The sequence below is a fragment of the Pantoea sp. GbtcB22 genome, assembly GCF_019091025.1.
Classification (GTDB): Bacteria; Pseudomonadota; Gammaproteobacteria; order Enterobacterales; family Enterobacteriaceae; genus Pantoea; species Pantoea leporis.
Window position 1 is genome coordinate 115344 of record NZ_JAGXKB010000007.1, and the last position, 57671, is coordinate 173014.

Sequence of the window (57671 nt, forward strand, 5' to 3'; positions counted from 1 at the left end):
TTTCTCGCTCTTACGCCATGACATTAACTTGCTCATACTGCGGCCTCCTCTGCTGCTGCTTGCTTCGGCGCTGAATCGTTAGCGGGAGCTGGCGCACGTACCGCCGGTTCAACCGCCTGACGCGGCTGTTTGCGGGCTTTATTTTTTCCTTCTAAAGCGGCAAGCACCTGATCTTTCGGGCCATCCGCCACCACTTTGCCTTCTTCCACCACGATGATGCGATCGACCAATGCCAGAATGGATGGACGATGCGTCACCACAATCAGCGTGTGTCCTTCACTGGCGCGACGTAAATGCGCGAGGAATTGGTTTTCCGTCATGCTATCCATGGCGCTGGTTGGCTCATCCATCAGCAGCACTTTAGGACGGGTGAGCAGCGTTCGCGCCAGAGAAACCAGCTGACGCTGACCGCCAGACAAGCCTTCGCCGCCCTCGCCAACCGTTAAATTGATACCACTTGGATGGCGTGCCGCAACGTGGTCCAAACCGGTCAGATTTAGCACGCGCAGCAGCTCATTGGCGGTGGCGTCCGGGCGCCCAATCATTACGTTTTCGCGCAGCGTGCCGTAGAACAGACGCGCATCTTGACCGACAAAGCCAACAGCCTTGCGCCAGTCCGCCGGATCAATCTGGTTAACATCCAGACCATCGGCCGAAAGCTGACCTTTCACCGGTTGGTAAAGGCGCGCCATCACACGTAATAAGGTGGATTTACCGCTACCGATGCGGCCAAGAATCGCGACGCGTTCCCCGGCTTTAATGCTCAACGAGATATCTTTGAGGATTTCCGGGTTGGGCTTCATTGGCGGTGCCGGATAGGAGAAGTTGACGTTGGTCAGCGTGATCTCACCACTCAACGGCGGATCGGTGAGATAGGTTTTGCTGCTGTCACGATCAATAGGCATCTCCATCAGCTTGTTGAGTGACGTTAGCGCCGCTTTTGCCTGCTGATAACGTACAGCCAGGCCAATAACCTGACCGAGCGGGCCAGTCGCGCGGCTGGCAAGCATCACGGTGGCGATCATCGCACCCATGGTGAACGTGCCTTCATTGATCAGATAAACACCGGCCACCACCAACATCACCGTCTGAAACTGCTGCAGGAACGTCACCACGCCGGTTGCCAGCGTTGAGTAGCGTTTTGATTTCATCGAGTTAGCGGATTGCAGTGCGCTGAAGTTTTCCCAGCGACGCTGCATGTGTGCTTCACCGCCCACTGCTTTCAGCGTTTCCATACCTTCAACTGATTCAATCAGCACGCCTTGTTTGAGTGAGGCGTCACGCAAGTTCTCTTTCATAATGCGCGCCAGCGGCCACTGGATCGCGGCACTGACGATGATGATCAATGGGATCATCATCAGTGGAATGATCGCCAGCGGACCGCTGATAAAGAAGATCACACCCACAAACATCAGAATGAAAGGAAGATCGGAAATCGCCGCCAGCGTGGCAGATGCCACGAAGTCACGTACCGATTCATACTCACGAATCTGGTTGGCGAAGGTACCGGAGGAAGCGGGTTTGTGTTCCATCTGGATAGAAAGTGCCTGACGGAACAGCATACTGCCGAGCACTAAATCGGCCTTTTTACCCGCCATATCCAGCAGATGCGCGCGTACGAAGCGGGTAACGGCTTCGAAGATCATCGCAATGGTCACGCCAATCGCCAGTGACCACAGCGTCACGAATGCCTGGTTCGGCACCACACGGTCATAGACGTTCATGGTGAAGAAGATGCTGGAAAGACCGAGAACGTTGATCAATACCGCCGCAATCGCGGCACTGCGGTAATAGCGGCGATAGCGCCACAGTGTGGTGAACAGCCAATGGCCTTTGACTTCCGGCAGCATTTCACTGGCGCGCTCATCGACCACAGCAGTGGGTTTCGCCATGACGGCGAAGCCCGCGTAGATCTCATTGAGCTCGGCCAGATTCATCTCAACGGCTGAAGCGCTGACTTCTGGCATCACCAGTTGGAAGCGCAATTCGCGTTGATTTTCCTCATTAGTGTGAATGCGGCGCGACAGCACAATGCAACCGCCGCCCCCTTTGCGCAGCAGAATCATCGGCATCAACTGCTCCGGCAGATCCTGCAGACGACGCTCAACCATGCCGCCGGTAATGCCGGCGTTTTCGAGCGCTGTCATGGCCTGTGATGGTGAGAGCAATGTCGCTTTTGGCAAACCTGCCACCAGCGCTTCTTCACTTTTCTCGCGTTTGTAGTGTTTGCAGATCCAAGCCACGCTTTTTAACAGCGTGTCATCTACCGTGGTTTCAATACGAGCAACAGAACGCGCATCCTGCTCCACAGCATCCTGCTTCTGGTCGACCATTTCCCGACTCCTGTAAACCTGACAAAAAACGGTGAGCACATTGCCCACCGTTGCACCTGTTTGAATTGGGAAAATTCTGACAGAAGGCAGGTTTTGAGCAGTCCAAGACTTGTCTCAAACGGTTAGGAATAATTGTTTAAAGTCGTGATTGCAGGCACGGAGGCGGGCTTTTTGCACTGCCTGGCGCAGAAAAATGCAAGGCTGTTGATGCTCGTCCTGGGCGTGTTATCTTACTGGCTCGCTTTATCGCAATCGGACAAATAGCAATGGTAAAACAGCGCGTAGGGATCGTGTTTGGCGGCAAATCGGCCGAGCATGAAGTGTCATTACAATCAGCCAAAAACATCCTCGAAGCCATCGATAAGAGCAAGTACGAGGTGGTGTTGCTGGGAATTGATAAACAGGGTGAATGGCATCTCAATGATGCTTCGGGATTCTTGCTCAACGCAGAGAACCCGAAGCTGATTGCGCTTAATCGTTCAGGTGAAAATGTCGCGCTGGTTCCGGGCAGTTCTTCCCAGCAGCTGATTACCCGTCAGCAAGCGCAGCCTTTGTCACAGCTGGAAGTCATTTTCCCCATCGTGCACGGCACGCTGGGTGAAGATGGCTCGCTACAGGGCTTATTGCGTATGGCGAATCTGCCGTTTGTCGGCTCTGACGTGCTCGGGTCTGCCGTCAGCATGGACAAAGATTTTACCAAGCGGCTGCTGCGTGATGCCGGACTGAACGTTGCCCCCTGGCTGAGCGTGACGCAGGCACAGCGAGCGAACATTGATGCTGAGGCCGTGATTGCACGCTTTGGCCTGCCGCTGTTTATTAAACCGGCTAACCAGGGATCGTCCGTTGGCGTGAGCAAAGTCGACAGCCCTGAAGCGTTCGTTGCCGCGCTGGATCTCGCCTTTACGTTTGATCGCAAAGTCTTGATCGAGCAAGGGATTAAGGGCCGCGAGATTGAATGTGCCGTGCTGGGCAACGATGCGCCAGAAGCCAGCCCGTGCGGCGAAGTGGTGGTGCATGATGCCTTCTACTCATACGACACCAAATACATCAGCGAAAGCGGTGCGCAAGTGGTGGTGCCAGCGGCAATCAGCGATGAAGCCAGCGAGGCGATTCGTCAGGTGGCAATTACTGCGTTTCAGGCGCTGGAGTGTTTTGGCATGGCGCGTGTTGACGTGTTCCTGACGGAAAGCGGCGAGATCATTGTCAATGAAGTGAATACTTTGCCAGGTTTTACCAATATCAGCATGTATCCGAAGTTATGGCAGGCAGCGGGTTTGAGCTACAGCGATTTGATTTCCCGTCTGATTGAGCTGGCTCAGCAGCGTCACCAGCAAACCAGCCAACTGAAAAGTAGCGTTTGAATCGCCATGACGTGGCTCAGGCCACGTCATTCATCATGCTGCGCGGCTCCATCGCCGGTGAGGTTTGATTACGGCCATTGCGTTTGGAAAGATAAAGATTCTTATCCGCCGCTGACACTAAGCGATTGATCACGCTTGGCCATTCACGTTCATTCTGCGCACTGCCGCGCGCCAGACCTAAACTGGCAGTTACCGTCACCGTGTTGCCCTGAATCCAGAACTTCTCTTTGACCATCGCCTGACGTACCGTTTCGGCGAGTTGGTAAAGCTGGCTATGGCTACAATCGAACATCACCATCACAAACTCTTCGCCACCAAAGCGACACACCATGCCACTATTGCCAACCACGCGCTGAATGCGCCGCGCAATCTCTTCCAGCACGCAATCACCGGCATCGTGGCCAAAATTGTCGTTAATGGCTTTGAAATAGTCGACATCAAGCATAATAACGCCTGCTTCCCGTTGTAGCGAGAAAGGTTCATTTCTCAAGCTTTCATACAGGCCGGAGCGGGACAGCAGTTGGGTGAGAAAATCAAAATTAGCGCGAAGTGCAAGCCGATGATTTAATTGGCGAATGGCATCCATGCTCACCGCCACCAGCAGCGGGCTGAGCGCAACGGTGGCGACGCCAAGCCGTGCCGAGGTGAGATGGCTAATCGGCAGCAGTGCATCGTCACCCTGGATGTTCATAACACCATGCGACACCAGCACAATCTCCGTGATACCGGTTATCAGGATCACTAAACTAGTCAATGGAATCGGTAACACAATGGCGCACCAGATCAGCGCAGGAACCGGGAATGTCAGGCTACCGGCCCCGCCAATTAGTGCCCCAACAGTCAGCGATAGAATCACCGCCGCCAGCGGCAGCAGTTTGCCGGGATGCAGCAAGGTGTGCGGTGAAACCGTTCGCAACGGGCGTGCCAGCATCACCGGCAGCAGCATCAGCGAAGTAGAGAACTGTTCGCTGAACCAGTCGCTCCACGCCACAATAAAGCGCGCATTGAAATCAATATCCTGTGCCCACGCGCCCCAGGTTGCACAAGCCGCCGCGCCAAGAAAACAGGCGGGAAAAATGCGCATGGCATTGAACACCTGGCTGTGGGCGGAAGGACGTTGCAGATGTTTGATCAGCATGCTGACCGCGACGAGAATAAACAGAATGTTGGCAAAATTGACGGTAAACGCTGGCAGCGCCCAGCCGGAAAATACCGTGTCGTTAAAAATCATCGCACTGAAGCACACCAGATAGCTGGAGGTAGTGTGTAAAAACGGATTCCTCACTATTAATCCCGCCACCAGCGCATTCACCGGCCAGAATAGTGAGAACTCTTCGGGGATGCGTAAATGGCTGCCGATAAAGCAGAAAAACAGCGTAATGAAGAACAGCGTGAGGGCATTCTTTTTAAAATTATTCTCTTCAAACAGCATAACGCGCATACGTCTGAACCCTGTAACCTGGAAAGTGCCGGCATCAACCCTAAGCATCAGCAAGCATTAAACCGGAAATACCCGTGCGATGATTCGGTAATTAAGCAAGTGTTCGTCATCCTACTCTGCGGCTGGGCGGCGCTCACCTGCCATAAAAAACAGCGTCGCGCCTAATGGCATTGTAGAAACGCCAGAGACAAAGGATAAAGCTTTTGGCAATTATGCCCTGTAAATAAAAAAATCGGCTATCCGAGATATCCGATTTTTTAGTTTTAAAACGGTTGTTCCAGCACAGACTTATGGCTATTTCACCGCAACAGGCCATTGACTCAGACGAATGCCACGTTGGCGTGCGTTTTCACCAAAGTCTTTTAGCACCGCTTTAACGTCGGGATCCATATATTGGGCATTGCCGTGCTCAGCAATCACCACGCTGTTTTCCGGGATCTCCGCCAGCAATCCCTGCAGCTTTGGATTGTGCATAAAGGTCAGATTTTGCTGCAGGCGTAAAACGTAGTGATCGTCATGTCGCGTAAGCTGCAAGGCGTTGCGATGGCTTTTATAGATGCTGTAGAGGATTTGCGTAGCGATGCCAATTCCGATGCCGGCCAGCATGCCAAACACAATAATGCCGCCGATAGTGGCAAGGAATGGCACATATTGCTGCGGTCCCATGCGCATCTGCTCAATGAACAGGCGCGGCGTGGCCAGCTTATAGCCGGTATAAAGCAGCACCGCCGCAAGGCTGGCAAGGGGAATCGCGTTAAGCAGATTACTGAACCACAGGCCGCAGATTAACAGCAGCACACCATGAATCAGAATCGACAGTTTGGTTTGCGCGCCAACGCTGACGTTCACCGAACTGCGCACAATCACTGCAGTAATCGGCATCGCGCCAAGGAAACCGGCGGTCAGGTTACCAATGCCCTGCGCAAACATCTCTTTGTTGGGTGAAGGTGCAGGATGTTGCGGACGCAGTTTCTTCAGCGCTTCCTGGCTGAGCAGCGTTTCAAGGCTCGCGACCAGCGCCAGCGTGATCGCCACCATCCACACTGCAGGATTCTGCCACGCTTGCCAGTCTGGCGTTTCCAGTTCAGCCACCAGCGCCGACATGCTGTCGAACGCGGGCAGCACGATACGCGGCAAGCCATCAGCTAACGCTGGAAACAGGCGATCGCCAAACACCGTCGCCGCACAGCCTACCAGCACCGCTACCAGCGGACCGGGCATCCAGCTCAGCACTTTAACTGACTTGATCAGCGGCGTGGTCCACAGCCATAAAATAGCCAATCCCACGCCAGCAACCAGCATCGCGCTGCTGGAAAAATGAAATTCCCCGTTTACCAGCGACAACAGCTCAACATCGCCCGCCGCGCCGAATGCTACCGGAATTTGCTGCATAATCAGTAAAATACCAATCGCCGCCAGCATACCTTTAATCACGCTGCTCGGTACTAAGGCGATAAAACGTCCTGCACGCAGTAAGCCAAACAGGCACTGCAACGCACCCGCCAGAATCAGCGCGGTGAGAAAGGCGGAAAAGCTGCCTAGCGTGGCGATCGACGCGACCACAATCGTTACCAATCCCGCCGCCGGACCACTAACCGCAAAACGCGAGGGGCTCAGCGCAGTCACCAGCAACCCACCAATCACGCCGGTGAGCAGACCCGCAAAGGGCGGCAATCCACTCGCCTGCGCGATGCCAAGACAGAGCGGCAGCGCGACCAGAAACACCACCAAACCAGCCGGAATATCCTGACGAAGCGTGCTTAAATTCATGGCATTGATTCCTCTGCAGATAGCTGAATTAACCGCGCGCGGCGCCGCAAAGCCAGAGTACGATTTATCACTAATAAGGGTTTCAGGGTCATCACAATAATCTTCTCTCAACATTTAAAAAGATCGCTTTCAGGCAGATAGCGACGTCATTAAACGCGGCTATGGAGAACCATTGAGGATGAAAGCAGAACTTCCTCACAAAAATAGTTTATAGACGCTTAAGCATTACCTTGCATCATGAATATTTCTGACGTCGGCAAAACGAATCTTTTTGTAAACCAAACTTCAATAAACGTATGAATCAGGTAAGTTTATGCAAGGAGCGGAATGATGAGCAGGCTCGATAAAAAGTATTATTAACAATTAAATAAGAGCGATTTTAAATGTGATATTTTCGGTGCAATTACAAAACAATACACGCAAAAATTATATGCCATTTTAGCGACGCTATAATTTAATCCTTATGAGCTGGGAGAATTCCTAATTAAAAAATTTATGATTAGTGCGATTCACTGCCATTCAACAAATAAGACGAGATATTTCGCTATTCAGTTGCCATGAATTTAGTAAGAGATCAGGAAAACAGTGAGGGGAATAATAGTTACGGAGTTATGTAAATATTGATGGACCTGAAAAGGACATGAATGCGCCTGCCTAAGCAGACGCTATTTTACCTGACGAATTATTTACCGTTCCACGCTTTCATACGCGCTTCACGCACCTGCAGTTGCTGCTCAGGCGTGAGTTTGTTGTAGTTTTCCGCCATGCCACTTTCCCAGTCGCCATACAGCGGGTTCGGTAACACGATGAATTGGGTGCCAAAACGCTGATGATTAAGGCTAACGAACTGCTGACGCTGCGCATTTCCCTGATGCCAGGTTGAACCGCCAAAGTCATTCAAGTTGTCGCCCACATACAGCACCACGTTGTAACCGGCATTCTTAACTGCGTCGAAGCGCTCTTGCTTGTTAGAATTACCGGTACTCAAGCGCACCGTCTTCTCGCTCACGCCGCTGAAGCCCAGCTTATTCAGGTTCTCAACCGTTGCGGCAAAATCTTTTTGGTCGCGGTTGGAGATATAGAACATAGTGCCGCCGTGGCTGTTGACGTAGTTGGCAAACTCCACTGCGCCCGGAACGGCCGTTGCCTGACGCGCCTGCGTCCACGCTGACCAGGTTTTACCCGAGAAGGGCTGGCCGTTTTTCGCCTGCCACGCGCTGTAGGCGCTGTTATCAATCATCGTTTCATCTAAATCGACGATAACCGCTTTCGGTTTACCCGCCAGCGATGGCGCCTGATCGAAGGCCATGCGCGCGCTGTTAAATGCCTGCCAACTCAATGCCTGATATTCGCCGGATTGCTGGAACCAGTTTACTGCCAGCACCGATTGCTGGCCGAGCTGCTGCTGAGCCTGCTGTTTAGAAGGCTGCGCACAACCGGTTAATGCCAGCGCCATTAAGCCGGATGCCGCCAGCAAGGTGGTTTTCTTCATCATTTCATCCTTAAGTGATTAGGGTCAGTTTTTGTAAAGCTACAAAAATGTAGCAGTTAACGTAAGCTGTGGGCAGCAGAAAGCAGCGGTTTGGTGAGAGGAGACACTTATGGTACAGCACCCCCACAGCGGTCCACGATCAAGACTATTGGATGACTTTTCCTGGCTGGAATACGCCTTTCAGCCGGCTGGCCAGCCCGTTCCGGCAGAGGCGGCTTATGGTCAACAGCGTCACAGCGCCAATGTGTTGCTGGCAAGCCAAAACATCCCGCCTAAGCGTTGCGAATCGGATGGCTTGATTGGCGAAGATCATCTGCCGGTCGCGGTGTATACCGCCGATTGTCTGCCGGTGTTATTTGCCGATCCGCAACAACAGCAGGTTGCGGCGGTGCACGCCGGATTAAAAGGCACGCTCGGTGGTGTATTGAACAACGCGATTGATCGTCTGCTAGAGCGCGGCGCCAGCCGTGAAACGCTGCGTGTGGTAATCGGTCCAGCGATCGGGCCGTGCTGCTATGAACTGGGTAACGATCTGGTGACACATATGCAGGATCGTCACGATCTTCCGCCGTTACCCTACTCCACCCAGCAGCCGCACAACGCACAAGCGATCCGTCCGCAGGCGCGGGCCCAGCAGGATGGAATCTGGTTTGATCTGCCTAACCTGGCGCGAGGCTTGTTGTTACAGCGGGGAGTGGTGGCGGAACATATTGAAGTGCTGAACGTCTGTACCTACTGCATGGCGGAAGCGGGTTCCAGCTATCGCTACAACACCCATTTTGACAGCGGCTATCAGTCACGTTTCTCGTGGATCCGCACGCGCGGTTAAGAGCTTCACGTCCTTGTGAAGCTTTATCGATCAGTGAATTATGGCATTGAGCGCCAACACGCCGGCTAAACCGAGAATCGAGATTAACGTTTCCATCACCGTCCAGGTTTTCAGGGTTTCCACCACGCTCAGGTTGAAGTAGCCCTTAAATAGCCAGAAGCCGGGATCGTTCACGTGTGAAGCGATCACGCTGCCGGAACCCACCGCCAGTACCATCAAGGCCGGATCGGCATGCGTGGCCGCGATAATTGGCGTCACAATACCGGCGGTGGTGATCGCCGCCACCGTGGCTGAACCCAGCGCCACGCGCAGCATTGCCGCAACCGTCCAGCACATCAGCAGCGGTGACAGTGACGATCCCTTCATCATATCGGCGATGTAGTTACCTACGCCGCTATCCACCAGCACCTGTTTAAATGCACCGCCGCCCGCGATGATAAAGATGATCATGGCGATGGCGGCAATCGACTCGCCGCACATATCCATCACTTCTTCCATCTTACGGCCATTGCGCAGCCCCAACGTCAGCACCGCTATCACCACCGCGATAAACAGCGCCACTGCCGGATTACCGATGAATTCGAAGAACTGACGCAGCGCGTTCTCTTTCGGCGTGGTCAACTCGAAGACGGCGGCAATCGCCATCAGCACCACCGGAATCACTGCGGCAAAAATACTGATGCCGAAGCCTGGCATCTCCTCTTCCGTGAAGATTTTTGGGTTGTAGAGCCCTTCCGGCGGTGACTTCTCAAAGCTTTTAAGGAACTTCGAGAAAACCGGTCCGGCAATAATCACCGTTGGAATGGTGATGATCATGCCGTAGAGCAACGTGGTACCGAGATTGGCGCCAAAGATAGTGGCAATCGCCGTTGGGCCAGGATGCGGCGGCAGGAAGCAGTGAGTGACCGAGAGCGCGGCGACCATCGGCACGCCGACGTACAGCAGCGGCAAACCGGCAGCCGCCACGATAGTGAACACCAGCGGCAGCAACAGTACGAAGCCAACTTCATAGAACATCGCCAGGCCGACGATCAGTCCGGTCACCACCAGCGCCCATTGCAGCCGCTCTTTACCAAAAGCGGCGATCAGCGTGGTAGCCACGCGTTGTGCGGCACCGGTATCGGAAACCAGCCGCCCGAGCATGGCGCCGAAGCCGAGGATCATGGCTAATCCGCCCAGCGTCGAGCCGATACCTTTCTGGATCGAGGCCATAACATTCAGTGGCGTCATGCCTTCGGCAATACCGACCACCGCCGAGACAAACACCAAGGCAATGAAGCCATTGACCTTAAATACAATCATCAACACCAGCAGCAGTATCACACCCAGCACAATGATGGTTATTGGCATTTTTATTATCCTTAGGAATACAGAGGGGTGATTAAGGTTTAGGCGCGGCCTGATGATAATGCCAGCCGCGCCCGGTCATCACACGGCGACGCGCATGCCACCGTCAACGAACAGCAGATGCCCGTTAACGAAGTTCGACGCACCGGAAGCAAGGAACACTGCCGCGCCAATCAGCTCTTCCGGTTTGCCCCAGCGAGCGGCTGGCGTGCGCTTGGTTAGCCAGCCGGTAAAGGCAGGATCGTCAGCCAGCGCCTGAGTCATCTCCGTGACGAAATAGCCCGGCGCAATGGCGTTCACCTGAATGTTGTGACGCGCCAGCTCCACGCACATGCCGCGCGTCAACATAGTCACCGCGCCTTTGGAGGCCGCGTAAGGCGTGATGGTGTCGCGCCCTAATTCGCTCTGCATCGAACCGATATTGATGATTTTACCCTGCTGACGCTCGACCATTTTTTTCGCCACGGTTTGCGAAACCAGGAATACGGCGGTCTGGTTGACCGCGATAACGTCATTCCAGTCCTGCTCCGGGAATTCAAGGAACGGCCGACGGCGCTGGATGCCAGCATTATTCACCAGCACATCAATCGCGCCCCACTCCGCTTCGATCTCATCTACCGCCTGTTTCACCTGCGCCGATTGCGTGACATCAAACGCTTTGGCGTGCGCGCGTAAGCCCAACTCACGCAGCTGCGCCGCGCCCTTCTCTGCGCCTTCGTGCGTGGTGGCGTTGACGATCACGTCAGCACCGGCTTCCGCCAGGCCGCGCGCCAGCAGATATCCAATGCCGCGCGCCGAACCGGTCAACAGCACACGCTTGCCTTCGAGGGAAAATAACTGGCTCATCACTGCTCCTTAAAAGGTTAACTGGACTTTAGCGGCACGGGTTTTATCGCCGGCAAACTTCAGCGCGGCATCGATATCCTGCAAGGCATACTCACCGCTGAACAGCGGCAACGGGTTTACCACGCCGGTAGCCAGCCATTCGACGGCGGTGTTGAATTCATGAGTAAAGCGGAAGGAACCAACCAGATTAATCTCTTTGGCAATCAGCGCCATGATCGGGAAATTGGGAATGGTGCCGCCCATGCCAACCTGCACCAGCGTACCTTTGGCGCACACCACATCGAGGCAGCGCTGCAGCGAAGAGGGATGGCCGGAGGCTTCAAACGCCACATCGAAATAGCCTTTGTCGGCAAGATAGGGCGCGAAATCGCCGTCGGCGGCATGAATCACCTCGCTTGCGCCCATCTGCTGCGCCATCTCCAGTGAACGCTCGCTGATATCGCTGCACACAATGGAGGCCGCGCCGCGCGCTTTGGCCGCCGCCGCAATCAGGCAGCCAATCGGACCCACGCCTGAGATAAACACGTGCTTACCGGTGAGATCACCTGCCTGCTGCGTGGCGTGAATACACACCGCCAGCGGCTCAGCGAACACCATGACCGTTTCATCAGCATCCTGCGGGAACGGCACGCATTGCGCGCTATCCACCACTTTGTATTGGGTAAAACCGCCGTCAACGTGCGGCACATACATGGCGCTGCCGAAGAAGCGCATGGTGGTGCACTGGTTTTCCTGATCGCGCTGGCAATATTTGCACGCGCCGCAAGGCTTAGAGGGATTTACCGCGACTTTTTGTTGGGGTTTAAGTGCTGGATTGTCGCTCTCCACCACATAACCAATCACTTCGTGGCCCAGGATCATCGGCATTTTGATCTCAAAACTACCGACCTTGCCTTCCTGATAGTAATGCAGATCGGATCCACAAATGCCGCCACGCGTGATACGCACCAGCGTACCTTTGCCGTCCCATTTCACCTGCTGCTGCGCAACGCTGACTTGTTTTTTTCCAGTGATTACGCCGGATTGCGTTTCGATATTCATAACGTCCCCATAAGAGCTGTAGCAATGGGGGCCATCAGACCGGGTTATGCGGCTTAAAACTGTGATGAACATCACCTAAAAACATGTTACGGAAAGCTGTTACCTGGAACGTGAAGTCTGCGATGCCGAAGAGGAAACAGGCGGCCGTAAGTGGCCGCCCGTGAAGAGAATTAATAGCCTGACATCAGGTCGTGGCTGTATTTGAACAGCTCAGAATCCGAACGTAAACCGAGCTTTTTCAGCGCCGATTGTTTCTGCCCGCTCACGGTTTTACGACTGCGCTTAAACTTCACGGCAATTTGTGACACGCTCAAACCATCGAGAAAACAACGCACCACTTCAACTTCACGCGGGCTGAGGGTTTTCACCTTCTCATACATATTGCCTTTGCTGCTAAAATCGAGGCTGTCATCCAGCGACTCTTCGCTCATGACATAGAGATTTTCAACCTCGTAGGCGACTTCTTTAGACAAGAACAAACGGCCCTGCGCCACCTGACGAATCGCATGGGTAATTTCCTGCATATTGTGGCTTTTGCCAATAAAGCCTTTCACGCCTGCACTTAGCACCATTTTGACGATGGCCGGACTCTCCATTGAAGAAGAGATCAGAATTTTTTGCTGGGGATGGTGATTACGCAGTTGCTTCACCAGCGCCAAACCATCCAGTTCACGTTCACCCAGCAGGAAATCCAGTACCAGCACATCGACTACGGTACTTCTCAGCTGATTAAATAATTCATTACTTGAAGCCCAGGTACCCACCAAATGAATATCGGGCTCATGTTTCAAACACAACTCGAAAACGGTACGGACCATGGGGTGATCATCAAGGACAGCCACACGCACTTGTTTATTGTGTGCATATACCATTTGTTTATTCCTTTATTACAGCATTAACTTTGTCCAATTCTGACTGTCACACCCGCTTCAATAAATAAATGGTGTCGATTACAACAGCTGTGAAAAAATAGCCTTCACAACATCAGAATTCTAAATCGATAGCGTCACCCTAATAGCGGTCATTTTTATATACCCCTTTTAGGTTTATATTTTTCCGTGATAGATTCTTACTTGCCTGCTCACGTAAAAGTGGGAAAAGTCTGACTTAACTCCTTAACAAGACCACATAAGAATTGTCTTGAAAGAAAAGGAGCAATCTAACTAACTGAATAAGCTAAGAAATGAACATCATATAGTGACATCGTCATCACCCTCTCTCTTTCGCTAAAAATCAAATATTTGAGAATGGTCGCAAAATTTTAACAGTAAAAGAATAGAACGAGCGAAAGATAATAATATCTTTATAATCCCTGGTCCTAATAGATATTAATGGATACCTTAAGAAGGCAGCGTGCTAATTAATCTTAATACTTTTCGCTTGTTGGCATTATTTTTTCTGGCTTTAGTTTCATGTTCATTAATAGCATCAGAGAAAAAACTGCAATTACTGGCGCGATATGATGTAGCTCAACCTGCTTTACAACTGGCTGAACCAATCTCTTCGGAGTTTCGTCATCACGTTCTCAAAGTTGCTGTCGCTGGGCAACCACAACCGCCCCTTTTTATGGATATAGATACGCGACGATTCGAAGGCGTGAGTGCGGATTATCTCTCTCTGATTCAGAATATGCTGGATACCACAATAGAAATCCATTATTACGCCAGTCATAGCGCGGCCCAGGAAGCGGTAACCAGCGGAGAAATGCAACTATTAGCGATCTATGTGGAACCCCCCTCAGTATCAAAGCCGCAAACCTTGATCGCCAGCGACCCCTGGATGCTGGATTATGCAGCGATCGGTTTTAAGTCTGAGCAGAACGCTCCATTAAAAATTGATGAACCCAATCGCATGGCCTGGTCTGGTTCAGCGTTGATGCGTGCACATTTAGAAGAGACTTTTAAGAGCGACCTTTTAGTTCGCTTTCCTGGTTACTACGATGCTGTCGCAGCAACAGTATTTGGCCAAACAGAGCGTGTATGGGGCAATGCCGCCACACTTACACACCTTAATCGCTTCATGTTCGCAAATGCGCTGGAAATAACCAAAGATGACCACGCTATTCCGATGAATTTCAGCTTTGGCATTAGCCCGCGTTATCCACAACTTGCCGAAGCGATTAATTTTGCCTTAACACAAATTCCTCTCTCTATTCGCATGCAGATAGCGAAGCGCTGGCAACTGGATACGTACCATGTGCTGCAGCGTAATCCGCTTGCACTCAAGCATGAAGAGGAGAAATGGCTGCAGGCACACCCGCGTATTAACACCGCACTACCGCAAACCCTCGCTCCACTCAGCAGTCGCAACGGAAGCATGCCGTTTCGCGGCATGATCATTGATGTTTTAGATCTGATAGCCAACCAAAGTGGCATTACATTTAATTCAGAAGTTCAGGAAGAAAGTGGACGTAACCAAACCGATAAGCATTTTCCACATCTGTATGCGCTTGAGATGCTTACCCCGGATATTCCACATCAGTTAATAACCCGCCCATGGCTGGTTTCACACTGGGTCATTATTCGCCATAAACGCCCTCGGAATATTATGGCTCGGGATCCTTTTCCCTTTGGCTCGGCTCTCATGCTGAACAATCGGCAGATGAAGGATTGGATGCTTCTGCATTATCCCCATCTGAACCTCGCCTATATCAACGATCCTTTGCAGGCCTTGCGTGAATTGCAGGCGCATGAAATCGATGCGGTAGTGCTGCCAAAGATTTTTGTGGATTATCTGCTCCACAACCATTACGCAGATGACCTGATTATTGAAACCACGTTGGGTGCAGACCCGGTACGTTTTGTCATGCGTGTTGAACCCGGTAATGAAACGCTGATTAGCATTCTCAATAAAGCCTTGATCGCGATTCCTCCCGAAACCATGTTCAAGTTGCTGGCACATTGGCGTCAGTCAGAGATGCCGTTCCTCAGTGCTTCATGGCAGAGTTACAAACAAATTATCTTGCTGATCGTGTCCGTCTCGGCCGGATTGATAGCCCTTATTTTGCTGTGGAACCGTCATCTGCGGAAGGTTATTCAGCAGCGTATTCAGGCTGAAAATGCATTGAAAAATCAGCTTAATTTCACCCATACACTCTTCAATGACTCTCCCGTTGCCATGTATATCCGCGATAAACAAACCCGATTAGTGGATTGCAACAATGCCTACCTACGTTTTATGGATTTCCAGCGAGAAGATGTCATCGGTAAACGACTGTCGGACGTTCTCACTGGCAATAACGCCAGTATTCACAGTATTGAAGATGGCTATCAAAAAACCTTACTGGATGGCGAAGCCGTCATGCGCGATATACACATGGATTTTGAACAGCGGACATTCCAGCTTTATCACTGGATACTGCCGTTTCGCGATCGGCACGGTGATGTCGCAGGTGTTATTGGGGGCTGGCTGGATGTCACTGAACGCAATGCGCTGCTGCAGGAGTTACAACTCGCCAAAGATGTGGCTGATAAAGCCAACCGCTCCAAAAGTGAATTTCTTGCCAGCATGAGCCATGAAATCCGCACGCCACTGCATGCCATGATTGGCTTACTGGAGCTCGAAACTCGCTTGCAACCGGCTGATTCACTCTCAGAGAACATCCGTGTTGCGTACCATTCGGCACGCGCGTTGCTGTCATTGATTGGCGATATTCTCGATTTGTCGAAAATCGAGTCCGGCCTTTATCAACCAACGTTAGAAACGGTCTACCTTCCTGATGTTCTCGATCAAGCGGTTACGCTATTTCGTAATAAAGCAGAGATTAAGGGACTTGAACTGCGGGTAGAGATGGATATTGCTGCTTACTGGGTGAAGACAGACCCATTGATGCTGAATCAAATTCTCTCCAACCTATTGAGCAACGCCATTAAGTTTTCCGATTACGGTACTGTCACTGTCGTGCTCATGCAGGGCATTGCGCAGGAGGAGGACGGTTGTGAATTCGTGATCGAAGTTAGCGATCAAGGTTGTGGCATGACGGAGGACCAACAGCACGCCATCTTCGAACCTTTTGTGCAGGTGGGCGATCGTCAGCAGCAGCAAATTGGCACCGGATTAGGATTAAGCATTTGTCGTAATCTGGCGCATTTACTGGATGGTGAGCTGATTGTGGAAAGTGCGCCAGGGGAAGGCGCGGTGTTCTCTTTTTATTTCCGTGCCTTGCCCGGTGAACCGCAGGATCAAACACAGCCTCATTTGTCGCAGCCGCTGATCTCCGACAAGCTCTCCGTGATGATCATCGATGATCACGCACCCAACCGATTACTGCTTGGGAAACAGCTTGAACTGGCCGGCCATCAAGTCATGGTGAGTGAAAGTGCGGCAGAAGCACTGACGTTATGGCAGCAGGATCCATTACGTTTCGACCTCATCATCACAGACTGTAATATGCCGGGCATGAACGGCTTTGAGTTCGCTGAAGCGCTGCGTCTATACGAGCATGAGCATCAGTTAACACCGATCATGCTATTCGGCCTGACTGCATCGGCTGAGCAGCATATTATGCAACGCTGCCTTCAGGCGGGAATGAACGATTGTCTTTTCAAGCCGCTGGATTTAGAGAGCTTACTTGCTCAGGTTGCACGTTGTACCCGGCGCAGCGCCATAAAACCAGAAATCCAGGCCCCGCCGGCAGCAAGTATCTCCTCTTTCCCACAGCTGTTAACACAACTGGCCGAACAGGATAGTGAAGGTTGTCTGGTGTTACTCAACAGCATACGAACCAGCCACGATGAGTTGTTGGTATCACTTCAGCAAACCGATGATGTCAGAGCCCTGTCACAGCTGGGTCACAAATTAAAAGGAGGAGCAGCAATGCTAAATGCTCCAACCTTGACTGAACTGGGCCGCAAGTTGGAGAAACACCGCGAGGAAGCCCTCGATCCGCAAGTGTTAATTCAGCAGATTGTCGAGGAAATGAAACGTGTTAATGAGTCCTTGCAAGAATTTGAGAAACATCGCCTGAAAAAACATCAAGATTTATAGAATCATAATCTTATCGAGACATTTCTCGGTTCGCCCTATTAATCTGCCGGACATAATGGCCGTCAACGTCATCATTACGGTGCCGTTAAAGGGAGAGATATGTTTAATGCAAAAATTCTCATCGTTGATGAGCATCGTTTGGTTGCCGCCGGCGTGCAGGCTTTATTATTAATGAATGGCTTTAATTGTGTCACTACTGCGCACACAATTAACGATGGTATTGATGATATCATTCATCAACACATCGACATACTAATATTAGACCCTGACTTTAAAGAAAAAAATGGCATCGCATTTCTACGCGATATCGTCAAATCAAAGACGTGGATGAAAGTCATATTGATTAGTCGGGATAGCAACAACCATCTTTCAATACAGTCACTTAGCCAAGGCGCGAACGGGTTCGTGTCAACTTACGATCCCATTCAAACACTGATCGCCGCCATTGGCTGCGTTTCTAATAATGTGAATTATCTACCGGGCGACATTCTGGACAAACGTCAGCGTTATGCAAATGAGCAAGATATGCTTTCTCGCCTGACTGACCGTGAAAATTTAATTTTGCGACAGCTCGCACAGGGGAAGTCGAATAAAACCATCGCTTGCGAATTGGGATTAAATAATAAAACAATCAGCACTTATAAAACAAAGATATTCCAAAAACTTGAGTCAAAAAACCTGGTTGATATCATCGAACTTGCACGTCGCAATGGGGCTTGTTGAAAGAAAAATCAAGACTAGTCTTGCTGATTAATAACGTTATGGCGTGGCATGATATGCCTTGTCCTAACCCCGGACAGTTTTTAAAAAGATTGAGTTATAAAGGAATTAATAACCACAGAGCTAATTTATTAGCCCCTTCTTCATGCTATTACAGGGCGAGTAGGTTTCTTCCCGTGCCTGCCGAAAGAAGTCCGATACTTTCGTCTGCGACTTACCGCCCTGCTTTTTTTTGATACTTCTCACAGGCTGAACGCCACACACTTCCTTCCCTGCAAAATCCCGCTAGAGTTCACTCATCCGACCACTCTCTGAGTATGTGATTATGTCTGAGCATTATGCCCACCTGTTCGCCCCGCTGGATCTGGGTTTCACCCAGCTTAAAAATCGTTTTCTGATGGGTTCGATGCATACCGGACTGGAAGAACACGCCGAGGGCGCAGAGCGCCTGGCCGCTTTTTACGCTGAGCGCGCGCGTGAAGGCGTGGCGCTGATTGTCACTGGCGGTATCGCGCCCAATCCGCAAGGCGTGGTGGCACAAGGCGGAGCGATCCTCAACCAGGAAAGTCAGTGCAACTGGCACCGTATCATCACCGATGCGGTGCATGCAGAAGGCGGGAAAATCGCGCTGCAAATTCTGCATGCCGGGCGCTACAGCTATCAGCGTGACCTGGTTGCCCCATCGGCATTACAGGCGCCGATCAATCCTTTTACGCCACAAGCGCTCAGCGATGCGGATATTCAGCAAACCATTCAGGACTTCGCGCACTGCGCCAAACTGGCGCAACAGGCCGGCTATGACGGCGTGGAGATCATGGGCTCGGAAGGTTATCTGATTAACCAGTTTCTGGTGGCGCACACCAATCAGCGTGAGGATGACTGGGGCGGCGATGTGACGCGACGCCAGCGCTTTGCGTTAGCGGTGACGCAAGCGGTGCGTGATGCCGTCGGCAGCGACTTCATCATTATCTTCCGCTTGTCGATGCTCGATTTGGTCAATAACGGCAGCTCGCTGGAAGAGACGCTTTCACTGGCGCAAGCGTTGGAGCAGTGCGGCGTTACGCTGTTTAACAGCGGCATTGGCTGGCATGAAGCGCGCATTCCCACCATCGCCACCTGCGTGCCGCGTGCTGGTTTTGCCTGGGTCACGCAGCACCTGCGCGAGCGCGTATCGGTGCCGGTCATCGCCACCAATCGCATCAACCATCCCGATGTAGCTGAACAGCTTTTGCGTGATGGCATCGCTGATATGGTCTCGATGGCGCGCCCTTTCCTCGCCGATGCGGCTTTCGTCCGTAAAGCAGAAACCGGCCAACCCGAAGCCATCAACACCTGCATTGCCTGTAATCAGGCCTGCCTCGATCAAATCTTTGTTGGCAAAATCACCTCTTGTCTGGTGAATCCGCGCGCCTGCCACGAAACGCTGATGCCGGTGATCGCCACCAAGCAGCCGAAACAGCTGGCGGTGGTGGGCGCGGGGCCCGCGGGTATGGCGTTCGCGCTGCAGGCGGCGCAGCGCGGCCATCAGGTCACGCTTTACGAAGCCGATGCGCAAATTGGCGGACAATTTAATATCGCCCGGCAGATTCCCGGCAAAGCCGAATTCAGTGAAACGCTGCGCTATTTCCGTCACCAACTTGCTGCCGCAGGCGTAACGATTAAAACGGAACATCACGTCAGCGCTGACGAACTGGCAGCCGCTGACGAAGTGATCATCGCAACCGGTATCTTGCCGCGCCAGCTGACGATTCCTGGCATCGATCATCCCAGCGTGCTGAGCTACCTTGATGTGATACGCGATAAAAAACCGGTGGGAAAACGCGTGGCGATTATTGGCGCGGGCGGCATTGGTTTTGATACCGCCGAGTTTCTGCTGCATCAAACCAACCATGACGATTTCTACCAAAGCTGGGGCATCGATCGCAGCCTGCAGGCGCGAGGCGGTTTGATTGCGCCACAGCCACAGCCCGCCGATCGGCAAATCTGGCTGCTGCAGCGCAAATCCGGCAAGCCGGGCGCAGGCTTAGCGAAAACCACCGGCTGGATCCACCGCGCCAGCTTGCAGGCGCACGGCGTGCAGATGTGGGGCGACGTCGAATATTTGCAGATTGATGACGCCGGATTACATCTGCGTCATCAGGGCGAAGCGATGACGCTGCCGATAGATAACGTGGTGATTTGTGCCGGACAGGAACCGCTGCGCCTGCTGGCGGATCAGCTCAGCGCGCGTGGCAAATCCGTACGTGTGATTGGGGGTGCGGATGTGGCGCAGGAGCTGGATGCTCGCCGCGCCATCGCTCAGGCGACCGAACTGGCGCTGAGTGTGTAATTAGCGCAGTTTGACCGAACGCAGTACCACGAACTTGGCGTTGGACGCCACCAGCTCGCAGTTGCCAAACAGCTTTTTCATTTTGACGTGATAACCGAGGTGGCGGTTGCCGACGATGCGCAACTCGCCGCCATACTGCAGGCAGCGTTTCGCATCACGCAGCATTTGCCATGCCAGATGATCGGTCACCGCGTGCTGCTGATGGAATGGCGGATTGCACAGCACCGCGTGCAGGCGATCGGACGGGAAGCCACTCAGCACGTTGTTAACGCGAAACTGACAGCGCGCCATATCCTGCGGACGGTTCACTTCCACGTTCAGTTTGCTTGATGCCACCGCCATGTAGGATTCATCATAAAACAGCACGTCCGCGTTTGGGTTCTGTTCCAGTGCCAGCAAGCCAATCACGCCGTTGCCACAACCCAGGTCGAGAATCTCACCTTCAATGTCAAAAGGCAGATGCTGCATAAAGAAGCGTGCGCCCACATCCAGCGACGCGCGGGAAAACACGTTGGCGTGATTGTGGATCTGGTACTCAGAATCATCCAGCGGCCAAACGGTGGTGGCGGGCTGATCCGCTAATTGCGGCTCAGTGAAGCGGCTGTAAATCAGACGCGCTTTTTTCCACGCCAGCGAGGTTTTGCTCTCGCCGAGGATGCGCTCGAACAGTTGCAGCGTGGAGTTGTGAATATCTTTGGCCTTCGCCGCCGCCAGAATCAGCGTGTCCGGCGTGACCACTTCGCGCAGTGCACGCAGTTGATGCTCGAGCAGCGCCAGCGCTTTGGGGATTTTGATCATCACCACCGCCGGTGCGGCCGGCAATGGCGCCAGGCTATCGAGAAAATGCACCTGATCTTCATCCATCTCATTGAGTCGCAGGTTCTGTTTTGCCGCCTGTTCGCTCAGCAGTGAATCGCTGACGTGCCACACCGGACGTGCACCCAACCCGCAAGTCAGCGCGCCAAAGCTGTCGTTGAACACCAAAACCGGTCCCTCAGGCAGCGCTTGCTGCAACAGGTATTCATCGGCGGAATCCCACGCCTGTAGCGGGCTTTCCTCACGCATTGGCGGGAAGCGGTGCAGCGTCAGCGTGCGATTGGTCAGTTCAAGTTGGCTCATGGAATCTCCGGCGTGGTACACTTTGCGCGATTTTCGCCCTAAAAAGGGGGCGCAGTATACTGTCTTTCGCCGGGAATCCCAATGTCATTAATCTATCTGCAGGGCTACCCTGAAAACATCCTCGAGCAGGTTCAGACGCTGATCGAACATGAGCGCTTAGGTGCCTTTCTCCAGCAACGCTATCCCGATACGCACAATATCGTCAGCGACCGCGCGCTCTATGATTACACGCAGGCGCTGAAAAACCGCTATATGCGAAGCGCACCGCCGGTGAGCAAAGTGATTTGGGACAATAAAATCAAGGTGATGAAGCACGCGTTGGGGCTGCATACGGCGATTTCGCGCGTGCAAGGCGGCAATCTTAAAGCCAAAGCGGAGATTCGCATCTCCACTTTCTTCCGCCTCGCACCGGAAGCGTTTTTGCGCATGATCGTGGTGCACGAGCTGGCGCACCTGAAAGAGAAAGAGCACGACAAAGCGTTTTACCAACTCTGCTGCCACATGGAACCGGATTATCATCAGCTCGAATTTGACGCACGCTTGTGGATGACCGATCAGGCGATGCGCGGCAACGCGGCTTAAAGAAACTCCTGCGCTTTTTGGATCAGGCTGGTTTTGGTCAGTGCGCCCATAAAACGGCGCTCCTGCGGATTATTTAGCACCGGCAGGCGTTCAAGCGTGACGCGGGCAAAGGCTTCCCAGCCTTCGCGCATGCTTTGATTCTGATAAATGCAGGGAAAGTTATTGTCCATCACGCTACTGACTGGCGAATGCAGCGTGATCTCCTGCGACAACACCTTGCGTGAGATATCGTGTATCGACACCACGCCGAGAAATTGCCCTTCACTATTAATCACATAGACATAACGTTCCCGCTTGAGCGAGCTCACCGCCAGCGCCTGCCCTACTGACTCTTCTGGCTGCAACGCCGCGCCGGGAATGATCAACTGATCGACACGCATGTTATCGAAATCATACTTGGCTTCGGAACGACTGAAATGGCTGCTCACCACTGGATAAGTGCTGGACGATTGCAGGCGATACACCACCATCGAGGCCAGCACTGACGCGATCATAATCGGGAACAACAGGCTGCTATTCAGCGTCATCTCAAGCACCATCAGCATCGCCATTAACGGTGCCTGGCTGACCGCCGCCAGCACCGCCGCCATGCCAATGGCCGCATACAGCAAGGTATTGCCGACCGGTAAATGCAGCATCACGCCCATCTGCGCCAGCGCCACGCCGAGCAGTGCGCCGATCAACAAGGAAGGGGTAAACAGCCCGCCCACCGCGTTGGAACCCACCGAAAGCGTGGTCGCCAGCGTTTTGAGCACCAGCAATCCCAGTAATCCCATCAGTAGATATTGGCCATCAATGATTTTCACAATCACTTCGTAACCGTTACCGAGAATATCGGTGGAGATCAGCGCCAGAAAGCCCACCGCTAATCCACCGGCGCCGAGCCGCAGCGGCAGCGAACGCACGCGGCCAAACAGCGCCTTGCTGCGCGCAATCAGTTTGATCAGCAGCCAGCCGGCGATACCGGCGACAAAACCAATCAGCAACGTCATCAGCAAACTGCTGATATCCATCTGGAATAGCGCTTCGGATAACGGATATAGCGCGCTGCGAAAACCCAGCGACCACATGGTCATCACCGCCACCGCCGACGAGACAATTAGCGGAATCAAGCGTTGTAGCGCCGAGATGCCAAAAGCGATCTCCGCGACAAATATCGCCGACGCCAAAGGGGCGTGATACACCGATGAAAGCCCGGCAGCAGCGGCCATCGCCACGATATCGCTGTTGCGCAGATTCAGCGATTTCGGCAGCCAGCGCCCGATTAAACTGCCGCTCAGCGCCGATAGCTGCACCATCGGCCCCTCTTTACCTATCGACGCGCCGCTGCCGATGCTGGCCATCGATGACAGCGCACGGAACAGCGAGGTTTTGGTTGGTACCGCATCGAGCCGCGCGTTGATCACCTCCAGATAATCGGTCTGCACCGTTTCCTGTTTCTCAATCGCCACCGCATAGCGCAGGAAAAAACCGGCCAATACGCCGCCCGCGCCCACCAGCAGCGGCCAGAAGATCCACGGCCAGACATGCATCGCCACGGTGATTTCACTGTCACTGTTGAACAGCAGATGGTTGATCAATTCAATTACGCCGCGAAAGGCCAGCGTCACCAGCGAGGCCACACATCCAACGGGGATGGCAATCAGTAATGTGGTCCAGTTCAGAGCATGTTTACTTCCACTCACCCGCGCGTCCCCGCTAAGTCGGTTAAAAAGTTGTGCGGCATCATCATATTGGAATGCGGATCTCAGGATCAAATTTCGCCTGCCTGGCGCTCAGATGAACATGTTACTCTGCCGTTTTACTTTAGCAGGAGAGCAGCACGTGATTCGTTTCGCCATCGTGGGAACCAACTGGATTACCCGCCAGTTTATCGACGCCGCGCATGAAACCGGCAAAATGAAGCTGAGCGGCGTCTATTCGCGTAATCAGCAGCAGGCCGACACGTTTGTGGTGGATTATCCCTGTAAGCTGACCTTCACCTCTCTGGATGAGCTTGCCGCCAGCAGTGAGATCGATGCGGTGTATATCGCCAGTCCGAATGCGCTGCACAGTGAACAGGCGATACTGTTTATGTCACATGGCAAGCATGTGATTTGCGAGAAGCCGATGGCTTCTAACCTGCGTGAAGCCGAGGCGATGATTGCCTGCGCGCGCCAGCATCAGGTGGTGCTGTTCGAAGCCTTTAAAACCGCCAGCCTGCCCACCTTCCTGCAACTGCAAAAAACGCTGCCGCAATTGGGCAAACTGCGTAAAGCCTTGATCAACTATTGCCAGTATTCCTCGCGTTATCAGCGCTATCTGGATGGTGAGAACCCGAATACCTTTAATCCTCGCTGGTCGAATGGCTCGATGATGGATATCGGTTTTTACTGCCTTGCCGCCGCTGTCACCTTGTGGGGTGCGCCACAGCAGGTCAAGGCGCAAGCTTCCCTGCTGGAAAGTGGCGTTGATGCGCATGGCGTGGTGGTGCTGGGCTACGGCGATTTTGATGTCACGCTGCTGCACTCAAAGGTCAGCGATTCACTGATCCCGAGTGAAATTCAGGGCGAAGCGGGATCGCTGGTGATTGAAAAGATCTCCGAGTGCCAGCAACTGCGCTTTATCCCGCGCGGTGGCGAGAGCCAAAACCTGACGCAGCCGCAGCACATCAATACCATGCTGTATGAAGCCGAAACCTTCGCCAAATTGGTGGAAGCCGGTGAAGTTGAGCATGCGGCCTTAGAAAACTCGCGCATCACGGCACAGTTGCTCACGGAAATCCGTCGCCAGACCGGCGTGGTATTCCCGGCGGATCAGACTGAAGTGTAAATATTGCAAAACATTTCCAAAGCCCTCTTGAAAGCGATTATCGAACTCCGTATGTTTAGCGCTGCAAAGGGGAGTAACTTCTACGCTGATTGATCGTCATTACGATGCGCCACGCAATATGCGTTACGCATCCGGTCGTCAGGCAACCCGGAATCTATTCTGAGTTGTAAGTGAGACCTTGCCGGAAGGCGAGGTTTGCTTGCAGCACGATCAAAGCGGCTGACGTCTTCTGACTTCAGCCGCTTTTTTATTTCTGGAAAAGGATACGACTATGCACTCAGTTGGCACACCGTTACTTTGGGGCAGCTTCGCTGTCGTAGTGCTCATCATGCTGGCGATCGATCTGCTATTACAGGGCCGACGCGGCGCACAAACCATGTCATTCAAACAAGCAGCGGTCTGGTCGCTGATTTGGGTGTCAGTTTCACTGCTGTTCAGCGCCGCCTTCTGGTGGTATCTCGACGGTACCGCCGGACGTGAAGTCGCCACCGCGCAAACCCTCGCTTTCCTCACTGGCTACGTTTTAGAGAAAGCGCTGGCGGTGGATAACGTTTTTGTCTGGCTGATGCTGTTTAGTTACTTCGCTGTACCGGCCAACCTACAGCGCCGCGTGCTGATTTATGGCGTATTGGGCGCGATTGTGCTGCGTACCATCATGATCTTCGCTGGCAGCTATTTGGTTACTCAGTTCAGCTGGATCCTCTACGTGTTCGGCGCCTTCCTGCTGTTTACCGGCCTGAAAATGGCGCTAGCGAAAGAGGAAGATGACAGCACGGTGGGTGACAAGCCGGTGGTACGCTGGCTGCGCAAGCATCTGCGCATGACCGATAGCCTGGACGGCGAGAAGTTCTTCACCCGCAAAAACGGTGTGCTGTTTGCTACGCCGCTGCTGCTGGTGCTGATCATGGTTGAACTGAGCGATGTGATTTTCGCCGTGGACAGCATTCCCGCGATCTTCGCGGTGACCACCGATCCGTTCATTGTGCTGACTTCCAACCTGTTTGCGATTCTCGGCCTGCGCGCCATGTACTTCCTGCTGGCTAACGTCGCGGAGCGTTTCTCGATGCTGAAATATGGCCTGGCGATTGTGCTGGTGTTTATCGGTATCAAAATGCTGATTGTCGAGTTCTATCACATTCCCGTCGGCATCTCGCTGACGGTGGTGGGTGTAATTCTCGGCGGTACGCTGCTGATCAACGCCTGGGTAAACCACAGAAACGACCAGAAGAAGATCTCACCATAATCTTCTGCAGGGGCGCTAATCGCCCCTGCTTTGTTTCGCCAGTGGCAACCTTCACCTTTTATATATCTGTCACACTTCCCATCATCAGCAGATCAAAAAACCGATCTGCTGCGCATGCACAGAATTATCTCTTTCCTCATAAGCTCTTTTCCTTATACTCCGCCGGGCAAACCGTTGTGCGTGGTGGAACCGCGCACAATACTCATGACCGCGAATATAAAAAGACTGTGATATGCAAAACAACTTTATTGGACGTCTGGGCGCACTGTTCGCAGGAAGCCTGGTAAAACAAATCATGATCGGCCTGGTGGCGGGCGTGGCGCTGGCGTGGTTCTCACGCGATGCCGCACTGGCCGTTGGCTTGCTGGGTGAGCTGTTCGTGCGTGCGCTAAAAGCCGTCGCGCCGCTACTGGTTTTGGTGCTGGTAATCTCTTCGATCGCTAACCATCAGCAGGGACAAAAAACCAATATCCGCCCGATTATCATGCTGTATCTGCTCAGCACGTTCTTTGCTGCGGTTGTGGCGGTGATCTTCAGCCATCTGTTCCCTCAGACGCTGTCGATGAACGTCGGCGCCACGCAAATTACGCCGCCGTCGGGTATTACCGAAGTGCTGCACGGCTTGCTGATGAGCATGGTGTCGAACCCGATTGAAGCGCTGATGAATGCCAACTACATCGGTATTTTGGTGTGGGCGCTGGGATTGGGGCTGGCGTTTCGTCATGCCAGCCCAAGCAGCAAAGCGTTTCTTAATGACGCGTCCAATGCCGCGACCTGGGTCGTGCGCTGTGTGATCCGCTGTGCGCCGCTGGGAATTTTTGGGCTGGTGGCCTCCATTCTCGCCTCAACCGGTTTCGATGCGCTGTGGGAATACGCCAATCTGCTGGCGCTGCTGCTCGGCTGCATGCTGATTATGGCGCTGGTAATCAACCCAATGCTGGTGTTCCAGAAGATTCGCCGCAACCCGTATCCGCTGGTGTTTACCTGCATGCGTGAAAGTGGCGTCACCGCGTTCTTCACCCGCAGTTCAGCGGCCAACATTCCGGTCAATATGGCGCTGGCGAAACGTCTCAATCTGGATGAAGACACGTATTCCGTGTCGATCCCGCTGGGTGCCACCATCAGCATGGCTGGCGCATCCATCACCATCACGGTGTTGACGCTGGCGGCAGTACATACGCTGGGTATTGCGGTGGATGTTCCAACCGCCATTCTGTTGAGTCTGGTGGCGTCACTGTGTGCTTGTGGCGCATCCGGTGTGGCCGGCGGTTCGCTGCTGCTGATCCCGGTAGCCTGCAACATGTTTGGTATTCCGAATGATTTGGCGATGCAGGTAGTAGCGGTGGGCTTTATTATTGGCGTGCTGCAGGATTCCGCCGAGACCGCGCTGAACTCCTCGACGGATATTCTGTTTACCGCGGCCGTATGCCAGGCCGAAGCCGAGCGCCAGCCGCGTCGTACGGTGTCAGAATCGGAGTAAGGTAAGGTTTTTGAATAGGTCGCCATTCATGGCGACCTGGTTTTACAAGGTCACACCGCTTTTAAAGATGGCTAACTCGCGAAAATCATTAGTTTCGTTGCGCGCGGGTTGGCCATTGGCAATCGCCACAATCATATCGACGAAGTCCTCCAGCATCTCCGCCATACTCATTCCTTCAAGCAAACGCCCGGCATTAAAATCGATCCAGTGCGGCTTCTTCTCGGCGAGCTGCGTATTGGTGGCGATTTTCACCGTCGGCACAAAACCGCCGTACGGCGTGCCGCGTCCGGTGGTAAACAGCACCATATGACAGCCGGCGCCCGCCAGCGCGCTGGTTGCAACCGCATCGTTGCCCGGCGCACTTAACAGATTCAGTCCCGGTGTATGCAGGCGCTCACCGTACTTCAGCACATCCACCACCTGACTTTGTCCGGCCTTCTGCGTACAGCCGAGCGACTTCTCCTCCAGCGTGGTGATGCCGCCCGCTTTGTTGCCGGGTGATGGATTTTCATAGATCGGCTGCTGGTGATCGATAAAGTAGCGCTTGAAGTCATTTATCATCGCCACGGTTTTTTCAAAGGTGGCTTCATCGCGGCAGCGACTCATCAAAATGCGCTCTGCGCCAAACATCTCCGGCACTTCGGTCAGCACCGTGGTACCGCCGTTTGCAATCATCTGGTCGGAGAAACAGCCCAGCATAGGATTGGCGGTGATGCCGGAAAAACCATCCGAACCACCGCACTCCAGACCAAACTTTAGCTCGCTGAGTTTGCCCGGCTGACGCTGATCCGCGCGCATGGCACGATAGAGTTCGTGCAGACGTTCCAGCCCCGCTTCCACTTCGTCATCCTGCTTCTGGCACTCCATGAACTGCACGCGATCGCTATCGAAGCCACCAAGCGTTTCACGAAACACATCAACCTGATTGTTCTCGCAGCCAAGCCCAATCACCAGCACCGCGCCGGCATTGGGATGGCGCACCATGTTCTGCAACATGGTGCGGGTGTTCTCGTGATCCTGCCCAAGCTGCGAACAGCCAAACGGATGGCTGAACAGATGCACGCCGTCAATGCCTTCGGCGTCATTGGTCTCTTTCATAAAGCGCGTCAGGATTTGCCGCGCGATGCCGTTGACGCAGCCCACGGTGGGCAGGATCCATAACTCATTACGGATGCCCACTTCCCCGCTGGCGCGGCGATAGATCTGCACGTCGCGGTCGCCAGCTTGCGGCGGCAGATCGAGAAAATCGGGTTGATAGTCGTACTCATCCACGTCGCTTAGGTTGGTGCGCGCATTGCTGGAGTGAATGATCTCGCCAGCCGCAATCGGCTGAGTGGCGTGCGCGATCGGCAAACCGTATTTGATCACCAGCGCGTCGGTGGCTAAAGGCTGCAGCGCAAACTTATGGCCGCGTCCAACCTCCTGCTGCAAGGTGATCACCTGTTGATTGATTTCGACCTGGGTATTGGCTGGCAAATCGCGCAACGCCACAGCAACGTTGTCGCGTGAATGGATTCTAATGGCATCTTGCATAGCGTTATCTCAGTTGTGTCAACGCCGTCCGCATCCCGTGGACGATGATGTTTTGCAGGTGTTGGCTGACCGCAGCCACTAATCCGGGCTGCTGAGTGAGATCTTCGCCCCAGTGATTGGCGTCGCTGAGTACCGCACGCACCAACTGTTCTGGAGTCTGTTTATCGTTATTTACTGCTGACCACAGTTCAGCGAAACGCTGCAGCCACTGTTCGTCGTCCTGCAGCGGCCAGTGACGTTTGCCCTCTGCACCACGATAAAAGGCCAGCAGCGCGGCAAAGGCGAAGGTCAGCCGCACAGGCCATTGCCCGTTTTGCTGCTGCGACAACAACAATTGCGGCAGCAAACGGGTGCGGAATTTGGTCATGCCGTTAAGGGCGATGGAGAGCAACGCATGGCGGATAAAGGGATTGCGGAAGCGACGCTGCACCGCGTCGGCAAAGGCGTGCAGCTCGTCGCGCGGCAGGTCCAGCGTGGGGATGACCTCATCGCGCAGCAGCGCATCGACAAAGCCGGCCATCTGCGCATCATCCATCGCCTCTCCCACGCTCTCCAGCCCGGCCTGAAATGCCACCGGCACCAGCGCGGTATGCGCGCCGTTAAGGATCGCCACCTTTTGCGCTTTGTACGGTGTGATGTCCTCCACCAGCTTCACTTCCGGTGCCAGCGCGTGCAGCTGCAGCTCCTGCGCCAGTGCATTTGGTCCCTGAATCACAAACTGGTAATAGACTTCGCCCGCCACCAGATAGCGATCTTCGTAGCCTAATGACGCTTCGATCGTCGCGCTATCCGCGGGATAACCGGTGACAATGCGATCCACCAGCGTGTTGTAGAACGCGCAGTGATCCTCCACCCAGCGGGCAAACGCCGGCGGCAGCTGCCAATGCTGGCTGTAGCGCAGCACCAGCTCACGCAGCGTGTCGCCGTTGTAATCGATCAGTTCACAGGGCACCACCAGCCAACCTTTATCGCTGGCACCGGCAAAATGGTTGAAGCGCGCCCACAGCAGCTGCGTCAGCTTGCCGGGGAAGGATGAGGCGGGTGTGTCGTCCAGCCGATCCTGCTCCGCAAAGGCAATGCCGGCTTCTGTGGTATTGGAGAAGACAAAGCGCATCTGCGGTGCGCGTGCCAGCGCGAGAAACGCATCAAACTGCTGATACGGCTGGATTTCACGATTCACGCTGCGGATCAGGCGGGCTTCACTCACCTGCTCACCCGCCGCATTGAGTCCGCGAATCAGCGTGGTGTATAAGCCATCTTGCTGATTCAGTGTCTCTTCCACCACGCGGTTGCGCGGCCGCACCACCACCACGCCCGCATCGGTATTGTGATGCTGATTAAGCCAGTCGAGCTGCCAGTCGATAAAGGCGCGCAGGAAGTTGCCTTCACCAAACTGGATAACGCGCTCGCTGTAGTGCGCGCCAGGAAAATCGTGACGGTTGAGTCGCTGCATTATCAGGCTCCCAGCTCAATACCGAAGTAATCGCGCGCATTGTTGAAACTGATGTTCTGTACCATCTGCCCTAACAACGCCTCGTCTTCAGGCGCTTCGCCCCGCGCCACCCAATTGCCTATCATCTGGCACAGCAGACGACGGAAATATTCATGACGCGTGTAAGAGAGGAAGCTGCGGCTGTCGGTTAGCATGCCGACGAAGCGGCTCAGCAGGCCGATTTGGGCCAGTTGCGTCATCTGCCGCTGCATGCCATCCAGCTGATCGTTAAACCACCACGCCGAACCAAACTGCATCTTGCCGGGTTCGCCTTCACCCTGGAAATTGCCTGCCATGGTCGCCAGCACTTCGTTGTCGCGCGGGTTGAGGCAGTAAAGAATGGTTTTGGGCAGCGCGTTATTGCGGTTCTGCGCATCCAGCAGACGCGCCAGAGGAATCGCCAACGGCGCATCGTTAATCGAATCGAAGCCCACATCCGGCCCGAGGATATCGAACTGGCGGCGATTGGCGTTGCGCAGCGCGCCAATGTGATACTGCTGCGCCCAGCCGCGACGCGCATATTCGCTGCCGAGCCACACCAGCACGGCGGTTTTAAACTGGGCCGTCTCTTCAGCGGAAGGCGCTGCACCTTGCAGTCGGCGCGCCAGAATGCCGTCCAGCGTGGCGTCATCCGCTTCCGCAAACACCACCACATCCAGCGCGTGATCGGAAATTTTGCAGCCATGCGCGGCGAAGTGATCGAGTCGCTGGCTTAAGGCGCGGCGCAGATCGTCAAAGCGCTGCACGTTAACATCCGCGACCTGCGCTAAGCGCTGAATCCACGGCAGGAAACTCTCCAGCTCAATGTTAAAGGCTTTGTCTGGACGCCAGCTCGGCAGCACTTTGACGTCAAAGCTGCTGTCCTGCGCCAGCTTGCGGTGATGCTGTAAGTCGTCGAGCGGATCGTCGGTGGTGCCGACCATTTTCACCTTCATCTGCTGCATGATGCCGCGCGCGCTGAAGGCGTCCTGCGCCAGCAGTTCATTGCACTGCTGCCAGATGCGATCTGCGCTCTGCTCATTCAGCAGCACATCGGTGATGCCAAAAGGCCGGCGCAATTCGAGGTGCGTCCAGTGATAGAGCGGATTGCCGATGGTATGCGGCACGGTACGCGCCCAGGCGTTAAATTTCTCACGATCGCTGGCATCGCCGGTGCATAACGCTTCCGGCACGCCGTTAGCGCGCATCGCACGCCATTTGTAGTGATCGCCTTTCAGCCAGATGTCATAGAGGTTGGTGAAGCGGTAATTATCGGCAATCTGCTGCGGCGGTAAGTGACAGTGATAGTCGAAAATCGGCTGGTCTTTAGCGTAGTCGTGGTACAGACGACGGGCGAACTCGGTGTCGAGTAGAAAATCCTCACTCATAAAACGCGACATACCTGCTTCCTCATTTTGTAGCCAGATGGCTTTTAACTAAAAGTTATCATACCAATTTAAACGGGCGGCAAAATTATTTGCGATCCGACTCACAATAATGACAGTTTCACTGTGGGTATATGGACGATTATGTTGCGGATAATGCGTTAAATGGCTGTTTTAACGATCTTTAGCCCTAACACCCACTGGCCGCAAGGTTTATGTGATGGCATTCAACTTTTAAAGAGGTATAACAAGTTAACCTCTCGCTCCGTTGCTAACGGGATTAATGGCACAGGCAAGGAACTGCGGGAGTGAACAGCACTGTTCACGTCTTCCCGCTCCAGATAACTAAAGCGGTAAACCGCAACGACAGACTGGACGAGGTTAATAATGCGTAAGATCAAAGGGCTACGCTGGTACATGATTGGGCTGGTGACGCTGGGCACCGTGCTCGGTTACCTGACGCGCAATACCATTGCCGTCGCTGCGCCCACGCTGGAAACGCAGTTGGGTATCACCACGCAACAATATTCTTATATCGTCGCCGCCTACTCGGCGTGCTACACCATCATGCAGCCGGTAGCCGGTTATGTGCTGGACATGCTCGGCACCAAAATAGGCTATGCAGTGTTTGCCGTGCTGTGGGCAATCTTCTGTGCGGCAACCGCGATGGCGGGCAGCTGGGGCGGCTTTGCGCTGGCACGCGGCGCGGTGGGTGCCGCCGAAGCAGCAATGATTCCCGCAGGCCTGAAAGCCAGTAGCGAATGGTTCCCTGCCAAAGAGCGTTCGGTGGCGGTGGGCTATTTCAACGTGGGCTCGTCGATTGGCGCAATGCTGGCGCCACCGCTGGTGGTGTGGGCGATCATGGCGCACAGCTGGCAAATGGCGTTCATTATTACTGGCGTGCTGAGCATGGTGTGGGCCCTCTGCTGGCTGGTGTTTTATAAGCATCCTAAACAACAAACCAAGCTGAGCGATGAGGAGCGTCACTACATCATTGCCGGCCAGGAGTTGCAGCATCAAACCGGTAATAATAAGAAGATGTCGGCACGCCAGATCCTGCGCAATCGCCAGTTCTGGGGTATTGCGCTGCCGCGTTTCCTCGCCGAACCCGCGTGGGGAACGTTTAACGCGTGGATCCCGTTGTTTATGTTTAAAGTGTACGGCTTCAACCTGAAAGAGATCGCCATGTTTGCCTGGATGCCGATGTTGTTCGCCGATCTCGGCTGCATCGTCGGTGGCTACTTGCCGCCGCTGTTTCAGCGCTGGTTTGGCGTCAATCTCATCGTCTCACGCAAACTGGTGGTGACCATGGGCGCGGTGTTAATGATTGCGCCAGGCACCATCGGGTTGTTCACCAGCCCGTATGTGGCGATTGGGTTGTTGTGCGTCGGTGGTTTTGCCCATCAGGCGCTTTCAGGCGCGCTGATCACGCTCTCTTCGGATGTATTTGGCCGTAACGAAGTGGCTACCGCCAACGGCTTAACCGGCATGGCGGCCTGGACGGCGAGCACCCTGTTTGCGTTGGTGGTCGGTGCGCTAGCCGATACGCTGGGCTTCAGCCCGCTGTTTGCGGCGCTGGCGGTGTTTGATCTGTTAGGCGCGGTGGTTATCTGGACGGTGCTGAAAAACCAGCCGGTTTCTGAACTCGACGATCAGCCTGCGGTGCAGTCCGCTGCAGTGCGCACCTAACCTTTCCGGGCTGGCATCGGCCAGCCCATTTCCTCCGTGCGGCTGAAGTGGTATAACAACTCAACTTTCTCCCACAGCGGACCGCGCAATGGACCTGACCGAATCACGACGCCTTTATCAACAGCTCGCCAGCGAACTCAAACGCCGCATTGAAGCAGCCGAGTATCGGGTCGGCGACAAACTGCCTGCCGAGCGTCTGATTGCGGAGGAGATGCAGGTGAGCCGTACCGTGGTGCGTGAAGCGATCATCATGCTGGAAGTGGAAGGTTACGTGGAGGTGCGGAAAGGTTCCGGCATTCACGTCATCAGCAGCCAGCAACAGAACCGCGTGGTAACGTCCAGCCAGCTGGAGTTCGCTAATTTCGGCCCCTTCGAGTTATTGCAGGCGCGCCAGTTGATTGAAAGCAACGTGGCTGAGTTTGCCGCCACGCAGGTGACACGCCAGGATATCGTGGCATTGATGGCAATTCAGGAGAAAGCGCGTCAGGAAGATCATTCGCGCGATTCGGCGTGGGATATGGAGTTTCACGTGCGCATTGCGCAATCGACGCAGAACAGCGCCTTAGCAGCGATTGTCGAGAAGATGTGGCTGCACCGTCTGCACAATCCTTACTGGTTAAAGCTGCACGAACATATTGATGCCAAAAATATCACCAGCTGGTGTGACGATCACGACCAGATTCTCAAAGCCCTGATCCGCAAAGATCCCGCCGCCAGTAAGCTGGCAATGTGGCAACATCTGGAAAATACTAAGCAGATGCTGTTTAACGCCACCACCGATGATTTCGAATTTAACGTTGATCGTTACATGTTTGCTGAAAATCCGGTCATCCTGCCTGAAGGTAGCGAAAACCCACGCTGATCCTGCTTATTTTTCAGGCGTTTTGTTGCTGAAAAAGTCAGTTAGTCTGCAATAGTGTCAGCTCATGTAAAGCTCCTTTTGACCACCTGCGTCTAAAGGTAAAACTCCTGTGCGGCAGGCACTTTCCCCTGTCTGGATAACGTTATTTTTGTTACAGTTATCGCCCTTTTATTACCCTTTGCGACAGGGCTTTAAAAAGTCGCTGATTTAACAATCAATTCTGGAAGGATCCGGAAACTCCTGCTCAGGCTGCTTATCTAAAATGTATAACCAACGCCAGTCTGCGCCTAAGCCCCTCACGGGCACGTTTAACAATGATGTTCAGGAATGATTGATGGATATTTTGCAAGCATTGCTGCATGCCTTGTGGCAGCAGGATTACGAAATGCTCTCCGACCCGACGTTGGTTTGGGCCATTTACGGCGTGTTGTTCATGATTCTGTTTCTGGAAAATGGACTGCTGCCCGCCGCCTTTCTGCCGGGCGATAGTTTACTGATTTTGGTCGGCGTTTTGATTGCCAAAGGCACCATGGGTTTCCCGCTGACGCTGCTGATTCTGACCACAGGCGCCAGCCTCGGCTGCTGGGTGAGCTACATTCAGGGCCGCTGGCTCGGTAATACGCCTACCGTACAAAAATGGCTTTCACACTTGCCCGCGCAATATCATCAACGCGCCCACCGATTGTTCCATCGCCATGGCTTGTCTGCACTGCTGGTGGGTCGCTTTATTGCCTTCGTTCGCACCTTGCTCCCTACCATCGCCGGGCTTTCTGGCCTGAGTAATGCGCGCTTCCAGTTCTTCAACTGGGTAAGTGGCTTCCTGTGGGTGCTGATCCTTACCGTGCTGGGCTTCGCGCTGGGTAAAACGCCGATTTTCCGTCGTTACGAAGATGAGCTGATGTTGTGCCTGATGCTGCTGCCGCTGGTGCTGCTGGTGGTTGGCCTGGTCGGTTCTTTAGTGGTTATTTGGCGTAAACGTCAGTCTGCGCGTAGCGGGAATTCACAGTCATGATCACATTCCGTGGATTCCCAAGGCGTTTCCTGCCTTGGGCGCTGGGTGGCGCGTTGGCGCTGCTGGCGATCTGTTTCGTTCCGACCTTGATGCAGCATGAAACCGTGGTGCAGATCCGCGTCGCCAACAGCGGCACCAATCTGCCCGATGGTTTTTATCTTTATCAGCAACTTTCTGCGCAGGGCGTGCGTATCAAAAGTATTACGCCCTCCGGCGATGCGCTGGTGATTCATTTTGAGAATGAAGAACAGAGCCTGGCGGCGCAAAAAGTGTTGAAGCGCCTGTTGCCACAAGGCTTTGTCGTCGCCGCTGGCCCGCAGGCTTCGCAGCAATATCCTGACGCCAGTCGCCCAATTTTTAGCTAAATTTCACCGCCTGACGTTAAGCCAGGCGGTGAGCTAATCCTCGCTATCCCCGCGTCTTCTTTGAATTTTTTCGTCTGCTGTCTATCCTTAGAGATAGCGTAAGCCTAAGACATGCTGGGAAGCTTCTCCTGTCTGCTCTCGGGCAGGTCATCAACAATGGAAGGTCACAACCTGATGAAACATCAATTACTGCTAGGTGCTATTCTTTTTTCACTCTCGGGTTCGCTGCTGGCGGCTGAATCGCTCTGCCAACAAAAAGAGCAGGATATTCAACGCGAGATCGATATGGCAAAACAGCACGACAACCAGCGCCGCGTTACCGGGCTGGAGCGCGCGTTGACCGAAGTCCGCGCAGGCTGCACCGATGAGAAGCTGAAATCTGCACATAGCGAACGCATCGCTGAGCAGAAGCACAAAATCGCCGAACGTGAGCGTGAGCTGAAAGAAGAGCGTCAGGATGGCGACAAGGACAAAATTGAGAAGCGCGAACGTAAGCTGCTCGATGCGCAGCACGAACTGAAAAAGCTTGAAGCTGAACCTTATTAATCGGACTTAACTCAATGCTGTAAAAGGAGATTTCCATGGCTAAAGAAACAACATCTGAACATCTGCGCGCTGAATTGAAAAATCTGGCTGATACCCTGGAAGAAGTGCTGAGCAGCTCAGCAGATAAATCCAAAGGTGAGCTGGATAAACTGCGTCATAAAGCGCGCGGCGCTATTGAAAGCTCCCGTGAACGTCTTGGCGACTCCGGCGAACGTATTGCACAAACCACGCGTGAAGCAGCGGAAAAAGCGGACGAATACGTGCGCGACAATCCGTGGCACGGCGTGGGTATCGGTGCAGCGGTAGGTATTCTCATCGGCATTTTAATCTCACGGCGTTAATGATGAGTGATAGTCAGCAAAGCCACGGCCCCGGCAAAGGGGTCTTTAACATCGGTCAACGGGTAGTTACCACGCTGGTTAGCATGGTCGAGACGCGCGTCAGACTGGCAATTGTGGAACTGGAAGAGGAAAAGGCCAACCTGATTCAGATGCTGATGATGGTGGGCCTTACTATGCTGTTTACCGCTTTCGGTCTCATGAGCCTGATGGTGTTGATCATCTGGGCGGTGGACGCACAATATCGCTTGATGGCGATTGCCATCACTACGGCGGTGCTATTTGCTCTGGCGCTCATCTTCGGTTTGTGGACGTTATACAAATCGCGTCAGTCAACGTTGTTGCGCCATACGCGTAAAGAGCTGGATACCGATCGTAAACTGCTGGAGGAGCATCGCTCATGAGCCGCCGCGAACGTGAAGCACGCATTCACGAACTGCTCAATCAGGTGCAGCAGCAGCGGCTTGACCTCAGCGCCGACAGCCGCGACTGGCTGACCAGCACCGCACAGTATGATCGCGGCTGGTTAACCATCATTGGTATGCGTCGTTATCTGGCGATTGGCAGCAGTGCATTGGCCATTTGGTCGATTCGCAGCCCCAATCGTCTGCTGCGCTGGGCCAAGCGCGGTTTCGGCGTCTGGAGCACCTGGCGCATGATCAAATCGACTTTAAATACCCGCTAGCTTCTCTCTCTAAAACCGGATCGAATTGATTCGGTTTTACTCCCCCTCAAATTTACTGAACAACATTGACAGTTTATCTCGCTTACAACTCTTTCAACCTGCGATTATCATCTTCCTCCATCAGCCCAGTGAACTGAAACAACCGGTTCAAGGGGATTCAAAACCCGCAGGCCAACAACCTGCAACAAAAACCTTGTTGGAGTAGATGATGAAAAAATTCGAAGACTCAGGCCTGCTGGTAGCACGCGTATTAATGACCATTCTGTTTATCACCGCAGGCTGGGGCAAAATCACCGGTTACGCCGGTACCGCACAATACATGCAGGCAATGGGCGTCCCAGGCTTCCTGCTGCCGCTGGTTATTCTGCTGGAGTTCGGTGGCGGCCTGGCGATTCTGTTCGGTTTCCTGACGCGCTTTACCGCCCTGTTCACCGCTGGCTTTACTCTGCTGACCGCGTTCCTGTTCCACAGCAACTTCGCGGAAGGTGTTAACCAGCTGATGTTCATGAAAAACCTCTCCATCGCCGGTGGCTTCCTGGTGTTGGGTCTGGTAGGTCCAGGCGCTTACAGCATTGACCGACTGATTCGTCAGCGCGTTCAGCCAGCGACCGCACGCTAAGCAGCACAAGCGTTAGAGAACACATATACTGAATTGCAGGGGCGGGGATTTTCCTCGCCCCTTTTTATTATGGAGGGCTTATGGGACAGCTGATTGACGGTGTCTGGCATGATACCTGGTACGATACGAAGTCAACCGGTGGCCGCTTCAAGCGCACAGAAGCCGTCTGGCGTAACTGGGTTACCGCCGATGGCAGCGCCGGTCCAACCGGCAAAGCGGGCTTCGCCGCTGAGCGTGGTCGCTATCATCTTTACGTCTCGCTTGCCTGTCCGTGGGCGCATCGCACGCTGTTAATGCTTAAACTCAAGGGATTGGAGGAGATGATTTCAGTTTCGGTGGTGCATCCGCTGATGCTGGAGAACGGCTGGACCTTTGACGCCAGCTTCCCTGACGCCACCGGCGATGCGTTGTATCAAAAAGAGTTTCTCTATCAAATCTATCTGCACGCCGATGCGCACTATTCCGGCCGTGTGACCGTGCCAGTGCTGTGGGATAAAACCCAGCAAACCATCGTTAGTAATGAATCCGCCGATATCATGCGCATGCTCAACAGCGCTTTTGATGCGCAAGGTGCCCGCGCGGGTGACTATTATCCGACGGAGCTGCGCGACAAAATTGATGAAGTGAACAGCTGGGTTTACGACACTGTTAACAATGGCGTGTATAAAAGCGGTTTTGCCACTTCGCAGGCGGCGTACGATGAATCGGTAACGGCGCTGTTCCATTCGTTAGCGCGTCTCGAACAGATTCTTGGCCAACACCGCTATCTCACTGGCAACCAACTTACCGAAGCCGATTTGCGCTTGTGGACCACACTGGTGCGCTTCGACCCGGTCTACGTCACCCACTTTAAGTGCGATCGTCACCGCATCAGTGATTACCGTAATCTGAGCGGCTTCCTGCGCGACATCTATCAGATGCCAGGCATCGCTGACACGGTTAATTTGCCGCACATTCGCCATCACTACTACTGCAGCCACAAAACCATCAACCCAAGCGGCGTGATCTCGCTGGGTCCAGCCTTTGACTGGGATGAGCCACACGGCCGGGGTTGATGTTCTTACCCTCTCCCAACGTGGAGAGGGAACTTTAGGCAAACTTAATCAGCACCATACCGATCAACAACAATCCCACGCCCAGCCAGCCAACCCGACTCAGACGCTGGCCAAACAGAATCCAGCCTGCCGCCACGGTGGCGACCAATCCCAGCCCGCCCCATAACGCGTAGGCGACCGTCAAATCGATGCCTTTCACCGCCTGCGCCAGCGCACTGAACGCCGCCAGCACCGCCACCAGCGATAACACGCCAAACAGTGGACGGCGGAAACCGTTGGAGTATTTCAGGAAGATATTGGCGACGATCTCCAGGCCAATGGCCAGCGCCAGCCATGCGATATGTATCCAGTTAAACGTTGCCATGGCGCAGCTCCTTGCGGCTCAGCGTGCCGGATTTGATCAGGACAATGCCGAGGATCAGCGTCAGCAGGCCGGCTACTTTGATGGCGGATAAGGCTTCATCGAACAACAGCACGCTAAACAGCGTAATAAACAGAATGCCAATGCCTTCCCACATGGCATACGCCACGCCAAGGGCAATACGTTTAATGGCGAAGGATAAACAAATATAAGAAAGTGCGATCATCACCAGCATAAAAATATAACCGGCGTTGCCACCGTTTACGCTGGCCCATTTCATTGAGACGGTGCCAATAATTTCCGCGGCGATCGCCAGCGCTAATAAAATCCAATACAGCATGATTTCTCTCCTGAACGAGAAATAAACGCCACCCACGCGAAAATAGGCGTGTTAGCAAAGTTAAATTAAAAAGTCAGAATAGGAGAGAACGGAACTAAAGCGCGAAGCGCCAGTGCTGATCGCAGATTGAGCAGTTTGATTCAGAGAGAGAGGAGGAGAGTGAAGCCTTATTTGACGCAAACATTTTGTCCATAAAATTACAACTTATCCACGTTGTTGCTTCTCGTCAGTGTGGATTAAATTTGTCCTCAGTAGTTAAACACGCGCTTATTCTGGCATAGCGGCAGTAATGTTTTCAGGGATTTTCATTTCTTTACGTGGAGGCGTTTAATTAAAAGTGTGTGTATTCCCTCTCCCAGAGGGAGAGGGAACTGTTTATTGCGGTTTGAAAGATCGCTCGATCGGTCCCTTCTCCCGCCTGCGGGAGAAGGTTAGGATGAGGACCAGCACGCACAAGCCTCAGAAAACACAAAACCCGCCGAAGCGGGTTTTGTGTTTAAAAAAGTCGAAACTGACCGATAAGCCGGGTTCTGTCGTGGACAGTCATTCATCTAGGCCAGCAATCGCTCACTGGCTCAAGCAGCCTACCCGGGTTCAGTACGGGCCGTACCTTGTGAACCCCTATTTGGCCTTGCTCCGGGTGGAGTTTACCGTGCCACGAACTGTTGCCAGCCGCGCGGTGCGCTCTTACCGCACCCTTTCACCCTTACCTGATCCCATTACTGGGCCATCGGCGGTTTGCTCTCTGTTGCACTGGTCGTAGGCTTGCGCCCCCCAGGCGTTACCTGGCACCCTGCCCTATGGAGCCCGGACTTTCCTCCCCTTTGCCCGTCTCCCCCCGAAAGAGGACGACGACAAAGCGGCGACTGTCTGGTCAGCTTCGGCGCGGGATAATAGGCGATTTGCCAGCGTTTGTCACGCCTCTTGCTGCTCCAGCGCGTACTTATAAAGCGCGTTCTTCTTCACCCCATGAATTTCCGCCGTCAGCGCAGCGGCTTTCTTCAATGGCAGCTCTTTTTGCAGCAGCGCCAGCGTGCGCAACGCCTCCGCCGGCAGCGCTTCTTCATCCGCTTTATGGCCTTCAACAATCAGCACCATCTCGCCTTTACGACGATTTTCATCTTCCTGCACCCACGCCAGCAACTCGCCGACCGGTGCGCCCTGAATAGATTCCCACGTTTTGGTGATCTCACGCGCCAGCACCACGTAGCGCTCGCCGCCCCACACGCTGACCATATCCCGCAGGCTATCGATCAGGCGATGGGTCGATTCGTAGAAAATCAGCGTACGCGGCTCTTCACCCAGCGCGCGCAGCACATCGCAACGTCCTTTGCTTTTGGCCGGTAGAAACCCTTCGTAACAGAAACGATCGGACGGTAACCCCGCCGCGCTTAATGCTGTAATCGCCGCGCAGGCACCTGGCAACGGCACCACGCGCACACCAGCCTCACGGCAGCGACGTACTAAATGGTAGCCGGGATCGTTGATTAACGGCGTGCCGGCATCGGAGACCAGCGCGATGCTCTGGCCCTCTTGCAGCTTAGCTAACAGCACCTCAGCTTTCTGCTGTTCGTTGTGGTCGTGAAGTGCGAAGAGTCGCGCATTGATGGCGAAATGTTGTAGCAACAGCCCGGTATGACGTGTATCTTCCGCTGCGACTAGATCGACGCTTGAGAGCACCGTCAACGCTCGTTGAGTGATATCACCCAGGTTACCGATCGGGGTAGGAACGATATAGAGCGTGCTGGCAGAAATCTCTGCCCGATCGAGTTGTTTCATTGTTTCATCCGAATTGCCGATTTAATATTGAGCATCTTGAAAAAAACATCACTGGATACAGTATGCTTCCTTCAAAAGTCGTACGTCATAAAGCAGGACGCTTAGTACCTGTTCTTCTCGCTGGGCTGATTTTAGCCGCCTGTAGTGGTCAGGGACCGCAACAAACCTCTAACGTCAATATTCAGGGTCCTGCGACTGGCCGGTCTGACTATTATCTGCAGCAGGTGCAGCAAAGCAGCGATGATAGCAAGACCGACTGGCAATTACTTGCCATCCGTGCCCTGTTGAAGGAAGGAAAGTATCCGCAGGCGGCGAATCAGCTCAATCAATTGCCGCAGCAGTTAAGCGAAGTGCAACAGCAAGAACTGCTGCTGCTGCGCGCGCAGATGCAGATTGGGCAGCAGGATTACACCGGTGCGCAACAGCTGCTGGGCCAGGTGAAAAGCGGCGGCCTGTCGCAGGACCAGCAGGTGCGTTACTACGCGCTGCAAATCGCGGCGGCACAGAATCGCCCTTCACTCTCGCTGCTGCGTGCCTATATAGCGCTGGAGCCGCTGCTGAAAGGTGCCGATCACCAAAGCAATATCGATGCAACCTGGCAAGCGCTGACGCAGATGACCCAGGATCAGATCAACAGCCTGGTGATCAATGCTGATGAAAATACCCTGCAGGGCTGGCTCGATCTGCTGAATACCTGGCGCGCAAACAGCCAGGACCCACAAATGTTGAAAGCGGCGATTCAGGACTGGCAGACGCGTTATCCGCAGAACCCAGGCGCGAAGACACTGCCAACCCAGCTCAGCCAGGTGCAGAACTTCACCAAAGCGTCGACCAATACCATCGCGCTGCTGCTGCCGCTTAACGGCCAGGCGCAGGTGTTTGCCAATGCGATTCAGAAAGGCTTCACCGATGCGCGCAATGGCGTGCTCAATGCACCGGCACCGCAAGCCGCTCCTGAGGCTAATACAGCCGATGCCAGCGCACAGCCGCCAGCGGACGCCAATAGCGTGGTCAGCCCCGCCGTTGCAGGTAACACACCGCCGCAAACCGAGCAGTCACAGCCAGCCGCACAACCCGCCGCCCCACAGGGCAACAGCAATGCGCAGGTGAAAGTGTATGACACCAGTAGCCAGCCGATTGCGCAGGTGATGCAGCAGGCGCAGCAAGATGGCGCCACGCTGGTGGTCGGCCCGCTTCTAAAAAATGACGTTGAAACCGTCGCCAATAGCAACACGCCGCTTAACGTGTTGGCCCTGAACGAGCCAGAACAGATCCAGAACCATCCGAATATTTGTTACTTTGCGCTTTCTCCTGAAGACGAAGCACGCGATGCCGCGCACCATATCTACGAGCAAGGCAAACGCCAGCCATTATTGCTGGTGCCGCGCAGCAGTTATGGCGACCGTATCAGCAAAGCGTTCGCGCAAGAGTGGCAAACGCTGGGTGGCTCAACCGTACTGCAGCAGCGTTTTGGCGGCGTCGGCGAACTCAAGCAAGGCATCAACAGCGGTGCGGGTATCGCGTTAAGCGGCACGCCGCTCAACGTTGAGCCTGCACAATCGCAGAGCGTGGCGATTGCTGGCCTGACGATTCCTGCACCGCAAACCAGCGCACCGGCGCCAACGGCCGATGCCAGCAGCGGTAGCGTTGATGCGGTGTACATCGTCGCCAGCCAGGATGAGCTGCAGCTGATCAAGCCGATGATTGCGATGCGCACCAGCAGCCGCAACAATACCGCGCTGTACGCCAGCTCACGCAGTGCGCAGGCGGGTGCAGGCCCGGACTTCCGTCTGGAGATGGATGGCCTGCAGTTCAGCGATATTCCGCTGCTGTCCGGTAGCAATCCGAGCTTAATGCAGCAGGCGGCGAAGTCGTTTAACAACGATTATTCGCTGGTTCGCCTCTACGCGATGGGCATTGATGCCTGGACGCTGGCGAATAACTTTAACCAGATGCGTCAGGTGCCTGGCTTTGCCATTGATGGCAACACCGGCAAGCTGAACGCCGACACGGATTGCGTGATCAACAGGAAGTTGGCATGGAACCAGTATCGTCAGGGACAGATCGTTCCGGTGCAGTAAACCGCCAGCGCATTGGCGCTGAGCAGGAACAACTGGCGCGTCGCTATCTGGAGCGCGCCGGGCTGCAGTGGTTTGCCAGCAATGTACGCTGTCGCAGCGGGGAAATTGACCTGATTATGCGCGACGCCGATTGCTGGGTATTTGTTGAAGTGCGCTATCGACGCGATGCGCGCTACGGCGGTGCCGCCGCCAGCGTAACGCGCCAGAAACAACAAAAGCTGCTGCGTGCCGCTGCGCTCTGGTTGCTGGCGCGTGGCGGCAGTTTTGATACGGTGAATTGCCGTTTTGACATCATTGCCATTACCGGGCGTGAGCTGGAGTGGCTGCCCGATGCCTTTAATGCCGATGGATAGAACCAGGTGGTCTTGTGCAGGACAGAATTAAAGCGTGTTTTACCGAAAGTATTCAGACCCAAATCGCCGCAGCCGAAGCGCTGCCCGATGCGATTTCCCGCGCCGCGATGACGCTGGTGCAGTCGCTGCTGAACGGTAACAAAATCCTTAGCTGCGGTAACGGTGCGTCGTCGGCGAATGCCCAGCATTTTGCCGCCAGCATGATTAACCGTTTCGAGACAGAGCGCCCTAGCCTGCCTGCGCTGGCGCTGAGCGCTGATAATGTGATGCTGACGGCGATTGGTAACGATCGTCTGCACGATGAAATCTACGCCAAGCAGGTTCGAGCGCTTGGTCAGGCTGGTGATGTGCTGCTGGCCATTTCCACCCGTGGCAACACCCGCGATATCGTCAAAGCGGTTGAAGCTGCGGTTACCCGCGATATGACCATCGTTGCGTTAACCGGCCACGACGGCGGTGAGCTGGCGGGCCTGCTCGGTCCGCATGATGTGGAAATTCGCATTCCATCACATCGCAGTGCGCGCATTCAGGAAATGCATATGCTGACGCTGAACTGCCTGTGCGATTTGATTGATAACACTTTATTCCCACACCAGGAATGACTGAAGGAGCTCAAATGAAAGCATTGAACGCTGTCGCCATTCTCTTAACCGCCATGCTGCTGCAAGGTTGTGTTGCCGTGGTTGCCGGCGGCGCTGCCGTCGCCACCAAAACCGCCACTGATCCGCGCACCGTGGGCACGCAGGTCGATGACGGTACGCTGGAGCTGCGCGTCTCGAACGCACTGGCAAAAGATGAACAGATCAAAAACCAGGCGCGCGTGGTTGTCACCGCTTATCAGGGCAAAGTACTGCTAACCGGCCAGTCGCCAACCCCGGATCTGGCAAGCCGTGCCAAACAGATCGCCATGGGCGTTGATGGAGCCACCGAGGTGTATAACGAAATCCGTAATGGACAGAAAGTCAGCCTCGGCACCTCGTCATCGGATACCTGGATCACCACCAAAATCCGCTCGCAGCTGCTGGGCAGCGATCAGGTGAAATCCTCCAACGTCAAAGTGACCACCGAAAACGGTGAAGTGTTCCTGTTGGGACTGGTTACTGCAGAAGAAGCGAAGGCGGCGGCCGATGTTGCCAGCCGGGTGAGCGGCGTGAAGCACGTGACTACGGCCTTCACCATTCTCAAATAAGCATTAAAGCAAAGCATCAGGGCGACTTCGGTCGCCCTTTTTTGTGCGTGAGGGTTAGGCGGGAAGGTCAATCACCAGCGCGCGCAGCGGCGTTCTGGCCTGCAGGCTAATCTGGTTCTCATCGCTGAGAAACGCGCCGTCGCCGCAGCCTAGCGGCTGCTGGTTGGCGCTGCTGGCCTGCACATCCAGCGAACCATGGATCGATTGCAGGTAAGCGCGCGGTCCGTGCAATTTCACCGTGTACTGCTCGCCCGGCGCTAGCGTCACCTGATGCACCCAAACCTGCTGGCGCATCTGCAGGCTGCCCTGCGCGCCATCGGGCGAGGCGATCAGTACGCTGGTTTGTTGCGGCAGGTCAAGCTTCTGCAACAGCGGGTTTTCACGTTCCGGACAGGCCGCCAGCCACAGTTGCATGCGGGTTAACGGGCGATCTTTGCTGATGTTAATTTCACTGTAATTCACGCCCTGACGCGCAGAGAGCAGCATCGCCTCGCCTTCACGCGCCACCAGATGATTGCCTTCGCTGTCGCGATACTCGGCTTCACCTTGCAGCACCAGATTCAGCACATCGACCTGCGGATAACTGCGCGGCTGGAATGCGGCGCCCGGTGCCAGAATTTCCTGGTTGAGTACGCGCAGCGACGCGTAGCCCATTAATTTTGGATCGAAATAGTGGCCAAATGAGAAGCTGTAGCGCGCCTGCAACCAACCGAAATCGGCCTGGCCACATGCGGACGCGCAGCGGGTTGTCATCATGATAATCCTCCGACGCGCTGCGGTGAGAACCGACCGCAGGCTTGATGGGATTATGGTAAAAGTCTGGACGCCGGATTGTAAGCCAGTTAATCTGCCTGGCATGTTCAAATTTACTGACAGAGAATCGGCATGGCAAAAGACCGCGCGTTAACCCTTGAAGCTTTACGTGTGATGGATGCTATTGACCGTCGTGGCAGCTTTGCCGCTGCGGCCGATGAACTGGGTCGCGTCCCTTCCGCGCTGAGTTACACCATGCAGAAGCTGGAAGAAGAGCTGGATGTGGTGCTGTTTGACCGTTCCGGCCACCGCACCAAGTTCACCAACGTGGGCCGCATGCTGCTGGAACGGGGCCGCGTGCTGCTGGAAGCCGCCGACAAGCTCACCACCGATGCCGAAGCGCTGGCGCGCGGTTGGGAAACGCATCTCACCATTGTTGCCGAGGCGCTGGTGCCTTCCGAGCGTTTATTCCCGCTGGTTGAGAAGCTGTCAGAAAAAGCCAATACGCAAATTTCTCTCATCACGGAAGTATTAGCCGGTGCCTGGGAAAGGCTGGAACAGGGCCGCGCCGATATCGTGATTGCCCCGGATATGCACTTCCGCGCCTCAACCGAAATCAACACCCGCAAGCTGTACAGCACGATGAGCGTCTACGTTGCCAGCCCGGATCATCCAATTCATCAGGAAGCTGAGCCGCTGTCAGAAGTGACGCGCGTGAAGTATCGCGGTATCGCGGTGGCGGACACCGCGCGCGAGCGCCCGGTGTTGACGGTGCAGTTGCTGGATAAGCAGCAGCGTCTGACGGTAAGCAGCATGGATGATAAACGCCGCGCGCTGCTGGCCGGTTTGGGTGTGGCGACCATGCCGTATCCGATGGTGGAGCAGGATATCGCCGAAGGTCGTTTACGCGTGGTGAGCGCCGAGTATACGCGCGAAGTGGACATTATTATGGCGTGGCGCCGCGACAGCATGGGCGAAGCCAAAGCCTGGTGTTTGCGTGAGATTCCGAGGTTGCTGGCGAAGCGCGGGTAGATTGTGCACGCAGTCCCCCTCCTCGGTCCTCCCCCATAAATGGGGGAGGAAGATGCTGCCACATGTTAGTGATGAAGCTGCATCTCCTTCCCCCGCTTGCGGGGGAAGGCCGGGATGGGGGACAGCATGCACAACCCTTACATCCGACTCAAACAATCGATCGCCACCGCTTTAAAACTGACAAAATCCGCGCAATCACGTAGCCGCGTCATCGCCCTTTCGCGCAGGAAGGTGACGAACAGATCGTAAATCGCCATCGCCTCTTCGTATTCACTCTTACTGATCGCCAGCAGGAAAATCACCGACGCCGTCTCCTCGCCCCAGCTCACTCCATGCGGCGCCAGCACCGTGTAGACCACGGTTTTCTGCGCCAGCAGTCCGAGTGAATGCGGCAGCGCGATGCCTTCGCCGAGCAGGGTGCTGACAATCGCTTCGCGCTCCTCAACCGACGGATAAAAATCCGCATCGACAAAACCTTCGCTCTCCAACTGATCGCACAGCAGGCGGAACAACTCTGACTGCGCCATCGGCTTATCCAGCACCATAAAGTGCTGCGCGTCGAAGTACTTCTCCAGCATGTACGGGCGCGTGCGATCCACCAGCACCAACTTGCCGAGCTGCTCCAGCTGGAACTCGGTTGGGAATGGCGACATCACCGCAATCGGCTTGTTCTTCTCGCTGAGCCGCGCGGTGGAGATCACGAAGTCTTCATCGATATGCTCGCGCAGTTCATAGTCGCGCTGTGACAGCCGCGCCGTCACCACCAATTGCGGGTATTTGCGCAGCAGCAGCGCCTCAATCATGCGCAGCGTGGAGTTGCCGCTGTCGCACACCAGCAGCACCTGTGGATGGCGCTGATAGCCGACGTCGTAATGCCTCTCCAGCCCAACACCAATGTGCAGCACCAGGAAACCGATCTCGTTCTCACTGATAGTGTAAGGCGTGTATTTACCCCAGTTAGTCACCGCCGCCAGCGTCACATCGTAGGCCATTGGATAGTGCTGTTTGATGTTGCTCAGCAGCGGATTAGGGATATGGATTTGGTAGCGCACCCGCGTGATCATGGTTTTGATATGGGTGAGCAGATCGGCGCGCAGCTGCTCATCATGCTGCAGCCGATAGTTGTAATGGGTGTTGATGTAATTCAGCAGGTAATCGACCAGCGCATCGGCGTCGTCAGCGTTAATGGTGCTCGGTGCCAGCGCCTGAATCTGGCGGGCGGCGATGTTGACCCGCAGCCAGTTCTCTTCCGCCTGTGAAATCGGTTTGCCGACCAGCGGACGCATCAGGTTAATCAGATCGTGCGCCGCCTCGCGCACTTCCTCGCCCACATCTTCCGCACCCGGATCGTTGAGCGGGAAACCTTCGCTGATGCGTCGTACCGCCACCGCGCAGTAGATTTGCAGATAGCGGTCGCCTTCATCGCTGAGGCGAATGGCGTGCTGGGCGAAGCACTGTTGCAGCAAAGGTTGGAGCTGCGCCAGAATGCCGCTGTGCAGCGCTTCCACCGTCAGCAGCGGGCTGTCCGGCGTCTCCTGATCGATCTGCCACAGCAGGTCGGTTAAGCAGGTGCGGATCGCCGCCTCGCTGCCAAACAGCTTCATGCCGTAATGCGGTTTGGTTTCGATATTAAGGTGATAGCGGCCCAACCATTCGCGCACTTCTGCCATATCGCTTTGCAGCGTGGCGCGGCTGACAAACCACTCTTCGGACAGATCTTCCAGCTTGATCGAATACGCCGCAGTCAGAAAGCGCGTCAGCAGATAGCGCACGCGCTCCTGCGAGGTACGCGGCACGCGCAGTGGCGTCGCGCTCTCTTGCTGTAAGCGGCCAAAGCGCGCCGCATCGTCAATTTTGAGTTGATATCCCGCGCCGCGCGCCAGCACAAACTGCGCGCCATGCTGTTCCAGCAGCGCGTTCAGCGCGGTGATATCGGTGCGCACCGTGCGCGTTGAAACGGAAAAGCGACGTGCCAGCTCATCCTGCGGCAGCGTTTCATTTTGCAGCGCAGCGAAAAGCTGAGTCAGACGCTGATTGGGAAATCTCACGGAGCCTCACCTGTTACTCATTTGTTACAGCAGTTTCTTGCACGTTGCCAGAAGCTGACGCACATCGTCAATGCGCGTGTCGCCGCTTGCGCTATCGATAATCGAACTGTAAACGTGCGGGATCACTTTGCTGACGCCCGCATCGAGCGCAATACGCACAATCTCTTCGAAGTTGTTGAGATCGATGCCGCCGGTGGGTTCCAGCCAGAAGTCGTGACGCGCGCAGGCTTCCGCCACCGCGCGATACTCATTCACCGCTTTCAGGCCGCCCATCGGGAAGTATTTCACCGAGCTGCCGCCCATGTCCTGCAACATGGCGATGGCGCTGTCGATCGGTACAATCGCGTCGGCGTTCTTCGAGCTGCGCGGTCCGGTGGAGATTTTCACCAGGCCCGGCGTGCCGGTCGGTGAAATCAAACCGTTTACCACGGTTTGATTCTGGCCGAGCAGCGCACGGCTGGTCGCCACGCCGGTGAAGACCTGATTGACGTGCTGCGGTTGCAGCACCGCCGAGATCTCACTCACCATCGCCGACTGGTTCGGATCGCCCGCGCCCAAACCCACGGACAGCGCATTGTCGATCAGCGCCGCATACTCACGCATATCGGCAATGGCTTCTTCGTTGCTGGCGTAGTTTTTTGACAGCACGCCCACCAGCACATGGCCTTCAGCCGCCTGCCAGATCGCTTTGGCGTTCTGCTTCGAACCGGCCAGCACGTTAAGGCACAGGCGATCCTGATAGAAATTCGGGTTCAGACTCATGCGCGTTTTCCTCCGCTGATCAACGCCTGAATAGCGCTAAAGATGATGTGCAGCTGATCGGCGCTAACGCTGCGCACATCGGCTTCGATAATGCCTTCGCTGGCTTTGTAGCCACGGAAATAGATGGCGATGTCGCCAGTTTTCAGCGCCTGCACCAGTTCGCCAGTCGGCCAGCCGGTGACCGCTTCATCAAACTTGATCTCGGCACGCGCAATATCGCGTCCGGCGGCATCCCACACCACGCGGGCGGTGACGCCGTTCAGCGTGTTGAGGTTGTCGATAAACGGCGTCATGTTGGCCACCATCTCGGCGCCGGTGGTTTTTGGCTGCACCAGATAGTTTTCAATCGCCTGCGTCAGGCCGAGAATGCCCTCTTTGCCGACTTTCATCGCGCGGCCAATGCCGTTGCTCTGACGCTTCACCCACTCAACGTATTGCGTGCGACCAATCACTAAGCCGCTGGTCGGCCCTTCAATCGCCTTGGCGCCGCTGTAAATCACCAGATCCGCGCCCATTTGGTAGTAGCACTGCAAATCTTCTTCCGCTGCCGCATCAACGATCAGTGGAATGCCGTGCTTGCGCGCCACTACCGCTGCCTGCTCCACGCTAAGATGGCTTTTCTGCACGCAGTGGTGCGATTTGATGTACATCAGCGCCGCCGTGGTCGGCGTGATTGCCGCCGCCAACTGCTCTGGCGAACATTCGTTGCTGTAACCGGCTTCGATCAAACGCCCGCCGCCCAGCGCCACCATCGTGCCAACCGGCGCGCCGAAGTTCACGTTGTGCCCTTTTGGCACCACGATATCGTGCGGCACGCTGAGCGGCGCGGCGTGCAGGTTCTCCAGCAGCCAGTCGTTATCTTTAACAATCACCGCCGCCACGCTCTGCGCAATGCCCGCTGAGGCGCACGACACCACCACCGCGCTCTCCACGTCCAGCAGTTTGGCGATGTAAGCGCCGGTCTTGTTGACCAGATCTTTCATCTCGAAATAGTGATTCAGACCGTAGCTGATGGTCTCCACCACATCCGCAGACGGCGTGGAGACGCCGAGAATGGTCATGCGGCCCGAGGCGTTGATGACCTGTTTCAGGTCATATTTTTCATAGATCGAAGACATGATTCGCTTTCCCTTCATCAGTCAGATGCCAGTGACCGGCGATAACCACGGCCAGCGGCAGAATATGTTGTTCACCTAATACCCGTTCGCCTTCAGCATCAACGAACGGGCAGGCTTCCTCTTTGACGGTAAAAATGGTCAGGTCGGCGTCATAACCGGCGGTTAAGCGCCCTTTGCCCGCCAGACGCAGGCCAGCAGCGGCATTAACGGTGACGCACTCGATGATTTGCGGCAGCGTCATGCCAATGCTAAAGAATTTCGACATCACGTGCGCCAGGCTATGCACCGGGCCGTTGATGCGGTTACGACAGTAAATGTCGGAGCTGATGGTGTCGGGCAGAATGCCCTGCGCAATCGCCTGACGCGCCACCTCAAAACTGAAGCTGGCGCCGCCGTGGCCGATATCCAGCTTCACGCCGCGCGCGATGGCATTTTTCACCGCTGCTTTCAGTTCGCCCTGCGATGACAAGATACGGTTCGGCTTGCCGTTAAAGCAATGGGTAATGATGTCGCCGGAGGTCAGCAGATCGGCGATCTCTTCCAGCACCGGCGGATTGTTGCCAATGTGCACCATCAGCGGCAAATTGCCGGCTGCCTGCTGAATCGCCTTGGCCCGCACCAGCGGCTGAATGCCGTTCTCGCCCACCACGCTGCTGCTCATGCGCGCTTTCAGGCCAACGATAAAGTCGGGACGGCGTTTCACCGCCTGCACCACCGCATCGCCATCAATCTGCGCCATATCGGCCAGCTCGTTTTGCGTCACAATGCCGGTGCGTGAAATGTTGATCAGCGCGCGTACTTCGGTGGTAGCCGAACGCGTGAGCTGATAAAAGTCGTCGATGTCATCAGCGCCGGTGCTGCCGGCATCCACCACCGTGGTGACGCCTTGCGCCATGCCAATGGTGTCGGCATCGTCGTGATAAATCGGGGATTGGGGATAACAGTGCACGTGGCTATCAATCCAGCCAGCGCTGACATAGTAACGTCCGGCAAGATCGCGCTCCTGCTGTGCCGGGCCGCTCACGTCGCCGACGGCGGCAATTTTGCCGTGCTGGATGGCAATATCCACCAGCAGTTCGTCACACAGACGTGCGCGGCGCAAAATCAGATCAAACATGCTTACTCCTCACGTACAAACGCTCATTTCGTAGCGGCGCGATTTATCGCGCAATAAATGGCGCCGCTACGGATATGTGCAGCCATATGGCCGCACATCAGTATCAGAGTGAGATTGGGAACATCGCACCCAACACCATCGCGCCCAAAATCGCGCCGCCGGTAATAGGCTTATTCCACAGGTAGAACAGCAGCGCCCCCACCAGCGAACCGAGACCAATGGGAATCGACGCCGCCATGGCAGAAAGGATAATCAGCGGCCCGAGGAAACGGCCCGATGCGTTACCCGCGCCCATCATCACGTCTGCGCCGTAGGTTGAGTCGCTCTGGTTGATGGTGAACTTACGCGCCAGGATGATCAGATAACCTATCGCTAAGCCCACCACCAAACCCGTGGCCAGCGATGCGGCAAAGTTGGCGACCGGGAACACAATGCCGGCACCGAGCAGCAGCGCAGGCACGCCGAGGCCGACGCCGGTCTGGATCGCGCCGCCAATATCGAGAATCCCCACTAGCGAACCTTCGATAATGCGTGCAAACAGGAAGCTGGCACCAAACGCCGCCACCGCACCATACACGCCGGTTTCCATACCGGAGCGCAGCATCGAGACAAACGCCACTTCGTTAAAAGCACCAATGCCGTACAGGTAATACATGTGCGTACCGGCAAATACGCCGGAGGAGAGCAGGCCAACAAAAATCGGGAAAGACCAGTCGGCGTACCAGAACCCTTTGTTTTCGTTCTCGTTCATGCTGATGGCTCCTTATTTGCCGCTGACGCTGTTGTGGATCATATCCAGCCAGCCCGGAATACCCAGCTGGAAGGATTGCAGCAGTTTCAGATCGAAACCGCGGAAGAAGCCGCTCAAGGCAAACAGCAGCACGATGGCAAACATCATCACCTTGGTGACTTTGTTCCAGCCGCTCTCTTCCACACCCTTACCGATCAGGATGCCCAGCACCAAACCCGGTACGGCGTTACCCATGATCAGCTGCGCCAGACCGCCAAAAATGGTGGCCCAGAAGCCAGATTTCTTACCGGCATCAATCGCTGCCAGCCAGAAGATCACTGGCATCACGGTATTCACCAGCAGGTTAGCCGCCGGCACCAGCACTTTTACTGCGGTAACCTGCAGCGCCGCCGGAACCGCAGACGCCGTGCTGTTAAGGAAGGCCACCACAATCATGCCGATGATGCCGCAGGCAATCGCCATGCGTTTCGGGTTGTGCAGCGTTTCCGCCACGTTGCGGTTTTTCACCATCAGTGCCGCCGCGCCCCAGTTCGGCAAAATGCGGTGATCGACGTCCTGCGTGAAGGAACCCGCTGCCACGGATGATGCCCAGGCGTTAAAGAAGAAGCCGAGACCAAAGGAGAAGTGCGATGCCGGATCGCCTTCACAGGAATTGAGTTCTCCCAAGGTACGGAACGCGCCCATACCTTGTGTGGTCGGTGCGTGGAACATGCGCGCTGCGCCCGCTCCCACCCCGACGCCAACCAATCCGCCAATGATTAACGACTTAAACAAAATGATTAAAAACATGTCGTCGTACCCTTGTTGTCGTTTTTATTAAGTCGCTATGAAGTCCACCTTGTCGGTGTCGATCACAGTGACGCTAACGGTAATGTCCAGCTCAACGCTGTAATTCCGTCGCTCACGCGCGAGGAAGAAGAACAAAAATTTTTCCTTGCGCACGCTCTCCTGCGCGCGCAGCACCCGCACATCTATGGGTTCAATGCGCAACAGAATCTTTTGGCTGGTGCGCAGCACTTGCTGCTGCACCTTGCTGAGCGCATCGGCAAAGGCTTTTGCTTTACTGTCGCCTTTGCCCTGCACCGTTACCTGCGTCTCGTATTGCTGTTTCATACTTAGCTGCCGTGTTTTTTAGTCCAGGCCTGCACCAGACGCTCACCCAGCTCTTCTTTATCCATAAAGCCGAAGCCCAGCACGGTGGCACCTTCATTGATGGCGGTAACGCCTTCGTCAATCGAACGCATCCCGTGTTTGGCTTTGTAGCCATATTTGTTCTGCGCGGTAATTGCACCGGCGCCGCCGCTGCCGCAGAAGGAGATACCGAAGTCGGCGTTTTCCGCTTTCATCACGTCGCCCAGCTTCATGTCGGCTGCCACGCCTGGCACCACCACCGCACGACCACCGGCTTTCTCGATGCCCGCTGCTACTTTCTGACCTTTACCCAGACGATCGCCAATCACTACAGTTACCATGTTCAATTCCTCGCAATTTATGCTTCGTTCGATTTCGCCACTTCGATATGGACGGACAACAACCAGGCTTCCTCTTTGGGCAGATTGCCAAACAGATCCACCACCTGCTGCGCCAGCGCCATGGTTTCCGGCGAGATATCTTCAAACAGCTCAGCTTCTACTTCCGGTAGCGCTTCACCCGTTAAAGAGCGCGATGCCATCGCCCGGACATGCGAAGCCAGCATCTGATGCTGCACGGCGTTGGCTTCGATATGATGTGCGGCGTAGATCGCTGCAATTTGGCTTAACACCTTATCCGCCAGCGCCTGGATCGCTTCCGGCGTGCTCTGTTTCAGCGGGACAGCTTCACTCCTCACCTTGTTACTCCTGTTTACAGCGGACAATTACAGATATTTCTCGTTGATAAGAAAGTACGCTTTCCCCTTGAGGCTGTTGAGTCGCAACTTTTCCACCTCAAAGTGGAAATCCCGCGGGCGAGTGTGCGCCAGATCTCAGGACGCACGAAGTGTGTGAAAGCGGTCACAAAATGCGAGAAGTGATGGATTTAGGCGGATTAAAACGGAGAGAAAGCAAAGAGGAATAAGGCCAGCCACGGGGCTGGCCGGGTTATCAGCGGAATTTCTTATGGTTGGCATTGCGAATATCTTCCAGTTTCTTCGCTTCGGCCTTGGCTTCGTCCAGCTTGTTGGCTTGCGCCAACTGATCAACCACATCGATCTGGGCAATCAGCGAATCCAGACCGGCGTGATAATCCTTGATCTGCGCGCTATCGGCCGCCTGACCTTCCAGTTTTTCCGGCGTGGATTGCTTAGCATCCGTTGCCGCCTGGCGCATCTTACCCAACGCGGTATGCATCTCCTGCGCGTCAGAGGTTTTCTTCACTACGCTCAGACCATCCTTGAGCGTATCCATATCTTTTTCTAAATCGGCTGCAAACACGCTAGCCGAGGAGAACAACAGCGATAACGACAACACTGCAATCACATGCTTATTACGCATTGGTATGTCCTTTTATTATTGTCGGGCCAAAAAAAAAGCAGCCTTGCGGGCTGCTTTCAAAAAGCGATGACTCTTATTGTCCGGCGATTTTCATCTCCGGCAGCAGCACCGAACCGCATTGTATATTGCTGCGGGTTTCAATGTCGTTACCGACGGTTACCATATTGAGCCACATCTCCTTGAGGTTGCCGGCGATTGTGATCTCGCTCACAGGATATTGAATCTCACCGTTTTCCACCCAGAATCCGGATGCGCCGCGTGAATAGTCGCCGGTCATGCCGTTGATGCTGGAGCCCATCATCTCGGTTACCACTAAACCGGTGCCCATCTGCTTCAGCAGGTCGTCAAAGCTGTGGCCCTGACCGGCAATACGCCAGTTATGGATGCCGCCTGCGTGGCCGGTGCTCTGCAAGCCGAGCTTGCGCGCCGAGTAGCTGGTCAACAGCCAGTTCTGCAGCACGCCATCTTTAATGATGTCACGCGATTGGGTGCGCACGCCTTCGCTGTCGAACGGCGTGGATGCCAGGCCTTTCAGCAGGTGCGGATGCTCTTTAATGGTCAGCCACTCGGGCAGAATCTGCTTACCGAGCGAATCAAGCAGGAAGGTCGATTTGCGGTATACGCTGCTGCCGCTGATCATGCCCACCAGATGACCAAACAAACCGGTCGCCACTTCTGGCGCGAAGATCACCGGCGCTTTCATGGTCGAAAGCTTGCGCGGTGCCAGACGCGACAGCGTGCGGCGGGCGCACTCGGCGCCAACCCATTCCGGGCTTTTCAGATCGTCAAAAGCGCGGCCAATGGTATACGCGTAATCGCGCTCCATATTGCCGTCCTGCTCGGCAATCACACAGCTGGAGAGCGAATGGCGGCTGGAGCAGTAGCTCTGCAACATGCCGTGGCTGTTACCAAAGACTTTGATACCAACGTGGCTGTTGAAGCTGCCGCCTTCGGTGTTGGTGATGCGCTTGTCCGCCTGCAACGACGCTTGTTCCGCCTGAGCGGCCAGTTCGATAGCGCGATCGGCATCGATCTCCCACGGATGGTAGAGATCGAGATCCGGCGCGTCAAACGCCAGCAGATCGGGATCGGCCGGTGCGCCAAATGGATCCACCGAGGTGTAGCGCGCAATGTCGATCGCCGCCTGCACGGTGCGTTTGATCGCATCCGGGCTGAGATCGGTGGAGGAAGCGCTGCCTTTACGGTTTTGATGGTAGACGGTGATGCCGAGCGCACCATCGCTGTTGAATTCGACGTTTTCCACTTCGCCATAGCGGGTACTGACGCCGATGCCGGTGGTTTTCGTGACCGCCACTTCAGCGCCATCGGTGCTGGCTTTAGCCAGTTCCAACGCCTGCGCGACAGCCTGTTCCAACACTTTACGTTGTTCTGCAACCTGAGTAGATACGTTCATCGACCTGCCGTCTAATCTTAAGTATGAATTGTTTGAGTCTATCAGACTCAGAGAACAATTTCGCAGTCGCCCGATAAACTGGTAGGATTAGCCTCTTTTTTTTGGGAGCCAAGAGATGACCAAGCAGCCCGAAGACTGGCTCGACGATGTGCCGGATAATAATGACGAAGAAGATGAAGAGATTATCTGGGTCAGCAAAAGCGAAATTAAACGCGATGCCGAAGAGCTAAAACGCCTGGGTGCCGAGCTGGTTGAGCTGGGGAAAAATTCCCTCGACAAGATCCCACTCGACGAACAACTGCGCGACGCGATTGAACTGGCGCAGCGCATCAAGAAAGAAGGCCGTCGCCGTCAGCTGCAGCTGATCGGTAAGATGTTGCGTTCACGCGATGAAGATCCGATTCGCCAGGCACTGGATAAGCTGAAGAACCGCCACAACCAGCAGGTTGCGCTGTTCCATAAGCTGGAGATTTTGCGCGATCGTTTGATCGAGCAAGGTGATGACGCGGTCGCTGAAGTGTTTAACCTCTATCCGCACGCCGATCGTCAGCAACTGCGCAGCATGATCCGTAACGCGCAGAAAGAGAAAGCCGCGAATAAGCCGCCAAAATCTGCCCGCCTGATTTTCCAGTATCTGCGCGAGTTGGCAGAAGCGTAAGTTTTCTGCGATTTTCCCCTTATCCCAACCTTCTCCCGCAAGCGGGAGAAGGGGCTGACCGAGCTCCACCTAAATATTCCCTCGCCCGCTTGCGGGAGAGGGCCAGGGTGAGGGGAAAACCCGCACCATCACCGCCCTAACCGCTCCAGCAGTT

56 protein-coding genes and 1 other RNA gene (2 of these 57 cut by a window edge) are annotated in these 57671 nt (G+C 54.8%); 26 read left to right on the top strand and 31 right to left on the bottom strand.

The genetic code is table 11. The annotated features are described in order from the left end of the window. Together KVT28_RS19465 and KVT28_RS19470 are read right to left on the bottom strand one after the other, a co-directional pair. On the bottom strand, positions 1–36 hold the 5' portion of the coding sequence (locus KVT28_RS19465; protein ID WP_137386563.1) for an HlyD family type I secretion periplasmic adaptor subunit. It extends 1206 nt beyond the left edge of the window; the window shows 36 of its 1242 coding nt (coding positions 1–36); its start codon is at positions 34–36; the stop codon falls past the left edge of the window. Further along, positions 33–2333 (bottom strand): type I secretion system permease/ATPase, encoded by a 2301-nt coding sequence (locus tag KVT28_RS19470; protein ID WP_110867372.1) that lies wholly within the window; start codon positions 2331–2333, stop codon positions 33–35. Before KVT28_RS19470 ends, KVT28_RS19465 begins: the two co-directional genes overlap by 4 nt. Positions 2334–2599: 266 nt before the next feature. Between KVT28_RS19470 and ddlA the strand changes: the two genes are divergently transcribed. Continuing rightward, positions 2600–3694, top strand: coding sequence for a D-alanine--D-alanine ligase (gene ddlA / locus KVT28_RS19475; protein ID WP_217549727.1), 1095 nt, complete (start codon positions 2600–2602; stop codon positions 3692–3694). Between the two features lie 16 nt (positions 3695–3710). On the opposite strand, the gene KVT28_RS19480 is transcribed toward ddlA, so the two are convergent. Then, positions 3711–5135, bottom strand: a complete 1425-nt coding sequence (locus KVT28_RS19480) for a GGDEF domain-containing protein (RefSeq protein ID WP_217549729.1) — start codon at positions 5133–5135, stop codon at positions 3711–3713. Between KVT28_RS19480 and KVT28_RS19485 the strand changes: the two genes are divergently transcribed. After that, entirely contained in the window at positions 5043–5300 is a 258-nt protein-coding gene (locus tag KVT28_RS19485) for a hypothetical protein (RefSeq protein ID WP_217549799.1), read from the top strand. The genes KVT28_RS19480 and KVT28_RS19485 overlap by 93 nt on opposite strands. 129 nt (positions 5301–5429) lie before the next feature. On the opposite strand, the gene KVT28_RS19490 is transcribed toward KVT28_RS19485, so the two are convergent. Beyond that, positions 5430–6905, bottom strand: a complete 1476-nt coding sequence (locus KVT28_RS19490) for a SulP family inorganic anion transporter (protein WP_217549732.1) — start codon at positions 6903–6905, stop codon at positions 5430–5432. A gap of 682 nt (positions 6906–7587) precedes the next feature. Further along, positions 7588–8397, bottom strand: coding sequence for a 5'-nucleotidase, lipoprotein e(P4) family (locus KVT28_RS19495; RefSeq protein ID WP_101762925.1), 810 nt, complete (start codon positions 8395–8397; stop codon positions 7588–7590). Positions 8398–8506: 109 nt separating this feature from the next. Here KVT28_RS19495 and KVT28_RS19500 point away from each other — a divergent pair, with 109 nt between their 5' ends. After that, complete coding sequence (locus KVT28_RS19500; protein ID WP_101762924.1) at positions 8507–9226, top strand: polyphenol oxidase family protein; 720 nt, start codon at positions 8507–8509, stop codon at positions 9224–9226. A 30-nt stretch (positions 9227–9256) separates the two neighbouring features. Here KVT28_RS19500 and KVT28_RS19505 read toward each other — a convergent pair whose 3' ends face one another. The 4 genes from KVT28_RS19505 to KVT28_RS19520 all read right to left on the bottom strand — a co-directional run bounded on the left by KVT28_RS19505 (position 9257) and on the right by KVT28_RS19520 (position 13332). Then, complete coding sequence (locus KVT28_RS19505; RefSeq protein WP_008103467.1) at positions 9257–10576, bottom strand: gluconate:H+ symporter; 1320 nt, start codon at positions 10574–10576, stop codon at positions 9257–9259. Between the two features lie 78 nt (positions 10577–10654). Further along, entirely contained in the window at positions 10655–11419 is a 765-nt protein-coding gene (gene idnO, locus KVT28_RS19510) for a gluconate 5-dehydrogenase (RefSeq protein WP_101762923.1), read from the bottom strand. Between the two features lie 9 nt (positions 11420–11428). After that, positions 11429–12460: an L-idonate 5-dehydrogenase gene (gene idnD, locus KVT28_RS19515; protein ID WP_217549734.1), complete on the bottom strand. Its 1032-nt coding sequence runs from the start codon at positions 12458–12460 to the stop codon at positions 11429–11431. Between the two features lie 170 nt (positions 12461–12630). Continuing rightward, positions 12631–13332 carry a response regulator transcription factor gene (locus KVT28_RS19520; protein ID WP_101762921.1) on the bottom strand — a complete coding sequence of 234 codons (702 nt, stop codon included), beginning with the start codon at positions 13330–13332 and terminating at the stop codon, positions 12631–12633. Between the two features lie 481 nt (positions 13333–13813). Here KVT28_RS19520 and KVT28_RS19525 point away from each other — a divergent pair, with 481 nt between their 5' ends. The 3 genes from KVT28_RS19525 (at position 13814) to KVT28_RS19535 (ending at position 20495) form a co-directional block, all read left to right on the top strand. Next, positions 13814–17446 (top strand): ATP-binding protein, encoded by a 3633-nt coding sequence (locus KVT28_RS19525; RefSeq protein ID WP_217549736.1) that lies wholly within the window; start codon positions 13814–13816, stop codon positions 17444–17446. A 99-nt stretch (positions 17447–17545) separates the two neighbouring features. Further along, positions 17546–18169, top strand: a complete 624-nt coding sequence (locus KVT28_RS19530) for a response regulator transcription factor (protein ID WP_101762919.1) — start codon at positions 17546–17548, stop codon at positions 18167–18169. 322 nt (positions 18170–18491) lie between these two features. After that, entirely contained in the window at positions 18492–20495 is a 2004-nt protein-coding gene (locus KVT28_RS19535) for an NADPH-dependent 2,4-dienoyl-CoA reductase (RefSeq protein WP_217549738.1), read from the top strand. Here KVT28_RS19535 and rlmG read toward each other — a convergent pair whose 3' ends face one another. Then, positions 20496–21614, bottom strand: coding sequence for a 23S rRNA (guanine(1835)-N(2))-methyltransferase RlmG (gene rlmG / locus KVT28_RS19540; RefSeq protein WP_217549740.1), 1119 nt, complete (start codon positions 21612–21614; stop codon positions 20496–20498). It lies immediately after the preceding gene. A gap of 81 nt (positions 21615–21695) precedes the next feature. Here rlmG and KVT28_RS19545 point away from each other — a divergent pair, with 81 nt between their 5' ends. Further along, on the top strand, positions 21696–22196 hold the full coding sequence (locus KVT28_RS19545) for a M48 family metallopeptidase (protein ID WP_101762916.1): 501 nt from the start codon (positions 21696–21698) through the stop codon (positions 22194–22196). Here the strand turns inward: KVT28_RS19545 and KVT28_RS19550 are convergent. Beyond that, positions 22193–23881 carry a chloride channel protein gene (locus KVT28_RS19550; protein ID WP_137386575.1) on the bottom strand — a complete coding sequence of 563 codons (1689 nt, stop codon included), beginning with the start codon at positions 23879–23881 and terminating at the stop codon, positions 22193–22195. The genes KVT28_RS19545 and KVT28_RS19550 overlap by 4 nt on opposite strands. Before the next feature lie 139 nt (positions 23882–24020). On the opposite strand from KVT28_RS19550, the gene KVT28_RS19555 reads away from it, so the two are divergent. The 3 genes from KVT28_RS19555 to sstT all read left to right on the top strand — a co-directional run bounded on the left by KVT28_RS19555 (position 24021) and on the right by sstT (position 27730). After that, positions 24021–25007 carry a Gfo/Idh/MocA family protein gene (locus tag KVT28_RS19555; protein ID WP_210081745.1) on the top strand — a complete coding sequence of 329 codons (987 nt, stop codon included), beginning with the start codon at positions 24021–24023 and terminating at the stop codon, positions 25005–25007. A 271-nt stretch (positions 25008–25278) separates the two neighbouring features. After that, positions 25279–26250: a TerC family protein gene (locus KVT28_RS19560; protein ID WP_008103489.1), complete on the top strand. Its 972-nt coding sequence runs from the start codon at positions 25279–25281 to the stop codon at positions 26248–26250. A 232-nt stretch (positions 26251–26482) separates the two neighbouring features. Beyond that, the gene (gene sstT / locus KVT28_RS19565) at positions 26483–27730 is read left to right on the top strand and encodes a serine/threonine transporter SstT (protein ID WP_101762914.1); all 1248 of its coding nucleotides are present in this window, start codon (positions 26483–26485) and stop codon (positions 27728–27730) included. A 42-nt stretch (positions 27731–27772) separates the two neighbouring features. On the opposite strand, the gene KVT28_RS19570 is transcribed toward sstT, so the two are convergent. Genes KVT28_RS19570 through uxaC form a run of 3 tightly spaced genes read right to left on the bottom strand, consistent with a single transcriptional unit; the run spans position 27773 to position 32134 of the window. Next, on the bottom strand, positions 27773–29263 hold the full coding sequence (locus KVT28_RS19570; protein ID WP_217549742.1) for a UxaA family hydrolase: 1491 nt from the start codon (positions 29261–29263) through the stop codon (positions 27773–27775). 4 nt (positions 29264–29267) lie between these two features. Next, positions 29268–30716, bottom strand: coding sequence for a tagaturonate reductase (locus tag KVT28_RS19575; RefSeq protein WP_217549743.1), 1449 nt, complete (start codon positions 30714–30716; stop codon positions 29268–29270). Between the two features lie 2 nt (positions 30717–30718). Beyond that, on the bottom strand, positions 30719–32134 hold the full coding sequence (uxaC, locus tag KVT28_RS19580) for a glucuronate isomerase (protein ID WP_110867398.1): 1416 nt from the start codon (positions 32132–32134) through the stop codon (positions 30719–30721). Positions 32135–32506: 372 nt separating this feature from the next. Here uxaC and KVT28_RS19585 point away from each other — a divergent pair, with 372 nt between their 5' ends. The 10 genes from KVT28_RS19585 (at position 32507) to KVT28_RS19630 (ending at position 39290) form a co-directional block, all read left to right on the top strand. Further along, positions 32507–33808, top strand: a complete 1302-nt coding sequence (locus tag KVT28_RS19585) for an MFS transporter (RefSeq protein ID WP_101762910.1) — start codon at positions 32507–32509, stop codon at positions 33806–33808. 88 nt (positions 33809–33896) lie between these two features. Continuing rightward, positions 33897–34670, top strand: coding sequence for a transcriptional regulator ExuR (exuR, locus tag KVT28_RS19590; protein WP_192412237.1), 774 nt, complete (start codon positions 33897–33899; stop codon positions 34668–34670). 334 nt (positions 34671–35004) lie between these two features. Then, positions 35005–35682, top strand: coding sequence for a DedA family protein (locus tag KVT28_RS19595; RefSeq protein WP_101762908.1), 678 nt, complete (start codon positions 35005–35007; stop codon positions 35680–35682). Continuing rightward, complete coding sequence (gene mzrA / locus KVT28_RS19600) at positions 35679–36047, top strand: EnvZ/OmpR regulon moderator MzrA (protein WP_101762907.1); 369 nt, start codon at positions 35679–35681, stop codon at positions 36045–36047. Before KVT28_RS19595 ends, mzrA begins: the two co-directional genes overlap by 4 nt. Before the next feature lie 174 nt (positions 36048–36221). Beyond that, positions 36222–36593, top strand: a complete 372-nt coding sequence (locus KVT28_RS19605; RefSeq protein WP_146001298.1) for a DUF1090 domain-containing protein — start codon at positions 36222–36224, stop codon at positions 36591–36593. 35 nt (positions 36594–36628) lie between these two features. Beyond that, positions 36629–36934 carry a YqjD family protein gene (locus KVT28_RS19610; RefSeq protein ID WP_007890363.1) on the top strand — a complete coding sequence of 102 codons (306 nt, stop codon included), beginning with the start codon at positions 36629–36631 and terminating at the stop codon, positions 36932–36934. A gap of 2 nt (positions 36935–36936) precedes the next feature. Further along, entirely contained in the window at positions 36937–37335 is a 399-nt protein-coding gene (locus KVT28_RS19615; protein ID WP_192236531.1) for a phage holin family protein, read from the top strand. Then, positions 37332–37616, top strand: a complete 285-nt coding sequence (locus KVT28_RS19620) for a YqjK-like family protein (RefSeq protein WP_008103516.1) — start codon at positions 37332–37334, stop codon at positions 37614–37616. Before KVT28_RS19615 ends, KVT28_RS19620 begins: the two co-directional genes overlap by 4 nt. Before the next feature lie 208 nt (positions 37617–37824). Beyond that, a complete protein-coding gene (locus KVT28_RS19625) occupies positions 37825–38235 on the top strand; it encodes a DoxX family protein (RefSeq protein WP_008103518.1) in 411 nt (136 codons plus the stop codon). Between the two features lie 80 nt (positions 38236–38315). Next, positions 38316–39290, top strand: coding sequence for a glutathione S-transferase family protein (locus KVT28_RS19630; protein ID WP_217549745.1), 975 nt, complete (start codon positions 38316–38318; stop codon positions 39288–39290). A gap of 34 nt (positions 39291–39324) precedes the next feature. On the opposite strand, the gene mdtI is transcribed toward KVT28_RS19630, so the two are convergent. The 4 genes from mdtI to rsmI all read right to left on the bottom strand — a co-directional run bounded on the left by mdtI (position 39325) and on the right by rsmI (position 41770). Further along, positions 39325–39654 (bottom strand): multidrug/spermidine efflux SMR transporter subunit MdtI, encoded by a 330-nt coding sequence (gene mdtI, locus KVT28_RS19635; RefSeq protein WP_176970535.1) that lies wholly within the window; start codon positions 39652–39654, stop codon positions 39325–39327. Further along, a complete protein-coding gene (gene mdtJ / locus KVT28_RS19640) occupies positions 39641–39994 on the bottom strand; it encodes a multidrug/spermidine efflux SMR transporter subunit MdtJ (RefSeq protein ID WP_199559718.1) in 354 nt (117 codons plus the stop codon). Before mdtJ ends, mdtI begins: the two co-directional genes overlap by 14 nt. A 500-nt stretch (positions 39995–40494) precedes the next feature. Next, positions 40495–40873: RNase P RNA component class A (gene rnpB, locus KVT28_RS19645), an RNA gene on the bottom strand. Positions 40874–40906: 33 nt separating this feature from the next. Beyond that, positions 40907–41770, bottom strand: coding sequence for a 16S rRNA (cytidine(1402)-2'-O)-methyltransferase (gene rsmI / locus KVT28_RS19650; protein WP_217549747.1), 864 nt, complete (start codon positions 41768–41770; stop codon positions 40907–40909). A gap of 62 nt (positions 41771–41832) precedes the next feature. Between rsmI and KVT28_RS19655 the strand changes: the two genes are divergently transcribed. The 4 genes from KVT28_RS19655 to dolP are packed head-to-tail and all read left to right on the top strand — an operon-like array spanning position 41833 to position 45393. Beyond that, entirely contained in the window at positions 41833–43851 is a 2019-nt protein-coding gene (locus tag KVT28_RS19655; RefSeq protein WP_217549749.1) for a penicillin-binding protein activator, read from the top strand. Then, the gene (locus KVT28_RS19660) at positions 43809–44204 is read left to right on the top strand and encodes a YraN family protein (RefSeq protein ID WP_008103534.1); all 396 of its coding nucleotides are present in this window, start codon (positions 43809–43811) and stop codon (positions 44202–44204) included. The genes KVT28_RS19655 and KVT28_RS19660 overlap by 43 nt, the downstream gene beginning before the upstream one ends. Before the next feature lie 14 nt (positions 44205–44218). Continuing rightward, positions 44219–44806: a DnaA initiator-associating protein DiaA gene (diaA, locus tag KVT28_RS19665; protein ID WP_007890352.1), complete on the top strand. Its 588-nt coding sequence runs from the start codon at positions 44219–44221 to the stop codon at positions 44804–44806. Between the two features lie 14 nt (positions 44807–44820). Beyond that, the gene (gene dolP / locus KVT28_RS19670; protein ID WP_101762899.1) at positions 44821–45393 is read left to right on the top strand and encodes a division/outer membrane stress-associated lipid-binding lipoprotein; all 573 of its coding nucleotides are present in this window, start codon (positions 44821–44823) and stop codon (positions 45391–45393) included. Between the two features lie 54 nt (positions 45394–45447). Here the strand turns inward: dolP and KVT28_RS19675 are convergent, their stop codons facing one another. Further along, positions 45448–46149, bottom strand: a complete 702-nt coding sequence (locus KVT28_RS19675; RefSeq protein WP_192236162.1) for a pirin family protein — start codon at positions 46147–46149, stop codon at positions 45448–45450. Positions 46150–46278: 129 nt separating this feature from the next. Here KVT28_RS19675 and KVT28_RS19680 point away from each other — a divergent pair, with 129 nt between their 5' ends. Then, entirely contained in the window at positions 46279–47178 is a 900-nt protein-coding gene (locus tag KVT28_RS19680; RefSeq protein ID WP_101762897.1) for a LysR family transcriptional regulator, read from the top strand. A gap of 137 nt (positions 47179–47315) precedes the next feature. Here KVT28_RS19680 and KVT28_RS19685 read toward each other — a convergent pair whose 3' ends face one another. The 11 genes from KVT28_RS19685 to pmbA form a co-directional block, all read right to left on the bottom strand. Further along, the gene (locus KVT28_RS19685) at positions 47316–49226 is read right to left on the bottom strand and encodes a transcription antiterminator (RefSeq protein ID WP_217549751.1); all 1911 of its coding nucleotides are present in this window, start codon (positions 49224–49226) and stop codon (positions 47316–47318) included. 24 nt (positions 49227–49250) lie between these two features. Next, complete coding sequence (locus KVT28_RS19690; RefSeq protein WP_101762895.1) at positions 49251–49988, bottom strand: KDGP aldolase family protein; 738 nt, start codon at positions 49986–49988, stop codon at positions 49251–49253. Then, entirely contained in the window at positions 49985–51106 is a 1122-nt protein-coding gene (locus tag KVT28_RS19695; RefSeq protein WP_217549753.1) for a DgaE family pyridoxal phosphate-dependent ammonia lyase, read from the bottom strand. The genes KVT28_RS19690 and KVT28_RS19695 overlap by 4 nt, the downstream gene beginning before the upstream one ends. Then, complete coding sequence (locus KVT28_RS19700) at positions 51090–52223, bottom strand: amidohydrolase/deacetylase family metallohydrolase (RefSeq protein ID WP_217549755.1); 1134 nt, start codon at positions 52221–52223, stop codon at positions 51090–51092. Before KVT28_RS19700 ends, KVT28_RS19695 begins: the two co-directional genes overlap by 17 nt. A gap of 103 nt (positions 52224–52326) precedes the next feature. Further along, positions 52327–52974 (bottom strand): DUF4310 family protein, encoded by a 648-nt coding sequence (locus tag KVT28_RS19705; RefSeq protein ID WP_064738408.1) that lies wholly within the window; start codon positions 52972–52974, stop codon positions 52327–52329. Between the two features lie 12 nt (positions 52975–52986). Next, complete coding sequence (locus KVT28_RS19710; RefSeq protein ID WP_101762892.1) at positions 52987–53763, bottom strand: DUF4311 domain-containing protein; 777 nt, start codon at positions 53761–53763, stop codon at positions 52987–52989. Positions 53764–53790: 27 nt separating this feature from the next. Further along, complete coding sequence (locus tag KVT28_RS19715; RefSeq protein WP_137386587.1) at positions 53791–54087, bottom strand: DUF4312 family protein; 297 nt, start codon at positions 54085–54087, stop codon at positions 53791–53793. A 2-nt stretch (positions 54088–54089) separates the two neighbouring features. Then, positions 54090–54446, bottom strand: a complete 357-nt coding sequence (locus KVT28_RS19720; RefSeq protein WP_008103553.1) for an SFCGS family glycine-rich protein — start codon at positions 54444–54446, stop codon at positions 54090–54092. A 17-nt stretch (positions 54447–54463) separates the two neighbouring features. Next, the gene (locus tag KVT28_RS19725; RefSeq protein ID WP_101762890.1) at positions 54464–54802 is read right to left on the bottom strand and encodes a glycine dehydrogenase; all 339 of its coding nucleotides are present in this window, start codon (positions 54800–54802) and stop codon (positions 54464–54466) included. Between the two features lie 253 nt (positions 54803–55055). Next, a complete protein-coding gene (gene cybC, locus KVT28_RS19730) occupies positions 55056–55445 on the bottom strand; it encodes a cytochrome b562 (RefSeq protein ID WP_110867416.1) in 390 nt (129 codons plus the stop codon). Between the two features lie 73 nt (positions 55446–55518). Continuing rightward, positions 55519–56859, bottom strand: a complete 1341-nt coding sequence (gene pmbA, locus KVT28_RS19735; protein WP_217549757.1) for a metalloprotease PmbA — start codon at positions 56857–56859, stop codon at positions 55519–55521. A gap of 115 nt (positions 56860–56974) precedes the next feature. On the opposite strand from pmbA, the gene yjgA reads away from it, so the two are divergent. Next, positions 56975–57517 carry a ribosome biogenesis factor YjgA gene (gene yjgA / locus KVT28_RS19740; RefSeq protein WP_101762888.1) on the top strand — a complete coding sequence of 181 codons (543 nt, stop codon included), beginning with the start codon at positions 56975–56977 and terminating at the stop codon, positions 57515–57517. A gap of 128 nt (positions 57518–57645) precedes the next feature. Here yjgA and mpl read toward each other — a convergent pair whose 3' ends face one another. Further along, on the bottom strand, positions 57646–57671 hold the final stretch of the coding sequence (gene mpl / locus KVT28_RS19745; RefSeq protein ID WP_137386589.1) for a UDP-N-acetylmuramate:L-alanyl-gamma-D-glutamyl-meso-diaminopimelate ligase. Its footprint extends 1330 nt past the window's final position; the window shows 26 of its 1356 coding nt (coding positions 1331–1356); its start codon lies off the right edge, out of view — the gene reads right to left on this strand; the stop codon is at positions 57646–57648.

Bases quoted from the DNA above. Each gene is read 5' to 3' on its own strand.
- KVT28_RS19470 (WP_110867372.1), bottom strand. From the start codon at position 2,333: ATGGTCGACCAGAAGCAGGATGCTGTGGAGCAGGATGCGCGTTCTGTT.
- ddlA (WP_217549727.1), top strand. From the start codon at position 2,600: ATGGTAAAACAGCGCGTAGGGATCGTGTTTGGCGGCAAATCGGCCGAG.
- KVT28_RS19485 (WP_217549799.1), top strand. From the start codon at position 5,043: ATGGCTGCCGATAAAGCAGAAAAACAGCGTAATGAAGAACAGCGTGAG.
- KVT28_RS19480 (WP_217549729.1), bottom strand. From the start codon at position 5,135: ATGCGCGTTATGCTGTTTGAAGAGAATAATTTTAAAAAGAATGCCCTC.
- KVT28_RS19490 (WP_217549732.1), bottom strand. From the start codon at position 6,905: ATGAATTTAAGCACGCTTCGTCAGGATATTCCGGCTGGTTTGGTGGTG.
- KVT28_RS19495 (WP_101762925.1), bottom strand. From the start codon at position 8,397: ATGAAGAAAACCACCTTGCTGGCGGCATCCGGCTTAATGGCGCTGGCA.
- KVT28_RS19500 (WP_101762924.1), top strand. From the start codon at position 8,507: ATGGTACAGCACCCCCACAGCGGTCCACGATCAAGACTATTGGATGAC.
- KVT28_RS19505 (WP_008103467.1), bottom strand. From the start codon at position 10,576: ATGCCAATAACCATCATTGTGCTGGGTGTGATACTGCTGCTGGTGTTG.
- idnO (WP_101762923.1), bottom strand. From the start codon at position 11,419: ATGAGCCAGTTATTTTCCCTCGAAGGCAAGCGTGTGCTGTTGACCGGT.
- idnD (WP_217549734.1), bottom strand. From the start codon at position 12,460: ATGAATATCGAAACGCAATCCGGCGTAATCACTGGAAAAAAACAAGTC.
- KVT28_RS19520 (WP_101762921.1), bottom strand. From the start codon at position 13,332: ATGGTATATGCACACAATAAACAAGTGCGTGTGGCTGTCCTTGATGAT.
- KVT28_RS19530 (WP_101762919.1), top strand. From the start codon at position 17,546: ATGTTTAATGCAAAAATTCTCATCGTTGATGAGCATCGTTTGGTTGCC.
- KVT28_RS19535 (WP_217549738.1), top strand. From the start codon at position 18,492: ATGTCTGAGCATTATGCCCACCTGTTCGCCCCGCTGGATCTGGGTTTC.
- rlmG (WP_217549740.1), bottom strand. From the start codon at position 21,614: ATGAGCCAACTTGAACTGACCAATCGCACGCTGACGCTGCACCGCTTC.
- KVT28_RS19545 (WP_101762916.1), top strand. From the start codon at position 21,696: ATGTCATTAATCTATCTGCAGGGCTACCCTGAAAACATCCTCGAGCAG.
- KVT28_RS19560 (WP_008103489.1), top strand. From the start codon at position 25,279: ATGCACTCAGTTGGCACACCGTTACTTTGGGGCAGCTTCGCTGTCGTA.
- sstT (WP_101762914.1), top strand. From the start codon at position 26,483: ATGCAAAACAACTTTATTGGACGTCTGGGCGCACTGTTCGCAGGAAGC.
- KVT28_RS19570 (WP_217549742.1), bottom strand. From the start codon at position 29,263: ATGCAAGATGCCATTAGAATCCATTCACGCGACAACGTTGCTGTGGCG.
- KVT28_RS19575 (WP_217549743.1), bottom strand. From the start codon at position 30,716: ATGCAGCGACTCAACCGTCACGATTTTCCTGGCGCGCACTACAGCGAG.
- uxaC (WP_110867398.1), bottom strand. From the start codon at position 32,134: ATGTCGCGTTTTATGAGTGAGGATTTTCTACTCGACACCGAGTTCGCC.
- KVT28_RS19585 (WP_101762910.1), top strand. From the start codon at position 32,507: ATGCGTAAGATCAAAGGGCTACGCTGGTACATGATTGGGCTGGTGACG.
- exuR (WP_192412237.1), top strand. From the start codon at position 33,897: ATGGACCTGACCGAATCACGACGCCTTTATCAACAGCTCGCCAGCGAA.
- KVT28_RS19595 (WP_101762908.1), top strand. From the start codon at position 35,005: ATGGATATTTTGCAAGCATTGCTGCATGCCTTGTGGCAGCAGGATTAC.
- mzrA (WP_101762907.1), top strand. From the start codon at position 35,679: ATGATCACATTCCGTGGATTCCCAAGGCGTTTCCTGCCTTGGGCGCTG.
- KVT28_RS19605 (WP_146001298.1), top strand. From the start codon at position 36,222: ATGAAACATCAATTACTGCTAGGTGCTATTCTTTTTTCACTCTCGGGT.
- KVT28_RS19610 (WP_007890363.1), top strand. From the start codon at position 36,629: ATGGCTAAAGAAACAACATCTGAACATCTGCGCGCTGAATTGAAAAAT.
- KVT28_RS19615 (WP_192236531.1), top strand. From the start codon at position 36,937: ATGAGTGATAGTCAGCAAAGCCACGGCCCCGGCAAAGGGGTCTTTAAC.
- KVT28_RS19620 (WP_008103516.1), top strand. From the start codon at position 37,332: ATGAGCCGCCGCGAACGTGAAGCACGCATTCACGAACTGCTCAATCAG.
- KVT28_RS19625 (WP_008103518.1), top strand. From the start codon at position 37,825: ATGAAAAAATTCGAAGACTCAGGCCTGCTGGTAGCACGCGTATTAATG.
- KVT28_RS19630 (WP_217549745.1), top strand. From the start codon at position 38,316: ATGGGACAGCTGATTGACGGTGTCTGGCATGATACCTGGTACGATACG.
- mdtI (WP_176970535.1), bottom strand. From the start codon at position 39,654: ATGGCAACGTTTAACTGGATACATATCGCATGGCTGGCGCTGGCCATT.
- rsmI (WP_217549747.1), bottom strand. From the start codon at position 41,770: ATGAAACAACTCGATCGGGCAGAGATTTCTGCCAGCACGCTCTATATC.
- KVT28_RS19655 (WP_217549749.1), top strand. From the start codon at position 41,833: ATGCTTCCTTCAAAAGTCGTACGTCATAAAGCAGGACGCTTAGTACCT.
- KVT28_RS19660 (WP_008103534.1), top strand. From the start codon at position 43,809: ATGGAACCAGTATCGTCAGGGACAGATCGTTCCGGTGCAGTAAACCGC.
- dolP (WP_101762899.1), top strand. From the start codon at position 44,821: ATGAAAGCATTGAACGCTGTCGCCATTCTCTTAACCGCCATGCTGCTG.
- KVT28_RS19675 (WP_192236162.1), bottom strand. From the start codon at position 46,149: ATGATGACAACCCGCTGCGCGTCCGCATGTGGCCAGGCCGATTTCGGT.
- KVT28_RS19680 (WP_101762897.1), top strand. From the start codon at position 46,279: ATGGCAAAAGACCGCGCGTTAACCCTTGAAGCTTTACGTGTGATGGAT.
- KVT28_RS19690 (WP_101762895.1), bottom strand. From the start codon at position 49,988: ATGAGTCTGAACCCGAATTTCTATCAGGATCGCCTGTGCCTTAACGTG.
- KVT28_RS19695 (WP_217549753.1), bottom strand. From the start codon at position 51,106: ATGTCTTCGATCTATGAAAAATATGACCTGAAACAGGTCATCAACGCC.
- KVT28_RS19700 (WP_217549755.1), bottom strand. From the start codon at position 52,223: ATGTTTGATCTGATTTTGCGCCGCGCACGTCTGTGTGACGAACTGCTG.
- KVT28_RS19705 (WP_064738408.1), bottom strand. From the start codon at position 52,974: ATGAACGAGAACGAAAACAAAGGGTTCTGGTACGCCGACTGGTCTTTC.
- KVT28_RS19710 (WP_101762892.1), bottom strand. From the start codon at position 53,763: ATGTTTTTAATCATTTTGTTTAAGTCGTTAATCATTGGCGGATTGGTT.
- KVT28_RS19715 (WP_137386587.1), bottom strand. From the start codon at position 54,087: ATGAAACAGCAATACGAGACGCAGGTAACGGTGCAGGGCAAAGGCGAC.
- KVT28_RS19720 (WP_008103553.1), bottom strand. From the start codon at position 54,446: ATGGTAACTGTAGTGATTGGCGATCGTCTGGGTAAAGGTCAGAAAGTA.
- cybC (WP_110867416.1), bottom strand. From the start codon at position 55,445: ATGCGTAATAAGCATGTGATTGCAGTGTTGTCGTTATCGCTGTTGTTC.
- pmbA (WP_217549757.1), bottom strand. From the start codon at position 56,859: ATGAACGTATCTACTCAGGTTGCAGAACAACGTAAAGTGTTGGAACAG.
- yjgA (WP_101762888.1), top strand. From the start codon at position 56,975: ATGACCAAGCAGCCCGAAGACTGGCTCGACGATGTGCCGGATAATAAT.